Genomic DNA, 51,410 nt, shown 5'->3' with positions numbered 1-51,410 from the left:
TAAACTATAACTATTGCCAACATTGGCTATAAGTAATTGCTGGTTCTCGCCTACTTCTGAAAATCCTCGCGGATTTTCAGTTTGGTGTGTACTTGCAAAGTTAGGTGCTAAACCACGCAACTACTCATAGCCCAACCGTTGGCGGTAATAGAACAAACGCACTTCAAAGAATGAAAATACCAGACAAGAATAAAATATTTCCACTCGAAAACTATAATAGACTTTGTTTTCTTAAAAACATAATTAAGAATCCGAATATTATTGTTGGAGATTACACCTACTATGATGATTTTGAAAACGTTAAAAATTTTGAGAAAAACGTAAAATATCACTTTGATTTTGTTGGGGACAAATTGAGAATTGGAAAATTTTGCATGATTGCTTCTGACGTGAAATTTATAATGAATGGTGCTAATCATTTAACTGAATCGCTGACAACTTACCCGTTTGCTATTTTTGGAGAAGACTGGAAAACATCAATGGACGGAAAAGAATATCCTAAAAAAGGAGATATAACTATCGGAAATGATGTATGGATTGGGTATAATGCAACTATAATGGCAGGAGTAACAGTTGGAGACGGAGCAATAATTGCTACAAACTCTACTGTGATAAAAGATGTTGAACCTTATTCTATTGTTGGTGGAAACCCTGCTAAAGAAATTAAGAAACGTTTTTCGGATAAAAAAATTGAAAAACTGTTAGAAATTCAATGGTGGAATTGGGATATAGAACGAATAACAAGAAATGTTCAGAATTTAACGGATAATAAGCTTGAAAAAATAATTGAATAAAACTACTACCGCCAACAATGGCTATAAACAATTGGGGCGAAAGTGATAAAACGAAACTATAAACATAAAACAAAGGTCAGTGCTAAACCGAAAAGTTAGGGCGTAAAACCCCCAACTGTTCATAGCCGATACCGTTGGCAACAAGCTGAAAAATGAGCAACAAACACCAAATTGACACTTACGAAAAACTTGCTCTTGGAGCTTCCTTCTTTTTGGAAGAATCGTTTAAGTATTTAGATTCTGCTCTTAAATATGAATTTGCATCAATATTATTTTCAAAATCGTTAGAAAACCTTGAACCAAGCAAAGAAGATGAAAAGATATTTGATAAAATAACTCTACCTGAAACAACCATTGGACTTCTTCAATCTGAAATTCCAGAAGTCATTTCTGAAAGTACTGCAAAAATAATGTCTGATGCTTGGGATAATGCACAAATACGTGCAGAAAAGGAGAAGCATAAATTCGGATTAGACCATCAAATAGATTCTATTGAGATATTGGGACATCTCAACAATTTAGGGTTCTTTATGGAAACAATAATTAATAGGCATTTATTATTTCTAAATCAATCAAAAATAATAGATGACTTTAGCTATTCGCGCATATCGATGTCCAGAATAATGGAACGAATAATTTACATTTTCAAAGATGAACTGAACACCAATAAAATTCAACTAAATGAGATTCAAAATCTATTTAGATTGCGAAATAAAACAGTCCATTTTACACCTGATAACGCTAAAGCTTTAAAACCAAAGATTTCAGAATTAATTAAAATATGGAATCAATGCTCTAAACTGATTAAAGAGCTAGAAAAAGAAGAGAATTTTAACGAAATAAACTTTTCGGAACAAATAATTTACTATTCACTTAAAATTCAAGAGAAATGGAATTCAAAGGAGGGGCGATAATTATCGGTTCTTTATTTTGGGAAGACAAACCAAAGAGAGTTAAATGGAGAAAAGTTTGCCTTGAATCCATTGAAAATAAAATACCTTTCAAAGCAAGAATTAGATATGGTCGAGAGTCTCGAACTCGCTCATTTACATACACAATGATTCAAACAAATCATCCGGAAACAGATTATGGAACTGCCTATATAGTACCCTTCAAAGAAACTATAAAAAACGCAAGAATATTAGAGAGTCAAGCTTTTGCTATGGCATCTGCCGAAGGTCTTTGGAAAGATAAGGAAGCTTCTTTGTTCCAAAAATGGGGAACAGTCGGACTTCTAATAAATCCAAATCTTGAAGAAAGTAAAAATCTCGAAATCATAAAAGAACGTTGGACTAAATTGTTTTCCAAGTACGACCTAAAACCAACTGACTACATATTTGATGATGAACCACAAATTATTGATGAAAATGGATTTCTTAATATTGAGTGGACTGATGAAATGAATGAATTCGATTTTCTAATTGCTACTTTGACAGTTCCAAAACCTAAAAAGGTTTTGGATGAGGAAACGATTGCGACTAAAATCAATGAAACCGGTTATGATGAGTATTTTTTAAAAAATTATGAAAATGGAATTAGAACATTTCAAGATGAAAAAATTATTAACAAACTAAATAAAAAGCCAGTTGCCAACAATGGCTATAAGTAATTGCTTGGTCTCGCCTACTTCTGAAAATCCTCGCGGATTTTCAGTTTGGTGTGTACTTGCAAAGTTTAGTGCTAACCCACGCAACTACTCATAGCCGAGACCGTTGTGAGCAATTTGAACAAAAATCTGTGACTAAATGAACTTAAGAGAATTACTTAATATCGTAAAGACTGAATTAAAGGATTTATCTTCCTTAGAAAATCCCGATTTTAGATTAGAGCAAGCCGAATTTCAAAAAGATAATGACAATTGGGAAATTGTAGTTTCTTACTTAGTGGAAAACACAAATCCAAAAAGCTTACCACTTATGGCTATAACATCTGAATTTAAATATCAAAGAGTTTATAAAAAAATAAAAATTGATAAGGACAAAAATATAATCGGATTCTACATTTACGAACAGTAATGAAATTAATAGATGCCAATGCTCTAATAATCCTTTTACTCGGTCTAATCGACCCTAAATTGATTAATAAACATAAAAGAACCTCAATTTACGAAGAACAGGATTTTGATGATTTAGTTTCTTTTGTTGGTGATATTAAAGAATTGGTTGTCCTACCAAATGTCTGGACTGAAGTCGACAATATATTGAACAACTTCACTGGTAATTATAAAGTAAAATACATTGAGCAAATAACGAACACAATTAAAACAACAACCGAGAAATTTATGGAATCAAAAACTGCTACCGAAAGTGTCGGATTTTATGACCTTGGTTTAACGGATTCGTTAATGCTTGAATATTCAAAAGAATGCGAATTATTAATAACATCTGACTCGAGTCTATCTGACTACGCAATTGCACACGGAATTACAGTGTTTGATTTAGTTAAAAACAGGAATGAAAAAATATAAAAAACTGCTCACAACAATGTATAACCGCAATTACGGCGGATTCGACTACGTCCGAATCCACTCGGAATTGCTAACGTCCGAGCAAAACCGAAAATTAACGCATATTAACCCGTAACTGACGGTTATACGAGACCGTTGGGCACAATTGAAAAAAAACCGCAAATGTTTGACCAAAAAACAATTGAAAATTTAAAATTCTATGTTTATCTATTAATTAATCCCGAAAATGACGAACCTTTCTATGTTGGTAAAGGGAAAGACAATAGAGTTTTTGCACATATAAATAAACAAATTGTAGAGGATGACGAGAATTTAAAATATCAAGAAATCGATAGAATTGGTCGCGAAAATGTTAAGCATATAATTGTGCGACACGGATTAAGCGAACAAAATGCATTTGATATTGAAGCAAGTTTAATTGACACTTTTAGATTTATTCCATCCTTTAATTCATACGTGAAAGGGAATATTCAAGGTGGTTTCAACTCTATTGAAAAGGGTCTTATGTCTTCAAACGAAATAATTTCACTTTACAATGCGGAATTACTCAACTCAATAGAAGAAAATTGTATAATCATCAATATAAATAAGAACTATGAACGTGGTGCAGGAGTTGATGCAATTTATAAAGCCACAAAGGAAACTTGGAAAATGGCTGATTGGCGACCAAACAAATACGATTACGTTTTGAGCGAATACAGAGGACTAATTCGTGAAGTATTCAAAGTTCAAGAATGGTATAAAAAAGAGCGTCCAGATAGAAATGGAAATATCTACTTTGGTTATGGTTTTAATGGTGTTGTAGCAGAAAATCATATAAGGAAAAGATACATAAACAAAAGTATAAAAGAAATAAAACCAAGAGGTTATGGGTATCCTACTATTTATCCTGAAACATTTAAAGCTTGGGCAAATAAAATAGAAAAACAGAATGAAACAACTGTGCCCAACAATGTATAACCGCAATTACGGCGGATTCGACTACGTCCGAATCCACTCGGAATTGCTAAGGCTAGTGATTAATCGAAAATTTTCGCTAACTTGCCCGTAACTGACGGTTATACGAGAACCGTTGGGACGGATTTTGAAAGCCTCCGGCCTCAACCAAGTAGCTACATTGCTCCGCAATTCCCGCCCCTTGGGCATCCGTCCCAACGCCCTGCTAAACCAAATTGCCAATGCAGTCGGGACTGGAAGTCCTCGGCCCCACGATTGAAAACACCAAAAACCCGACCCAACATTACCTAAAAGCAATTTGATAACGTTCTGCTTGTCTTTAAAATCATTTGTGAATAAATTCACATAATTTTAAACCCAGAACGTCACTGCGTTTAGCAGGGCGTTGTACGCAAGCTGAAAAAAGAGCCAACCGCACTTTCAAGCACATTTCATTTTGCTCGTCCCTCACAAAATAAAAAGAGCTTTCACTTCCCCACCGCCACCCAAAACATCAAACTAATAATACCATATTATAAAACAAATGTTTCTTTATTCGGAACTTTTGTTTACATTTGATAAACAATTGTAACGAACGAAGAATGACTCATCTTGGTAAGTATTTAACGGACAAATCAATAAACAAAGCTGAAGTTTCTCGAAAAACCGGAATACGAAAGTCTCGACTTAGCCAATTAAGTACTAAAGAAAAAACAAATTTAAAAGCTGAAGAACTCTATCTGATTTCTAAAGCAATTGGCGCTAATCCTAATGACATACTTGAAAAGATATATGGACATTTAAAACTGAACGTTTAATTATGAAAGAATTCAATTTCATAGATTTATTTTCAGGAGCTGGTGGTTTGTCAGAAGGATTCATTAAAGCAGGGTTCAAACCCTTAGCACACGTAGAAATTGATAAAAAAGCGTGTGAAACTTTGGAGACTAGATTGGTATATCACAAACTTGATTCTGAAAATAGACTTCAGAATTACTATGATTATATTTCAGGTAAAATATCGCGAGTTGACTTTTTAACTGATTTTAGCAGACCTGAAATTTCAAATTCAGTCATTAATTTTCAAATAGGTGGAAAGAATAATAAAATCATTTTTGAGAGAATAGACAAACTCGCAAAAGGAAGAAAAATTGATTTAATTATTGGTGGACCACCTTGTCAAGCATATTCTCTTGTAGGAAGGTCAAGAGATAAAAATGGAATGAAAAATGACCCTAGAAATTTTCTCTATAAAGAATATGCTAAATTCCTGAAAAAATATGAACCTAAAGTTTTTGTCTTTGAAAATGTAATGGGTTTAATAACAGCTGAAAAAGGAAGTTATTTTAAAAATATGCAAGCATATTTTAAGAGAATAGGCTATGAATTAAATTACACTATTCAAAAATCCGAGCATTTTGGGGTATTACAAAAAAGAAGACGAATTATATTAATAGGTTGGAAAAAAGGTTCCGATTTTAAATATCCTGTATTTAACAAAGTTAAACAACAGTTTAAAACGAGTCAAATTTTTTCAGATTTAAAAAAGTTGAAACCTGGAGAACAAAATAATGTGACGAAATACACAAATCAAACTACTACATATCTTGAAAAATTTGAATTAAGAAATGGTGTTGATTTTGTAACACAACATATTGCTAGACCACATAACGAACGTGATTTAAGTATTTATAAAATAGCCATAAACAAATGGCTAACAAAAACTGAAAGACTTAAATATCCCGATTTACCAAACAAACTCAAAACACACAAGAACGAGAATTCATTTGTTGATAGGTTTAAAGTAGTAGATATAAATGGTTTATCTCACACAATGGTAGCGCATATTGCAAAAGATGGACATCACTACATTTATCCTGATACTAAACAAGTAAGGTCAATTTCTGTCCGTGAAGCCGCAAGAATTCAATCTTTTCCAGATGATTATTTTTTTGAAGGAGGACGAACTGCTGCTTTTAGACAAATTGGAAATGCTGTACCACCATTAATGGCGAAAGAAATTGCCACCCAAATCAAAAAACAGCTAATATGAATCAAGACCTGACCTATAAAATAAGACCTGCAGCGAGATTAATTCATACAATCGGTAGTGATTTAATTGGTGATTCTTATGCAGCATTAGTAGAGCTTGTTAAGAATTCGTATGATGCAGATGCAACGAAAGTTGATATCATTTTTAATTACACTAAAATAGGTGGCGAAAATGCTTTAATAATTTCCATTAAAGATGATGGACATGGAATGGATTTCGACACAGTCATTAATAAATGGTTAGTACCCGCAACAAATGATAAATTATTAAGGAAAGTAAGTAAAAAAGGGACAAGGACTTTACAAGGCAGAAAAGGAATTGGTCGTTTTGCAGCATCAATATTGGGGCAGGAAATGACGCTTTCAACAATAGATGAAAATGGAGAAAAATCGGAAGCGGTCATTGATTGGAGAATTTTCAAAACAGATGACTTTCTCGAGAACATAGAGTTGCTTGTTGAAAAAAAACAAACACAAGAACCTTCTGGCACTGAATTACTCATTGTTGCAAAAGACGAGAATTACACCGAAACAGTCCTAAACGATGACGGAGAAGAAGAAGTTTTAGAAAAAACGGATTCCAAACTATCTTATTGGAATAAGAGCACTCTCGAACAATTAATAAATGAATTAAGAAAATTAATCTCACCCTTTGAAGAGTCAATTGATGATGATTTTAAAATAAACTTATCATTTCAAAATTCACCATTCCCTGAAATTGACGAGAATATTCAGATTGACACTTATCCGATAATTAAATTTTATGATTATAGAATTTCTGGAACAATTTCAGAACAAGGAAAAGCAAACTTATTATTTGAAAACAACGTCAACCCTGACGTTGTGCAAAATGAAAGAATTACTAGAACATTTGACTTAACAGGTAACAATAAATACTGTGGACTAATTAAGGTTGATTTTAGAGTTTTTGATAGAGAACCTGAAGCAATTGACAACTTAATCAACAAAGGATTAATAAATCCTGTGTCTAAAAACTTAATGGGCAAAAGACAAGCAAAAAGGTTATTAGACGAAGTATACGGAGTAAATATATATAAGAATTTTTTTAGGATAAGACCATATGGAAATGGTGGTATAGATTGGTTAGACCTTGATAAAGATAGAATTCAAAATTTTACCCTTAAAATTAGTAACAATCAAATCGTTGGCTTTGTTACAATTCAATCTGAAGAGAAATCAGGACTAGAAGAAAAAAGTGCAAGAGACGGACTTAAAGAAAATGAACACTATTTTGGATTAAAAGAACTTTCACAAAAAGCTCTATTTGAGCTTGAAACTAGAAGATTAGCCTACCGTATAAAAAGTGAAAAAAGTCGTGGAAAGCAGACAAAAGTTCAAGATTCTATTAATTCATTGTTCAGTTTAGCAGAAGTCAAGACTTCAATTGGAAAAAAACTTTCTGAGTTTAAGATCGACAAAAAGGCTATTGATGAAATAGACACTATTTTAACCAAGGAGGAAAAGAAAAAACTAGAATTAAAAGAGGAAATCGAAAAAACAATCGCAATTTATCAAGGTCAAGCAACTTTAGGAAAAATTGTAAATTTTATTCTTCACGAAGGTCGCAAACCATTACAGTTTTTTAATTCAGAAACTAAAGTTATGGAACGATACCTAAAATTTTATCGAGCAACCAAAGACGAAGAAAATCTGGATGAATTAACGAATAGTATCAATGGCTTCAAAGTTAACAGTAAATTTATTTCTAATCTCTTTAAACGAATATCACCACTTGCTAAACAAAAAAGAGATAAAAAAGGAAATTTCTCTGCTGTACAAATTATCAATGAAAGTAAAGATGTTTTTAAATCGCATTTGGAAGATGCCAATATAACTTTTACGGTTATGGGAGATAAAAATATTGAGATTTTCGGTTGGTCAGAAGATTTATACATTGCATTAACCAACTTAATTGAAAATAGTATTTACTGGCTTGCTATTTCAAAAAGCAAAACTAAAGAAATAAAGATTGATGTAATTCAGAATAATAACACTGTCATAATAGATTATAGAGATACTGGACCAGGTTTAAGCGATTTAGAAATAGAATCAGGAGCAATATTTGAACCTGGATACTCAAAAAAAATAAATGGAACTGGTCTAGGGTTAGCGATTGCTGGTGAATCTATCGATAGATTAAATGGAGAGCTTTCGGCAAGAAAGAGTACAGAAGGCGCCTATTTTCAGATTGAAATAAACAAATAATATGAAATTATTAAATTTATTAATTGTCGAAGATGATTCGAATGTTATTGCAACTTATACAAGAGATATAGACTCTTATAATAAAACTTCTTCTGAGGTTAAGATAGATGTAACAATTCTTTCTGACAGAGACAATGCAATAGATATTCTTAAAAACACAGACAACAATTTTGATGGAGCCGTAATTGACTTGGATTTAAAACAATCAGGTGGTAGTGATAGCTCTGGGAACGATGTAATAAGAGAAGTAAAGGCAAATTTAAGATTTCCAGTTTTTGTCATTTCTGGAACTTCTCACAACATTGACCCATCATTAAAAGAAGAAACATCTTTTTTCAAAGTACGGAATAGGGATGATGATTTTGATTTTATAGAAGAGTTTATAGCTATTTATAATACTGGTATTACAGAGATATTAAATCGTAAAGGCACAATTGAAAACTACATCAATGATATATTTTGGAACCATTTATCTAGCTCTTTAGACTTATGGACTGATGATGACACAAGAAGTCCAGAAGAGAAACAAAAATCTTTGCTAAGATATACTCTATTACATCTACAAGAATATTTAGAAATTACAGAAGATTCTGAATTTGAAAATTATCATCCATCTGAAATATATATCACGCCAGTAATAAAGCCTCACCTATTTACTGGAGATATTGTTAGAAATAAAGCGGATGGAATGAACTATGTGGTTCTCACACCTTCTTGCGATTTGGCTCAAGGAAAAGCAAAAGACATTCTATTAGTTATGATTGAGGCAACAAAAAACACAATCGCAGGAGAAAAAATTGGAGTCATAAAAAAAGGAAAAGCTGATAAAGAGGTATTGGATGAAGCTGAACTTGTATTGAAAAAGCTAATTCATAATAGTTACTCAAATAAATATCATTTTTTGCCTAGATATAAAAATATAGATGGCGGACTTTTAAATTTTCAAAAGCTACACTCAATAAGAGTTAAGGATTTTGATAGTCAATACTCAAGATTGGCTTCCATTAACAGTAGTTTTACAAAGGATATCGTTGCTAGATTTTCATATTATTATTCCAGACAAGGCTCACCTGATTTTGACTCTGAAGAAATTTATAATTCTTTATTTGAATGACATATTTCCAACGCTTAAAGCCATACACATTTGCAATTCACTACGTCCAAAGCGCAAGCCAAAAATTGCAAAAGAGTATGTCTTTGCCAACGCTGAAAACCAAGCTGAATGGAAAAAAGCCAGCGTACAACATTGTATAAAAATAATAGCGGTTTAATCGCTAAAACGAAAGTGAATTATATAAAACAAACAATAGTAATAAACGGAAAAGTAAGTACATAAAAATCCGCTACTATTCTTAAACGAGACCGTTGGCAAACATTAAAATAATTAGATCAATGAAAGAATCGAAAATCCCAATTCTATTGTTCATAATCATATTTTTTATATCGTGCTCAGAGGGCAATTCAGACAATACAACAAATGAGGATGGAGAAACCAAAAATTACTTGATTGAAATCTCTTCAAATATAAGCCTGATAACAGAAGAAAATTCGTTCGATTTCGCCGATTATAACAATTCATTTTCTAGACATCAAAATGGAAATATAGATTCTTGGGAGATAGATTTCATTGGGCAAACAACCAAATTTGAATTTGAAAACGAGTCAGGTAATATAACAAAACTAACTACCACAGATTTTGATGTTGAAACCCAAAGCACATCCATTGAAGAAACTACCGTAACATATGATGGCGAAAATAGAATAATAAAAATTGAATCTTATGCAAATGGGGTCAAATACCAAGATTATGAAATAGTACACAATGGATCCGATGTAGATTTCATTGATTTGCTTGATAACCGAAATCGAGAAATAACAATAGATGAAAACAATAACTTAAAGACTTTTTACCAAGAAAGTATAGATTTTTCCATGGTGTTTGAATATTCAAACGGAAATTTGATAAAAAAAACATTAAACCAGACCAATATACTTTCTTATGTACACGATGATAAAATTAACCCTTTCAACAAAGAGTTCTTTTTAAACTTCTCCACACTAATTAATTATCTGAACGTAATAGGCGGCTGGGAATTTTTGTTTTACGATGAAAACAACATTTTTGGAAACAAAAACAATATTCTAGAATTTATGGTTGAAAATAACGAATTCGGAGGACTTCAAAATCATAGTTTCGTTTATGAGTATAGTTCAGGAAACATGCCTCTGAAAAAATCCAGTGAAAATAACTCAATCGAAGCAAATTACATTTACGTAAACGAATAATAACGTTTGCCAACATGGGCTATAATTCATTACTGCTTCCTGTCCAAACTTAAAATTCTGTACTTTTAATAAAATTAAAAACCAAAAAGAACGGTTCCATCCCGCGGGCTTTGGCTCGCTGGAAAATCGCACCGGCCAACGCCGTCGCTCACCAGCCGCAAACCGCAACGAAATTATAGCCGAGAACCGTTAGGCATAAGCTTGAGATAAGATAAATGACAAAATACCTTTACCTCCTTCTTCTCCTTTTTTCTCATACCAACGTTTTGGGTAATCCCAAATATGCAAAAATTGACGAACAGTCAAAAAGTGTCCCTGATTCTTTAAAAACCCCAGTGGAAATTGCCGAATTCTTGACATCAAAATTGAAGAATGAAGATGAAAAAGTACGAGCCCTATACATATGGATTACTCACAATATTCAATACGATGTAAGCCAAATTAACGGTGATTTTCATTATAATTCTTATGATCAAATGGTTAGGGAAACCATAAATACCCGCAAGGGAATTTGTGGACATTATGCTCAACTATTTCATCATATGTGTAAAATCATAGGGATTGAGTCATATGTAATATCAGGTTATACACGCCAATTGGACTTCGATGAAATTTCGGAATTGAACCATGCTTGGAACGCCGTTAGAATCAATAATCAATATTTATTCATCGATAACACTTTTGCAGCAGGGTATGTAGATGATAGAGGGGATTATGTAAACGAATTTTCTGATGATTACTTCTTAATATCCCCAAAGGAGCTAATAAAAACCCATGTTCCATTTGACCCTGTTTGGCAGTTTCTTGACAACCCGGTCAACAACGTGGATTTTAAAAACAAGGACTTCTCAAAACTCAACATTGTTGGGGATTTTGACTATAAAGACACCATTTCTTCAATGATTGGACTGGACACCATTGTTAGGGTTAGGAAAAGGATTGACCGCATTAAGAAATCGGGAATAACCAATATTCTTATTAGAGAATATCTTACGGAAAGTGAGCAGCAGATTGAAAACCATAGATATGGCAATTGGATTTCAAGTTACAACAACATAAAAAAGATGGTGAATAATGCCAAAGATCAAATAAACATGGGTATTAATTTCGATCACATATTCATTGGCTACATGAATAAAAGATTCCGAAATCCAAAAATTGATGACGAACAAATCAAAAGAACCATAGAAAAGGCAAACCTCCATTTCTATCAAGGAAAGAATGAATTGAAAAAATCAAAGAAACTTCTAAATGAACTTGAATATTCAGGAGAAAATTTGGAAAATTCAAAATCTGCAAAAAAGTATAAGCAAGAACTTATTGACTTCATAATTGAATTGGAACGTCACTTGTTAGAAGTTGAGCCTTCAATTGTAAGGAACACTGATTATGCGAACAGATATTTAAAAAAATGGAAGCTTTTGAGGCCGTGGGTTCCTTATGAATAAAAAAGCCTATGCCTAACACTGGCTATAATTCATTGTTCCCTCCTACCTTGAACTAAATTTCCTACTTTTAAGAAAACAAATAACCAAAAAGAATACTTTCGTTACGCGGCCCTGGCTCGCTGGAAAATCGAACCGGCCACCGCCGTCGCTCACCAGCCGCCAGCCACAACGAAATCATAGCCGAGACCGTTGGCAACAATTTGAAAAATGACAGTAGAACAAAAAACATTATGGGATAAGTTAGAAGAATTCCAATTGGATGATTTTGATTCTACGTTCACTTTTACTGACAGATTATGCAGAGAAAATGGTTGGAAATACGAATATGCCGTTCGGGTAATTAATGAATACAAAAAATTCATTTTTTTAATCTGTATTTCTGACCATCCGTTAACACCTTCTGACCAAGTTGACCAAGTTTGGCATTTACACCTTTTATACACACGTTCTTATTGGACAGATTTTTGTAAAAATACTTTAGGAAGAGAAATACATCACGGACCAACTAAAGGCGGAAAAAATGAAAAAGAAAAATTTGGAGATTGGTATTCTAAAACAAAAGAATTGTATTTGAAAACATTTAATAAAAATACGCCATTGGATATATGGCCATCTTCAAAAGTAAGATTTGGAGAACTAAACTTTAGGAGAGTAAACCTTCATAGAAATTGGATAGTTCCAAAAATTAGAAAAGTATGATTAAAGAACTAACTGATTTATCGCCAGCAGAAATCTTGCTTATTGAAAATCCTCAAGTAAAAGTTGACAAACTTGCAAGAGTTACTTTCTTTGACTTAATATTAAAAGAAGTACTCAAAATAGAAACAAATGAAAAAGCATCAAAAAAGGACAAGAAAAACCCAACAGTTAGTTTAGGAAAATCATTTAACAGCTATAAACCATTAAAACACGAATCCATATTTCTGTCTGTATTCACAAAAGATAATGAACTAAAAGTAAAACTCTCAAATCTATTAAAAACCGCGTTCGAAAAGATTAAAAATAGTGAAGACTATAAATTAAAATATATTTATTCTGACCACCGAATGAAACGATATTTTAAATCTAATTTTTTTCAAAGATTGTTTGGAGTAAAAGTCATTTCAGAAAATGGAATAAATGTCCAAAAAGAAATAAAAAGGGAACTAAAACCAATACGACCAAAAAAGTTAAAGGTATAGAAAAAACACTACTTTCTCTTAATGGGAATATTGTTCTTATACCCAAAATACCAACCGAAATTTTCGAGCTGATAGAAAAAAAGAAATCTAATTTTAGAAAAGAGAACTCTGATTCTGTTTGGGTCGATTATGACTACTCTTATTTATACTACCACAATACGACCAAAAATCAATTCGATTTAATGGCTATAAATGATTCTGATTTTATGCCAATCATTGAATCTGTTAACGGATTTGATGATTCATCAGGTGATAGCGGTTGTGGTTCAGATGGAGGTTGTGGTGGCTGTGGCGGATGCGGAGGTTGTGGTGGTTGCGGATAAAAAACTGGTGCCAACAACGTATATAATAAATAGCGGTTTAATCGCTTAATCGAAACAAAATGAATAAATTAATGGTCAGTTATAAGCCGAAAAGTCAGTGAATAAAATCCGCTACTTTTCATATACAAGACCGTTGTGAGCAAGCTGAAAAAAAGTGTGAGAAAAAATGGAATTACTTAAACTGATATTAAAATTAATTTTGACACCATTCTTATCAGTTTCGATTCTATTTTTTGCTGAATCGAGCTTATTCTTATATCCATTGATTTTCAGCATAATATTATCCCTATCGAATTATAAATTATTCCGATTTGACTTACCTATTGGAGTTATTTTAGGAGTCGTCTATTCGTATATAGCTTTTTTTGTAGGCTATTTTGGGTATGGATTTTTTTATAAAATAATTGAAATCATTGGAATTACGAATGATATAAAAATCGGAGAATGGTTTTATACCGATTTAGCCTTTTGCATTGCTGTTTTCATAATAGCACCTTACTTAACTATGTATCTTCAAAAATTACTTTTCAAAAACACTAAAACAAGATTGACTTATTGGATAATATCAATCACAACATTAGTATTTGTTTTGATTAGTTTCATACACAGCGAACAGGACGTGAAGAATTTTTTCAACATAATAAATTTATGGCAACTGATTATTTTGTTTGGATTACAACTTACGATAAATCAAAAAGCAATAACTGAAAAAATAAAAAGTGTAAATAAAAAGCCAGCGTACAACAATGTATAACCGCAATTACGGCGGATTCGACTACGTCCGAATCCACTCGGAATTGCTAAAGTCCAGTACTAAACCGAAAAAATTAACTTGAAACCCGTAACTAACGGTTATACCAGACCGTAGTATGCAATCTGAAATACATAACAAATGAACCCTTTATTATTATTTGAAAAATGGTTTTCTGAAGAAAAAGAACAAAATAATTTAGATTTACCTTCTGCCTGTTGTTTATCTACTATTGGATTAGATGGATATCCGAATTCTAGATTTGTCTCTTTAAAAGAAATTAAGAACCAATCATTTGTACTTACGGGTCCTTTAGATTCAAGAAAAGGAAGAGAAATTAAAAATCATTCGAAAGCTGCACTATCATTTTGGTGGACGTGTACAGAAAGACAAATTAGAATACAAGGAGATGTATCAGAAATTCCCAAGCCTGATGCTAAAATTTACTTTAAGCAAAGGAATAGAGACTCAAAAATTGTATCTACTATTTTTGAGCAAGGGCGGGAAATTCAAGATATACCATATATGCAAAAACTGTTCGAAGAGAAGAAAACAGCATTAGGAAATAAAGACGTTGGGCAGCCAAAAAACTGGGGAGGTATTTACATTAAACCGATTAGAATAGAGTTTATGGAGTTTAAAACAAGTAGGCTACACGAAAGAAAACTTTTTGAACAGACCAGTAATGGATGGAAAATGACAATACTACAACCATAACACATTCTGTGAACAAAAAAATTGCATATATAACCGATATTCATTTAGATGAACGATTTCCTATTGACCAAGGCGTTGACGCTCGAAAAAATTGGGAAATAATACTTAATGATGTTTCTAAAAAGGGTATAGAAGAAATTGTATTTGGAGGAGATATTGGAGAAAAAACTGCAAACCAATGGTTTTTTGGATCTCTACAAAATTATAATCTAGCCATAACTTTAGGAAATCACGATTACTTTGATAAAGTAGTTGATCACTACAGCATTGAAGTTGTTGAAAACCGAACTGAACTGTATTATAGTCAAGAGTATAACTATTACAAATTTCTATTTTTAGATTCAAGTTCAGGCTCCATAAGTCAAGAACAATTTAATTGGTTTAAAAAGGAACTTTTAACGGAAAAAAACATCATCCTATTTATTCATCATCCCATTTTAGGGGTTGACACCGAAGTAGATAGGCAATTTGCCTTAAAAAATCGAAATCTTCTAAGAACAGAGTTGCAAAACCTTGAAAAAGATGTTGTCATTTTCTGTGGGCATTATCATTTCGAAGATGAAAGAAGTAATGGTAATATCCGACAGTATATTACACCTGCAAGTTCTTATCAAGTAGAAAAAATACCCGATGAGATAAAAGTTAGTAGCGCAACATTTGGATATAGAATTATTGAGCTGAACAAAAATAAACTTAATACGGAAGTAATATTGTTTACTACATAAAAAAACATTGCATACAACACGGTGTATAAGTAATTGTGGCTTAAGTGCTTAATCTAAAGGTTTTAGCGTAAATAAGAGTATATTGTAATCCGAAAAGTAGTTTCTTAAAATCCGCTACTGCTTGTACATGACACCGTTAGCCACCATTAGAAAGAACATCGAAAGCAAATGGGAATATTTAATTTCAAAAGAAAAAAGAATAAAAAAAAGGAAATCGAGCAATTCGAAAACCTAACTGAATTATTATCAGTAAAACTTTTCTTTGAAACCATACCGATATTTAATGATGAAAACATTGAACAGGAATTAACAAAGCGATTTAAGCAAATCGAATTTGACGAGAGTTCTGATAAACCAAATAACTCAAGGCATTATTTATTTAAAGATTACGAAGTGAAATTTGCTGAAGGCAGTATACCTGCTCAAGCAACCATATTTGTGCCTGAAGAAAATAAGATTGACTTTTCTGAACTGCATAATTCTTTTGGACAATCTTGGAGTTGGACAGAAGCAGAAGAAACCGTTAGAAAATGTTCATACGAAATCTTATTAACTGACTTAATGTCGAGAAATTTAGATTACAAAGAACGAATCGAATATTTTCAAAAATTTGTCGCAAGTATAATTTCTGCTATGAATCCAAGTGCTATTTGGGTTCGGAATAGTGAAATGATTGTAAAACCGACTGACTTTTTAGAAAAAAGTAGCCAAAACAACTATCAAAATATAAATGTTTTTATGAATGTTCGATTGTTTAACATTCAAGAAACAGAGGGAGAAATGATAATGGATACATTGGGACTAAATTCATTGGGACTTCCTGATTTTGAATTCCGATTTACAAATTATGACGTTCAACAAATCGCTGGATTATTGTTTAATTATGGACATTATATATTTGAAAATGGCGTTGTAATTGAAAACGGAAATACAATCGAGGGAATTGAGGAAAATTCAAAATGGAAATGTTATTTTAATCGTTCCCAACTTGAACCAAAAAGAATAGTAATTGAAATAAATAACGGTGGCTAACAAAGAACTGAGTTAAAAAAAGTTCTTTTAGTTCAATTTCGATACATAGTCCCCATCGTAAGGTATTCCGTATTTTGCAATGGCAAATGCCAGCTTCTTGCTCTTCCCCTTCCCTGTCAAACGTTAATAGATTTCCCAACAGGTCTTGTTGCTTGCACGCCGAGAAAGCACCTAGGAACAATAGGTTCCGCAATTTCCCGCCTCTTGGACATCCAATCCAATCTTACCTAAAAGTAATTTGACAACCTTCTGCTTGGCATTAAATATAAAGTTGCAACACTCAAAAAAAATTGTCGTCTTTCTAAAACCAATGAACAATCACATTATGAATAAAATGAAATTTAGTTTGATTGCAATTACAATAGTTGCATTATCATCTTGCCAATCAAATAAGAAAAAAGAAATTACGGATGGCTCAAAAGGTAAAGAAACCTATATTCAGCATAGGGTCGAAAACAATATTTACACAATAGACGAAAATGGCAAAAATAATTCTACAGCGACGACCATTGAATCAAGAATGGCAACTCTAAACGTTTCGGGAGTTAGTATAACTGTTTTCGACAACAATAAAATTCTTTGGTCAAAAGGTTATGGTAAAAAAAATAAAGAAACAGGAGAAGATGTAAATGAGAACACTCTCTTCCAAGCAGCATCAATTTCTAAACCAATAGCCAGTGTTGCCGCATTTAAGTTGATAGAAGAAAACAAATTTTCTCTTCATGAAGATGTTAACTCAAAATTAAAACGGTGGCAAGTTCCAAATAATGAATTTACCAAAATAGAAAAAGTGACACCAAGTAGAATAATGAGTCATACTTCTGGTTTAGGCACATCTGGTTTTCAAGGCTACAATAAAAATGATTCAATCCCGACTCTAAAAGAAATATTAGAAGGAAGTGAAACAACAAATTCAGATCCTGTGCGTGTTGTTCAAAAACCCGGAGAATCTGAATTGTATTCAGGTGGTGGAATGGAAGTATTGCAAATGTTAATGGAGGATGTAACTGGAGAAGAATTTTCTCAACTACTAAACATTTTAGTTTTTAAACCAACTGAAATGAACAGCAGTTCCTTTGCTTATCCTCTTCCTGAAAAGTTGAGCAGTTTAACAGCTAATGGTTATGATGAAAACGGTAACGTTATAAATGGAGGCTATCATATCTATCCTGAAAAAGCAGCTGCAGGACTTTGGACTAATCCAACTGATTTAGCTCTTTTTATGATAGCGTTGGGAAAATCATATCGAGGAGAGGACAAGAGCTTATTAAGTCAAGAATCGGCCAAAACAATGATGACCAGAGTACCAAATGCAGGCGGAATTGGAATAGGTATAGATGGAGCAGGAAATGCCTTTAGATTTAGACACACGGGAGGAAACGCAGGGTTTGTTTGTTATGCAGTCTCTTTTGCCAACTCGGGACGTGGAGCGGTCATTATGACAAACTCGGATAATGGTTTTCCTTTGATTCACGAAATAATAAGAGCCATTTCAAGAGAATATAATTGGCCGGCAATGTGGATGCGTGAATAAAGAAATAATTTAATCAGAATCGAACTTAAGAACTGAGTTAAGGAACAAGTTCTTTTAGTTCAATTTCGATACATAGTTCTCATCGTTAGGTATTCCGGATTTTGCAATGGGGAATGCCTGTTTCAAAAGTTTGTTGATACCGCTATCAATGCCAGTTTATTGCTCTTCCCCTTCCCTGTCAAACGTTCATAGATTTCCCTACAGGTCTTGTTACTTGCACGCCTAGAAATCGCATAGGAACAATAGGTTCCGCAATTTCCCGCCCCTTGGACATCCAACCCAACTTTACACATAAATGCAATTTGATAAGGTTCTGGGTTTAGCAGGGTATTGAAAGCCATTAGAGCAAAACTGTAACAATAATCCTGTTACATCGTCAAATGTATTATGAACACTATGAACAAACAACCTGTGGATTTAAATAAAGAACAAAAGCAATCGATCAAAACTGCAAGAATAACTGGCGTTTGGTATTTAGTAATGGCTATTTCAGGGATTTTAGGGTTTATGGTCTTTCATTCTCAAATATTTGTATCGGGCAATCCTGAACAAACGTTAACAAATTTAGTGGAACTAGAATCCACTGCAAGAATTAGGTTGCTATTAGAGTTTGCTATAGTAATTTCACAAGCACTTACCGCAATTTGGTTTTACAAATTGTTTAAAGACAAATATGAATGGGAAGCTTGGACTCTCGGTATATGGGGAATGGTGAATGCCATAGCCATTATGATAAGTGCAATTTCGATCGCCTCTGCTTTAGGCGTTGCCAATTCCGACACGGGTGCTTTGGAAGACAAAGTTTTACTTATTCAGGCTTTTCAAAGTATAATTTCAAATGCTTGGGGTATTGGTGGTCTATTCTTTGGGCTTTGGCTATTTCCCATGGGGTTTATGGTCATTAAATCCAAAAGAATGCCAGTGTGGTTAGGAAGGGTTATTGTTTTAGGTGGTATTGGCTATCTAATCAGCACCGTTATCCGCTACGCAGGAATTGATTTTGGCTTCAATAGATTTCTTACCCTACCCGCAACCATTGGTGAATTTTGGATGATTGGGTATTTACTTATTTTTGGAATAAGACCTATAACCGAATAAAATTAAAACGGCACACAACAAAAGTCTGAGTCAAAAATGTCCTTTGGCCCAATTTCCATACAGAGTTCTCATTCCTGGTTCCGTAATGGAAGGCACCAACTTCAACAATTTGTTCGCCCTACTCCCATAGGCCTTATTTTCCTCTGCAGCAACTCAAACTTAGTGTAATCTAAAACAACTTTTATACATTTTTACATACGTATTTTTATAAAATGAACGTGACTTTTTTGTTTTCAACAAAAGTAATTCCTCATTTTCTTAAATGTTTTAAGGAAGGTTAACGGAATCTTACTAATTTTAAACAAAATCTCCCCCTAAGAACATATAATTTCCTTTAGAGCAAATGCGGCGCATTCCTGCCCTATTCGAAGTTATTATCGATTGTTGTGCATCGATATAACCAACCACTAATAAATGATAAAATTCTTTAGGAAAATTAGACAAAGCTTACTATCCGAAGGGAAAATTGGAAAGTACCTGAAATATGCGATTGGGGAAATTGTACTCGTAGTCATCGGAATTTTGATTGCATTACAGATCAACAACTGGAACGAGCAACGTAAAGATAGTATTAAGGAGCAAGCTATTTTAAAAAGACTTGAAAAGGAATTTATATCCAATAGAGATCAACTGCTGGATAAAATTCAACTCAGAAATACATTGATTGAAAATTGCAGGCGATTATTGGAATATCATAATCAACCGGAAAATGCCAAACTCGATAGTATCCTTGTATTTTTAAGTACTATTCAGCCCCCAACCTTTGACCCTATTCAAAACGACTTAGTGAGCTCTGGAAATATCGAAATTTTGAAAGACGAAGAGTTAAAGCAACTACTCGTTAATTGGAGCACCGATGTGATTCAACTTCAAGAAGTAGAGCAAATATTCCTTAGATTTTGTGAACAAGATCTGTATCCTTACTTAAATAAAGTAGATATACAACGTGATATGGTATACACCTATTGGAAAGGCACGCCAAAAAACTTATTAGAATCCAAACAAGTTAACAACCTAGTGCCTGGAAAATCAAAACTCATAACAAGGACTACCAATGAGCTTATGGGAGATTCAAAATTAGAAGGTAACATTGCTTGGTCATTAACACTAAACATGTTCAATAATCAAGAATCCTTAACTTTAATGAAAAGGATTAACCGTATTCTTGAAGTATTAGATAGCCAAATAAAAAAATAACCAAAGCTCAACATTGCATAAGCACAATGTAACCAACTAAAGAGTGGCCTATAAAAAATTAAAATATTGGTTTGATAAAGACTTAGTTAATCAACTTGCAGAAAAAATATCTTCAAATAACTCTGCTTTCAACAAAACAGTTCTAATACAGAACATTGAATCGAAATTAGATTTTCTTGAGCTAAAAGGTAGAGTAGAATTAATTGCAGACCAATTGCATAATAGTTTTGAGCAGGATTACAACTTAGGACTCCCCCAACTAATTAACATATTAGGTCCTGAAAATAGCAATGAAACTGGAATGTTCACTGAGTATTATTGGGTAATGCCCATCGCAAAATATGTAGAAAAATATGGTTTAAATGATTTTGAAAAATCGATGAACGCCTTAGAAGAAATAACCAAGAGGAATACAAGCGAATATGCTATTCGCCCATATATTTTGCATCACTTTGATAAAACACTAAAGCAAATGGTAAAGTGGTCAAAACACTCAAACTTTCATATTCGACGGTTGGCAAGTGAAGGAGTAAGACCTAGATTGCCTTGGGCAAAAAAACTAGATGTTTTTATTCAAGATCCATCCCCAATAACTCCTATTTTGGAAAACTTAAAAGATGATACATCCAAATATGTTCAAAAATCTGTAGCTAATTGTTTAAACGACATACTTAAAGATAACTTTTCTGTTGGTAAGGAAATCGTAGAAAGCTGGAAGCAAGAAGAAATGACGACGGAAAGGCAATGGATTGTAAAACACGCCCTTAGAAACTTAATAAAAACAAGAGATGATTGGGCAATAAAAATGATTAAATAGCTTATACCAACTAAAACTTAAATAAAATGAAAAACTTATTACTAATACTTCTGACATTATTTCTTATTTCTTGTAATGGAAAAAACAATCGATCAGAAATCAAATCGACTGATGTAAATAAATTTGACATTCAAGCTGAATTAGCCTCCATTGAAGAAACTCGGAATGGATTTCAATTGGCCATTAAAGAAAAACGTTACGCTGATTTAAGAAATTTTGGCACTAAAGATATAATATCTTTAACACCTATTTGTGGAACTTGGGAAGAATACAAACGTTTACGAAATGAACCTGTCGGCTCTTTTAGTTACGACAGTTTAATTATGAATCCTAAAGAAACAATAATTGTAAGTGACAGCGTAGCATATGACTTTGGAACGAGTTCTGTGTATTATACCAATGAGCAAGGTGAACCGGTAGAAATTGAGGATACTTTCTTGGCTATATTAAAAAAGGATAAGAATGATGGGAAATGGAAATTACACAGAGAAGTAGCCACAACTAATAAATTGGAAAAATAATATATACAACAAAGAACTGGACTAAAAATGTCTTTTGAGCCGATTTCCATACGTGGTTCGCATCACCGATTCCGCAATAGAAAGCACCAACTTCAACAATTTGTTCGATACAATTCCCGAAGACCTGACTTTTTTCTAAAGCAATCCAACCTTAGTGTGATCAAAACAACTGTTTATACATTATTTATATGCTTTTTTATAAAATGAATGTGACTTTTTTGTTTTCAACACACTAATTGTTCACTTTCCTTAAATGTTTTAGGGAATGTTAACGGAATCTTACTAACTTTAAACAAACTCCCCCCTAACAAATTAAAATTTCGTTTAGAGCAAATGCGTCGCATTCCTGCTCTATTCGAAGTTATAACCGACTGTTGTGCATATGTATTGCCAATCACTGACCAATGCCAAGATTATTGGAAAATTAAATACAAACTACCCGGTAAAAACAAACTGGGATAGCTCCATTATAAACGGGACAGTCCAAAACTGACCAAAGTAAACATTAAACAATCACAATTATGAAAAAAACGACCGCCAAACTAATCTTATCCTCAACACTTGTAATGTTCACTTTGGTGTTTCAAAGCTGTGAACAAAAACAGCAGCAGCACACCAAAGAAATTGAAAACGAAACAATAGTTGAATCCGAAAAACCTGAATATTTTTTGTTAAGGCCAGATATAGAAAAGGCCTATGGATATTCTCACGCCGTAAAAATTGGAAATACCATTAAAATTTCTGGAGCTGTTAGCATGGATGATGAAGGTAACCCGACCGCCATAGGAGATTTGGAACAGCAGATAAAAAATTGTTATACTGATTTGGAAAAAATATTAAACCACTATGGTTGCTCATTTGACGATGTAGTAAAAGAAGACATTTTTACAACCGATATGGCACAAATGATAGAAAAATCTGCCTACCGCGCCGAAATATACAAAAATGGATTTCCAACTGGTTCTTGGCTCGAAGTAAAGGGGTTGGCATTGCCGGAATTTATGGTAGAAATCGAACTTGAAGTTCATAAATCTGAATAAATGACGAGCATAAGGCATCGAAAATATACGTATAAGAGCATATTGAGCAATTGGAATGGAAAGCGGTAACTGGCCATGGTATTGACGCCGTTTGTTCATTGGATACTCTACCAATTAGTCAAAGGGAATACATATTTTTCAATGAAGCCCACGCTTTTAAATCCATCGGAACAAAAAATATAAAAATTAAAAACAAAACAAGTACAGACATGGAGTTTCTAAATAGATTGCTGGGTATTGATCCCAATTACATTATTATAGGATTGATTGCCCTGTTTTTTACCCTGGAACAAATAATGGGGTCACCATTCAATTTCCAGAAAAGGGCCCATCATCTATTACAGAATGTGCTGTTCCAAATTGTACTGGTAGGCATAAACATTTTTTTTGTTACGTTTCAGGTATTCTCAATTGATTGGTTGAACAACAATGGCGTGGGGCTCCTTTATCTTTTTGAACTGCCTATATGGGCAAAGTTGATTGTTTCCGTGGCATTTTACGATATTACGGCGTATTGGATACACAGGGCCACCCATAAAATACCTTTGCTCTGGAGGTTCCATAGAGTTCATCATAGCGATACCACCATGGATTCTTCGACCGTTTTTCGATTTCATCCCATTGAGTTGACCATGGTTTTCGGACTTGGAAATATTGTCACTGCAGCAGTTTTTGGCACTGATGTTTTTTCTATGGCATTGTACTATTTCATACTTTATATTTTCTTCTTTTTGGAGCACGCGAATTTAAACTACCCAAAGTGGTTGAACTCTACATTTGGATTGATTTTTGTAATGCCCGACCATCATAGGGTGCACCATCAACAAGATCAATTCTACACCGACTCCAATTATGCCGACATTTTTATCCTCTGGGATCGAATCTTTGGAACCTTCAAAACAATGCCTTTGGAAAAAATGAAGTTTGGCTTGGTCGAATTTGAAGAAGATAACAAGCAGACTTTTCTCTATTTAATAAAAAGCCCTTTTATCAATATTAAGAGAACAACATCGGCACCGGATAAAAGAACCCCAACTACCCTTAAAAAATAAGATAGGTTTTTAGGGAGACTTCACTGCTCTTTCGTGCACGGCATATTATAGGCATAACGACCCAGAATCAGACCCTAAAACGCTCTAGATTTTACTTTAAAGTAACAAACCAATATTCTATTCGTCTACATAGGACCAACAAACAAAATGAATAGAATTAAAGAGAGAATATTACCGCAGATCTGTATTGTTTATACAAGATATTTAATAGGCGGAGCATTTGTTTTTGCCAGTCTTATAAAAATAAAAGGACATCGATTTACAACTGAAAGTGGTGAAATGTACCCAATACATAGTGCTTGGCATTTTTTTGAAACTATGTACCAATCCGGTTTGTATTGGAAATTCATCGGAATGGGTCAGTTGATTGCCGGGTTGTTATTAATGACCCAGAGATTTTCAAAACTAGGAGCGTTGATCAATTTTCCAATCATATTAAATGTCTTCGTAATAACATTATCCTATTCCTTTGCCTATACACCTGTGGTCACCGGGCTAATGCTGCTGGGCAATATTTGGCTCATACTCTGGGAGTGGAACGAGATCAAAATTATATTTAATCTACAGCCGCACATTGACACTGGGGAAAGATTGGAAAAAGACGTCCATTGGCAATTTCTTGGGTCAATTCTATTCGTTTTTACCTTTACCTATAGAGTATTGATCGACCAATATAATATTGGATTTTGGGCCTTAATTTGCCTTTTAATTGGTGTAGTAGGTTTGATTGTTGGGTTGTACCGGGAAGGAAAACGAAAAATCCGACTATACCAGCAGCACTGATTTAAGCCTAATGCCAGCGGTTCGTTATTATACTTTTTAAGATTCTTGATAAGTTCTATAATAAATTACCATTTTTAAAATAGTAACTTACAACATACTATTCTAAATAGCTGTAAAAACTAAATTGTGGATATTAAAGAGATTGTTCAAAGCGTTTTTGATAGGACAAAAGGTATTGAAGACAAAGGCAAACTGGCCTCCTATATTCCCGAGCTCAAAAATGTTGACCCAGACTCGTTCGGAGTCCATATTTCTACAACCAACCACTTGAACTTTGGTGTCGGTAATTACCATGACAAATTTTCCATACAAAGTATAGTAAAAGTACTGTCTTTGGCCATGGCCTACAGTTTGCTCGGTGAGGATTTATGGCAGAGGGTAAAGGTTGAACCCTCCGGAACCGCTTTTAACTCCCTTGTTCAGCTTGAGGTAGAAAATGGGATACCAAGAAATCCCTTTATCAATGCTGGGGCACTTGTGGTCACCGATGTGCTTATGAGCAGTTTAAATAACCCTCAACAAGATTTTTTGGCCTTCCTTAAAAATCTGTCCAAAAGCAACTCGATATCATATTCAAACAAAATAACGGCATCCGAAAAAAAAGTGGGGTACAGAAATGCGGCACTTTGTAATTTTTTAAAATCCTTTCACAATATCGATAACGACCCAACCGATGTGTTGGATTTTTACTATAAAATGTGTTCCATAGAAATGAGTTGTGAAGAATTATCCCAACTTTTCATGTTCCTTGCAAATGGCGGCCGCACCCTGCACAAGAACAACCGAATAATAACCCGGAGCCAAACCAAAAGAATAAATGCGCTTATGCAAACTTGTGGTTTTTATGATGAATCCGGCGATTTCGCCTTTAGGGTCGGGCTGCCCGGAAAAAGTGGCGTCGGCGGTGGAATTGTGGCCGTACACCCCAAGGAATACGCCATTGCAGTTTGGAGTCCCCCATTAAATCAAAAGGGTAACTCATACAAAGGCATGCGTTTTCTCGAAGAATTTACCACTCGGACCGAATTGTCCATATTCTGATCTGGTAGTAAATTGATTAATTGTACGCCACAGATTTTATGACGCCTATCCCCTTTCCAGATGTCGTTCCCGATTAAGATAAAATAATTCGTTAAACCGGATACGAATATTGACTGGATATGTGCTAAAACTTACTTTTGATACTTTAGGATTAAGCGATAATATTACATTGTCCAAACAGAATTAAGGCCTATCGGGTCAAACCAATAACTTACATTATAATCACCAAAAGATAATGGCATCGTAAGGTGATGAACTTCACTAAAAAAACCAATTGTGACGGAAAAAGAAAAAATGCTAAATGGGGAATATTACGACTCCCGAGACCCAGAACTGATTAAAATCTATCATAAAGCACGAAAACTTCTGAAAGATTACAATAATCTAAATTCCGAACTAATCCAAGAACGGGAGCGGATTCTAAACGAACTTTTTGAACACAAGGCCCATGGTGTTTGGATAGAAATCCCATTTTATTGCGATTATGGAGAAAATATCTCCATTGGAGAAAACACCTTTGTCAATACCAATTGCATGTTTTTGGACAATAATAAAATCAAAATAGGCAAAAACGGGCTAATCGCCCCGTATGTTCAAATCTATACGGCCACACATCCATTAAAGGCCTCAGAAAGAATTGTTCAAAACAAGAACGAAAGCCGCTATCTCACCTATACCAAGCCAGTGACTATTGGTGATAATGTTTGGGTGGGCGGGAATTCCGTAATTTTTCCTGGAGTAACCATAGGAAGCAATGTGACCATTGGTGCAGGAAGCGTCGTAACCAAAGATATTCCCGATAACGTGCTGGCGTACGGCAACCCATGCAAAGTGATAAAAATATTGGAATAGGACACCCATAAAGGTTAAAAGTGAACAGCAAAAGGTATAAAATAAAAACTATGAATTGGATATTATTGATTATTGCCGGGCTTTTTGAAGTCGCATTTGCAGCCTGTCTCGGAAAAGCCAAAGAAACATCTGGAACCGAAGCTACTTACTGGTATTTGGGCTTTTTGGTATGTTTGGCCATAAGCATGGTCCTTTTAGTAAAAGTTACCCAACACTTGCCCATAGGAACTGCATATGCAGTTTGGACCGGTATCGGTGCCGTCGGGACTGTTTTAATGGGAATTTTGGTCTTTAACGAACCTGCCACTTTTTGGCGACTTTTCTTTATAACTACTTTGATTATTTCCATAATTGGACTAAAACTAGTCTCCAACTAGCAGTTTTAGATCGAATTGTTGTTGCTCAACTAATTTTATTGTTGGATTTGCTTCTTTTTGATAGTTTTAATACAGTAACCCACTGACTATGAAAAAGATTGCCTTAAGCCTTTTTGTTTTTCTATTTGTCCTATCGAGCATAAGTGCACAAAGTTCCAACTTTGTCGGAACTTTTGTAAATGGTACCAATAGTATCTCAATTCAATTTAAACGTGTGGGTGATGAATACCACGGTATGCTGGCGGCCGTAGGCGCAAGTTTTGCGATCAGAGCTACAGGTTCTGGCACGCGGATTAGTGGTGAGATCTTTGGATTGGACGGCCCAGTGGATTTTGAGGCTACTTTAAATGGGCTGAACATGAGTGTTAGGGCAACAGGGTTCAACGAACCCTTTTATAAATATTCCGACTTACAAAATCTAGGCAATTATGATCTTACGCCTTTTATGAAGGATAATAGGAAAATTTCCAAAAATGATACTTTTCGTATTCCCCCCTCCCCCACTACGGAACCAAATAGCACAGGTCAGTATCCCGAATTGAACAATCAAGGCCTATGGAACATTATAGCTGGCAGTCAACTGGTTTATTATCAGCGTACATCTTACGTAAATGATAGCATGGCCAGCTCCATAACCTATGTTAACTTTTGTGGCAATGGTACTTTTTCCATAAATACGGATGGCTCCTTTAGTGTGGAAGGGAACTATGGCAATGCTCAAGGAATTTCCAGTGGGTCCAACGGAGGGCGGTGGCAACTGGTGGATTATCAAGGACAACCAGCAGTACAGTTACAATATTATGATGGGCAAACCAGCATAAACCCATTTAACGAGAATAATGTGCGCCAAGGCAGATGGCGAATAGGAAATACACAATACGCATTGCAGCGGAACAAAGTCCGCTGCAATTAGTTTTAAGTGTTTTTTAAAAGAAGGGTATTATTCTCCCATTGCAGCTGCCACGGCAGCAGACAATCGTTTGTACGTTCCATTTTGTAAACGCTCCCTGATCGATGAAAATGCATCCAAGGTTTCTTCGATATCCTTCATGGTGTGCGTTGCTGTTGGAATCAAACGGAGCAGAATCAATCCTTTTGGAATTACGGGATAAACCACTATGGAACAGAAAATTCCATGGTTTTCGCGCAAGTCCTTAACCAAGGCCATTGCTTCGGGTATACTTCCGTTCAGGTAAACTGGGGTCACACAGCTTGTTGTTGTACCAATATCGAACCCTCTTTCCTTTAATCCGTTTTGTAACGCGTTTACATTCTCCCACAACTTTGCCTTAAGTTCTGGCATAGTGCGCAACATATCCAATCTTTTCAACGCGCCCTTAACATAGATCATGGGCAAGGATTTTGCGAACATCTGTGAACGAAGGTTGTATTTTAAGTACTCTATAATTTCTTTATCTGCCGCAACAAAGGCGCCAATACTCGCCATGGATTTGGCAAATGTGGCCAAGTACACATCAATCTGGTCTTGTACCCCTTGCTCTTCTCCAGCTCCGGCACCTGTTTTGCCCAAAGTTCCAAATCCATGGGCATCATCCACCAATAGCCTGAACTGGAACTTTTTCTTAAGCTCCACAATTTCTTTAAGTATTCCTTGCTCACCACGCATACCGAATACGCCCTCGGAAATCACCAAGATTCCACCACCGGTCTCATTGGCCAATTTTGTAGCGCGCTCAAGGTTTTTTTCTAAACTTTCGGGGTCGTTATGTTTAAAGGTAAAGCGCTTGCCCATGTGCAATCGAACACCATCAATAATACAAGCATGGCAGTCCACATCGTACACGATTATGTCATCTTTGGCCACCAAGGCGTCGATTACGGACATAAATCCTTGGTATCCAAAATTCAATAGGTAAGCGGCTTCTTTTTGAACAAATTCTGCCAATTCGTTCTGTAATTGTTCGTGGTAATCGGTATGACCGCTCATCATTCGGGCACCCATTGGATATGCTGCTCCGTGCTCCATGGCTACTTCACCGTCCACTTTTTTAATCTCGGGCAAGTTGGCGAGACCCAGATAGTCATTGATACTCCACGTTATTACGTCCTTTCCTTGAAATTTCATTCTGTTGGAAATGGGACCCTCCAATTTTGGAAATACAAAATAGCCTTCTGCTTGTGAAGCCCATTTACCCAAAGGTCCTTTGTTCTCAATGATTCTATCGAATAAATCTCTCATCTACATTAATATTGATTCATCTGCAAAAGTATATATTTTTATGAACCTCGCATAACGATATTTTTATAAATAAAAAAAACGGCAATGAATTTACATTGCCGTTTTTGAGGTATTATAAGGTACTTATTTATTTTATGTATTTGATTTCTTCGGGAACCTTGGCATCTTGGATATCGAAAAACCCTTGGTTGTCCATCCATTCGTTGCTATATACCTTGCTCATATATCTGGAACCATGGTCCGGGAATACCACAACAACATTACTGTCTTCCGTAAATTCTCCCTCCGTGTTCAATTGATACAGTGCCTGAGTGGCTGCACCACTGGTATATCCTGCAAAAATGCCTTCGGTATGGGCCAATTTACGTGCCATATGGGCACTTTCGCCATCGGTTACCTTTATATATCTGTCTATTGCATTGAAATCTGTAGCGGAAGGAATCAAATTTTTCCCCAAACCTTCAATTCGGTATGGGTAAACTTCGTTATGATCAAATTCCCCTGTTTCGTGGTACTTTTTCAATACCGATCCATACGCATCGACCCCCAAAACTTTAATGTTCGGGTTTTGCTCTTTTAAATAACGGGCAATTCCAGAAATGGTACCACCTGTTCCACTACAAGCCACCAAGTGGGTAATCTGACCATTGGTCTGTTCCCAAATTTCCGGCCCTGTACTGGAATAGTGGGCATCTATATTAAGCTCGTTAAAATATTGGTTAATGTAAATTGAATTCGGGGTTTCACTGTGCAAACGTTTGGCCACTTCGTAATACGAACGTGGGTCATCTGCACTTACATGGGCAGGACATACATAAACGTTCGCTCCCATGGAACGCAACATATCAATCTTGTCCGGGGACGATTTTGAACTTACTGCCAAAATACATTTGTATCCCTTAACAATGCTTACCATGGCAAGGCTAAAGCCCGTATTGCCAGATGTGGTCTCGATAATGGTGCTACCCGGCTTAAGAATCCCTTTTCGCTCGGCTTCTTCAATAATATGAATTGCAATTCTGTCCTTTGAAGAATGTCCGGGGTTAAAGCATTCAAGTTTAGCATAGAAATTTCCAGTAAGAGGGGCGGTAATTCTGTTTAGCTTAACCAAGGGGGTACTTCCAATTAGGTCTAGGATATTGCTGTGCGCATTTATCTGTTTCTTCATAACTGGTATTAGGTAGGAACAAAACTTCGATTAAACGAAAGTTTATTCCGTGCAAATGTAACATTTTATTTTTAATGGGCTTTTCCTTCGAGGTCCAAAATAAAGGCATATTCCTTTGCGGTTTCCTTCAATGCTTCAAATCTGCCCGATGCCCCACCATGGCCGGCATCCATGTTCGTATCCAAAAACAAGAGGTTTTCCCCGGTTTTGTATTCCCTTAACTTGGCTACCCATTTGGCAGGCTCCCAGTATTGAACTTGAGAGTCGTGCAGTCCTGTGGACACATACATATGGGGGTATTCCTTGGCCTCAACATTATCATACGGCGAGTATGATTTTATGTAATCGTAATACGCCTTCTCATTAGGATTTCCCCATTCGTCATATTCGCCGGTGGTCAACGGAATGGTATCGTCCAACATTGTGGTTACCACATCTACAAAAGGTACTGCAGCAATTACGCCATGGTACAGTTCTGGTTCCATATTTATAATGGCCCCCATTAAGAGTCCGCCAGCGGAACCACCTATGGCATACAAATGTTCGGAGCTAGTATATTTCTTCTCGATCAAGTGGTTGGAAACATCTATAAAATCCGTGAAGGTGTTCTTTTTATTGAATAATTTGCCATCTTCGTACCAAGGTCTTCCTAAATATTCACCACCTCTAATGTGTGCAATCGCATAAATAAACCCTCTATCCAATAAACTCAATCGTATGGATGAAAAATAAGGGTCCATCGTTGCTCCGTAAGAACCATAACCGTATTGCAACAAAGGACTTGTGCCGTCCAGTGGGGTATTTTTATGGTATATTATGGAAACAGGCACTTTTTTGCCGTCCCTCGCCGTGGCCCATATACGTTCGGTCTTATAATTATTTTTATCGAACTTGCCTCCAAGGACCTCTTGTTGCTTTTGAACCGTTTTGGTCTTGGTTTCCATGTCAAAATCGATGATGGCATAAGGTTCACCCATTTCGTTATAATAATAACGAAGTATTTTTGTGTCAAAATCCAAGTTCACAGATGGTCCCGCTACATAAGTCTCGCTATCAAAAGGCAAATAATAACTAAGGGAACCATCCCATTTGGCAATCTTCATCTGATTGAGACCGTTGTTTCTTTCGGTAACCACGAAATAATCCCTGAAAATTTCCACATCTTCGAGCAGCACCTCTTCTTGGTGCGGAATAAATTCTTCCCAATGTTCGGATGCGGTGTTGTTTTCGTTGGTTTTCATCAACTTAAAGTTAGTTGCACCATCCTTATTGGTAAGTATATAAAAGTTACCTTCAAAATGGGATATGGAATACTCCACGCCTTTTTCCCGCTCAGAAAAGATTTTAAAATCGCCTTCGGGATCATCGGCATTTAAAAAGCGATATTCCGAAGTAAGGGTGCTACTGGATCCGATTACAATATATTTTCTAGTCTTTGTTTTATAAACAAAGGTGTTGTAAGTGTCGTCTTCTTCATGAAAAACCAATTCATCCTGGTCGGCAGATGTGCCCAATACATGCTTGTATATTTTATCGGAACGAAGGGTGACAGGGTCTTTTTTAGTGTAGAACAAAGTTTTGTTGTCGTTGGCCCATACTGCGCTGCCCGTTGTATTTTCGATAACATCCGGGTATATTTCACCTGTTTTTAGGTTTTTTATCTGGATATTGTACTGTCTTCTGGAAATAGTGTCGGTTCCAAATGATGCCATGGTATTGTCCGGGCTTATGGAAACACCTCTCAAGTTAAAATAATCGTGACCTTCTGCCATTACGTTACAATCGAACAACAGTCCTTCCGCTGCTTCCAGCGTTTCTTTTTTTCTGGAATAAATCGGGTACTCCTTTCCTTCTTCGTAACGGGTTATGTACCAATATCCGTCGAGTTTATAGGGTACGGAAGAATCATCTTCCTTGATCCTTCCCTTCATTTCTTCAAAAAGTTCTTCTTGGAACGCTTTGGTGTGGGCCGTCATTTTTTGGAAATAATCGTTCTCGGCATTTAAATAATCGAGAACCTGTTGATCTTCCCTATTGTTCATCCAATAATAATCATCAATTCTAACATCACCATGCTTTTCTAGCTTGGTTGGATGTTTTGGTGCCACCGGCGGAGCTGTACTCATGGATTGTTCTTTGTTGTTTTTACAAGCGGGGGCAAAAATAAGGCATAAAAGCAGAATAGAAATTCTTAAAATGGATTGTTTCATTTGTTAGTGTTTTGACCAATTTACTACTTTTGAACTTAGTTTAAACAATAATAGATAGAATGCTTGTTCCGACAGCGGTCCGGCAAGCCCTAAAATTAAAGTTATGTTTGGAGATTTAATGGGAATGATGGGCAAATTAAAAGAAACCCAAAAGAAAGTTGAAGCCACCAAGGAAAGATTGAACTCCGTTATGGTAGATGAAGCATCCTCGGACGGACTCCTTAAAGTAACGTTAACCGCCAATCGTGAAATAAAATCCATCTCCATTGATGACTCTTTGTTGGAAGATAAAGATCAATTGGAAGATTATTTGGTACTTACCCTAAACAAGGCCATTGAGAAAGCCTCCAAAATAAATGAAGCCGAATTGGCCGCTGTAGCCAAGGAAGGTATGCCCAACATTCCGGGAATGGATGCTTTTATGAAGTAGTCTTGGTTTGATGTTAGTATTGAAACGCTAAACTTTAGAATTCGATCGTCCGTTCAAGTGCAAAGCGTATCGCGAGCAGGTTTGGATAATTGGATTTTGTTTAGGTCAAAGGTCTAAAGATAAAAAAGTATAAGGTCGAATAGTATAGAGTTCTTGCACTTATACATTTTATCTTCGAGAAAATTCGTTCCATTGGTGTAAACCCCATGAATTTTGGAGTTTTAGACACCTTTGCACTTTTAATGTTAGACCGAATACAATCAATTGCTTTTCACGCTTCTCCTTCGCGCTCGAAATGATCACCCTGTTACCCTATACTTTTTAAAACCTTTAAAAAGTGTTGGTGCATCGTATCGGTGTAATCCAAATGGGTGACTATACGCAGTTTTCCCTGTCCCATTCCAATTATGGAAACCTTATTTTCGGTCAATCGTTCCAGAAATTCTTCGGACGACATGCTTTGCTCATCAATTTCAAAAATTATGATATTGGTCTCGATAGGTTCCACCTTTTTGATAAAATCGAGAGATGTGAGCACCTTCCCGATCTCTTCAGCTTTTTTGTGGTCTTCCACCAACCTATCCACATTATTTTCCAGTGCGTAGATAACCGCTGCCGCTAAATAACCGGATTGGCGCATTCCTCCGCCAAAAATTTTGCGTATTCGAATCGCTTTGTCCATATCTTCTTGGCTACCGACCAAAACCGAACCTACGGGACACCCCATTCCCTTACTGAAACAAACGCTAATGGTATCGAATAACTTACCGTAGGCTTTTGGATCTTCTCCCTTTTTTACCAAGGCGTTCCAAAGTCTCGCACCATCTAAATGATATTTTAGACCATGATTATTGCAGACTTCTCGGATTTTACGTAGTTCTTCGAAATCCCAACAAGCCCCGCCACCTTTGTTCGTTGTATTTTCTATGCTTACCAATGTGGTCAATGGACTATGGTAAAAATCCGGAGGGTTGATCGATTCCTCGACTTGTTCCGCCTTCATCATTCCCCTATGCCCATTTACCAATCTACAGGAAACCCCACTGTTAAAACTCACACCACCTCCTTCATAATTAAATATGTGGGAGTACTTATCACAGATCAGTTGATCTCCTGGATTGGTATGGATTTTAATTGCAGTCTGATTTGTCATGGTACCACTTGGGAAAAACAGTGCCGCCTCCATACCAAAAAAATCTGCGACCTTGGCTTCCAACTCATTCACAGTAGGGTCGTTCTTGAACACATCGTCCCCCACTTTGGCTTTCATCATGGCCTCCAACATTGCTGTCGAAGGCTTAGTGACCGTGTCACTTATTAAGTTTATCTCCATAAATAAAATTAGTCCATACAACCCATGCCAATAGGCGAACCATCAGGGATTTTAGAAACTGGGATCAGTTTAAAATCGGATGGTTTTTTGGTAAAGGCATCTATTCTTTTTACCATTTCGGTTGATATTGCATTTTTGCCATTGCTCAACAACTGTGTTTTTAGTTCACTTAAAGTTTGGTTGGCAATCGCATTTACCTGTGGGTGCACTTTATCGTGAGCCGCAAGGTTCATGATATGGTAGAGCACCCTGAAATTTATAGTGTTCTGCACTTCTTGATGGTAGGCATCTCGATGTGAAAGATCAAAAGTGCCTTGAATTGTTTTTTGCAACACATCTTTTAACCCCATCTGTCCTTTATCCATGCTTTTTTGCTGAATAAGTCGAGAGGCCCGTTCTGGGTGCAATAATAATTCCAGGGTCATATCTGCGGCCGTTTCCGATGCGGACAATGCATCAAAACTAACCCCTGTTCTTCCTTTAAAGGATTCCCTGGAACGGTTAAATCCGATGGCGCGAGGAGGAAATAGGTTCAATTTGTCCTTAGGGATTGCAATTACTTCGGCATCCAGGGTTTTTAGAATGGATTCCATAGCTGTTTTTTGCTCAGCTTGACCAATTGGCTTCACTGGAAACTGCCCACCATTTTTTACGGCATAATTATAATCCAAGCCACCAATTACCTTGGATACTGCTTCGGTTTGGTAACGATGGAAAAAATAAAGGGGTACAAAAACATCTTCCAAAACGGAATATGCTTCCCCGTTTCGGATATTGTCGATAGAAAAATTATGTATGGCCGTCTCCCTTATTTTCAGCATTTCCTCCAATTCGCTACTTGCACTTTTACCGTTGTCCCACAAGTGGGCCAATGCGTGCGCACCTCCTTTTGGCCTTGCATCTTGATCGGAGATATAGCGCAATCCATCGTCCTGGGCTTTTTTTAATATGGCATTGAGCGCGGCAGTCTCGTCTGTTCCTTCGGGAAAATCTGAATACGCATAGGTTACGGTTACCTTGTCCCACTCTCCTATTCCTGTATCGTATGCGTTCTTAAAACTAATCTTATCGCCTTCCAATTCAAATTGCGGGTGTGGATAATCCATAACAGAAGCCCTATTGTTGGTGCTTGCCGCAAAATTATGCGCAAACCCGAGTGTGTGTCCTATTTCGTGTGCGGAGAGTTGTCGGATTCTGGCAAGCGCCAATTCCAGCATTTCTTTATGGTTATCATCCCTTTCGGCAAATGGTTTGTCCATTAAAGCTTGTGTTATCATAAAATCCTGACGAATTCTTAAACTGCCCAGACTAACATGGCCTTTTAATATTTCCCCTGTTCTGGGATCAACAACACTTGCCCCGTAGCTCCAACCTCTGGTCGATCGGTGTACCCATTGTACTACATTGTAACGCACATCCAATGGATCGGCGTCATCCGGCAGAATTTTCATTTGGAATGCATTTTTATAGCCTGCCGCCTCAAAGGCTTGATTCCACCATTTCCCACCATCCAACAAAGCTGATCTAATGGGTTCCGGTGTTCCATTGTCCAAATAATAAATTATTGGTTCAACGGGTTCACTTATAGCTGCGTTAGGGTCTTTTTTTTCCAATCGATGTCTTCGGATAAAACGCTTTACCAAAGATTCTTGAACCGGAGTGGCATAATCATAATAGGTAAATGGGTAGCCACCACTTCGAGGGTCGTACAGCCTTTTTTCAAATGTATCATCAGGTAATTCTATTAATGAATGATGTTGTGCCACTGTGACCAAGCTTGGTGTAGGTGCAACTGAACGAATCCAGGCACCTTGTGGATCTCCCTTAAAGGTAAGGGTTACATCAAACTCTACATTTTTTGGAAAAGCCTTGGTACGCTCCAATGCGAATGCGCTTTTACTTTTATCCAAACTGTAAGAGCCTTGCTTAGATCTTTTTAGACGATTGGAAACTCCATGTGCGTCGCGCACCAGAAAATCGGTAAAATCAATAAGATAACTGCCGCTCGCCTCTTCTACCACATCAAAACCATGCAGAATTGACTTGGCAAAGGCTTGCTCCACAGACTTTCTCTCGAGCTCATTTTCCGTAATGGCCCTAAAAGTTTGGTTGGGCTGCACAAGTAGCAACTTGTTCCCTGCCTTTTTAAAATAGACCACCTGTTCGTTGCCCAATTGCCCGCGATCTAGACCAATATCGTTGCTTCCTATTCCACTGCTCAAAGAGTAGACGTACAAAAACTCTTTTTCCAACTCATCGACTTGGACGTAAATCTTATCGTTGGAGTCATCGTAATAAAAATTAAAATAGCCGTTAAACTTTTGAAAGTCCTTAACCTTCTCGAACGTTTGTGCCCCCATGGTAAAGCCCACAAAAAACAATAGGGCCATGAGCTTAGTTGAGTTCTTCATAATTTGGTTGAATTAGTTGCCTTAAAAATATGCAAATCATTTTTAAAAAACAGTTTGCACTGTCTTATTCTATCCCAATAAATTGAAAAATCAACTTCCGTTTTACTTTAATATATGAGCTCGGACACAATACCACAGGTTGTTCGATAGAATTCCATTTATAATAAGGTCATGTGAGGAAAGAAACTTATTTTTACCCCAAAATATATTACATGGTAAACACAGATCAACAGAAAGATCTTATTGAGCGCCTTGGTGCGTTAAGGAGGTATCTTTGACATCGATGCCAAACTTATCGAAATAGAGAACGAAGAGGAAAAAACCCTTGCTCCAGGTTTTTGGGACAATCCGCAAGAAGCCCAAAAACAAATGCAGTCCATCAAATCCAAAAAGAAATGGGTAGAAGACTTCGAAGAGGCCAAAACATTGGTCGGTGATCTTGAGGTGTTTATTGAATTTCAGCAGGCCGGAGAAGTTACCGAAGAAGAGGTAAACAAACAGTTCGAAAAAGCACAATTGTCCATTGAAAAATTGGAATTTAGAAATATGCTTTCGGATGAGGGCGATGAGCTTACCGCAGTGCTACAGATTACCGCGGGCGCTGGTGGGACCGAAAGCTGTGATTGGGCTTCTATGCTCATGCGCATGTACCTAATGTGGGCCGAAAAGAACGGCTACAAGGTAAAAGAACTCAATTACCAAGAAGGTGATGTTGCAGGAATTAAAACGGTTACCCTGGAAATAGAGGGTGAATATGCCTTTGGTTGGTTAAAAGGTGAGAACGGCGTACACCGTTTGGTCCGCATTTCCCCTTTCGACAGCAATGCCAAAAGGCACACCTCCTTCGCTTCTGTTTATGTATACCCCTTGGTGGACGACAGCATTGAGATAGAGGTAAATCCTTCGGACATTGAAATAACCACAGCACGATCTAGTGGTGCAGGTGGCCAAAATGTAAACAAGGTAGAAACCAAAGTTCAATTGGTTCACAAACCAACTGGAATCCAAATTTCCTGTTCCGATTCTCGATCGCAGCACGATAACAGGGCTACGGCCATGAAAATGTTGAAATCGCAACTTTACGAAATCGAACTTCGTAAAAAGCAGGAAGCGCGCGCAGAAATCGAGTCTTCAAAAATGAAGATCGAATGGGGATCGCAAATCCGAAATTATGTAATGCACCCCTATAAATTGGTGAAGGACGTTCGAACGGCCGAAGAAACCGGAAATGTAGATGCCGTTATGGATGGGGAAATCGATGCATTTTTAAAGTCCTATTTAATGATGATGGGACAAAAAGAAGAATAGTCTGTGCTAGTTGGCAGTGAGCAGTGAGCAGCAATTAGTTTAAACATATTGAAATATGATCAAAATTTATCATAATCCACGTTGTAGAAAATCCAGGGAAGGATTGGCCATTTTGGAAAAGTCGGGGAAAGACTTTGAAGTAATCAAATATTTAGATGATGTTCCCAGCAAGGAAGAACTAACAGCCCTGATTTCATATTTGGGCATTGCACCGATAGACCTTGTTAGAAAAAATGAGTCCATTTGGAAAGAGAACTTTAGGGGACGGAACTTAACGGATGATGAAGTTATCTCCGCGATGGCAAACTACCCTAAATTAATTGAACGACCCATTGTGGTCGATGGGAAAAAAGCTGTGGTCGGCAGACCTCCCGAGAACATATCAAAGCTGTTATAAGCTTGATTTCCAACATGGTTTAACAGGGAGGAACCAAACAAAGAAAACCTAAAATACTATCTTTACCCCATGAAAAGTACCCATTCACTATTTATTGCGACCTTGTTGGTCGGCATGTTCGCCATAAACGATATCAGCGCACAATATGGATATGGCTCCCCATATGGCAACCGTTTTGGCAGAAGAATGAGCTCTGTACCCCAAGCTGGTCCAACAACCCCGCAAAAAGAGGAAACTCCGCTAACCGCCGAAGAAATTGTAGATGAGCAAATGCCATCCATATCGGAGGCCATTGACCTAGATCCATTTGAGCAAGCCGTGGTACGTACAGCTTTGATCCAGTCCGTGCAGCAACGAATAGAACTTCAGATTTTGGAACTGGAACCCCTTAAAATGAAAGAAGAGGTTGAAAAAATCCGTATACGCCAAGAGGCTGAATTAAAGGCCGGACTTCCCGAGGATAAATACGACGCCTTTATGGAACTTCAAGAAAACAGATTCAAGCCAAAAAAGAAAAAGAAGAAGAAAAAGAATAAGAAGGGCAAGAATTAACAATTCGTTAAGGTCATTCGCAGGATCATTTACGTTGTTCGGGGATTAATATTTCGCATCCCTTGTTTTTTCTTTCACATTTGCAGCGTAAAAATCAAACTATGCAAAGGATACTTATCCCGTTGTTGCTATTGACCCTGTCTATCTTTCAAGGCGCGGCACAACAAAACCAAAAGCCTATCACAATAACCGGTAAAGTTATTGATTCCGATTCCGGACAACCCCTGGAATATGCCACCTTCGTATTGCAAAATGCGGATAATCCGGAGCAAGTTACCGGTGGAATAACGGACCTCTCGGGTAATTTTGAGGTCGAAGCCACCCCGGGCACCTACAACATAAGCGTGGAATACATCTCCTATAAATCCTATTCTTTAAAAGGACAAACCTATAACTCGTCCATTAATTTGGGTTCCATATCATTATCCCCGGATGTGGCACAACTTGCGGAAGTAGAAGTGGTCGGCGAAAAAACCACTGTAGAAGTACGGTTGGACAAAAAAGTCTATAACATAGGTAAAGACATTACCACGAGTGGAGGTAACGTTAGCGATGCCTTGGGCAACATTCCATCGGTTTCTGTAGATGTAGAAGGAGCCATTAGCCTACGTGGCAATGATAATGTCCGAATTCTGATCAACGGAAAACCATCTGCATTGGCAGGATTTGGATCTACCGATATTTTACAACAATTACCTGCCGATGCCATTGAAAAGGTGGAAGTAATTACCAGTCCTTCGGCCCGATATGACGCAGAAGGTACGGCAGGTATTTTAAACATTGTACTAAAAAAGGAAAAGACCCTTGGGATCAACGGTTCCATCAATACAACCATTGGTGACCCTTTCAATGCCAGGGTTACATCCAACTTTAATATCAGAACAGAAAAGTTCAACATTTTCAACACAATCGGATATTTTCACCGTGAGTCACCGGGTGGTGGACTTTTTGATAACAGATACCTAACCGATGCCAGTGATTTTGACAGGATATTGGAGGATAGGGACATTAGCAGGAATGATGATGGTATTAGCGTTAACATCGGAATGGAATACTTTCTTACCGAAAAATCATCCATTACCGGTAGCTTCTTTTACAGATGGTCGGATGAAAACGATTTGACCGAGAATGACAACCAACGTTTTAACGATGGTACGCTTGAGAGCAGAACCTTTAGAAGTGAAGATCAAAAGGAGAACGACAACAGTTATCAATTCTCTTTCAATTATACCAATAAGTTCAATGATGATGGGCATGAATTAACTGCCGATTTTCAATATTCTTATGATGATGAGGATGTTTTGACCCAGATATTGGAATCGAATACAGTACCGAACACGGATTTATTGGCAAGTGAAAATATATATGAAATAGAGACCCAAGACGATATTTTGGCTCAGATAGATTATGTTTTGCCCATGGGCGATGCACAATTCGAAGCTGGGTACCGAGGTACTTTCGAAAAACAGGTCAGCGATTATCAATTGGATACCTTAAACCAAGGCACCGGTCAGTTTGAAATGAACGAGGATCTTACCAATGTTTTCACCTACCACGAAAACGTAAATGCGCTATACACCCAATATGGGAACAAATATGGAAAGTTATCTGTGCTTTTAGGACTGCGATTGGAAAACACGGAACTAAGGGGCAATGTAGATTCCAGTGTGGACATTGATGGTTTACAGGAAATTGTGGGGGAAGATGTTGATTTAAATTTTGATAAAAACTATTTGGGGCTTTTCCCAACCGTGAATTTGATCTACGAACTATCCAAAACGGAAAATATTTCCTTGGGGTACAACCGAAGGATAAACAGACCAAGGGGATGGTTCATTAATCCATTTCCATCAAGATCCAGTAGAACCAATGTTTTTCAAGGTAATCCAGATCTAGATCCGGCATTCGCAAACGCATTTGATCTTGGTTACTTAAAAAGATGGAAAAAATTGACCCTCACTTCCTCCGTTTACTACCAAAGAGAAACAAATTCGTTTGAACGAATCCAAGAAGAAACGGGGCAGCTAACCTCCGATGGTATACAGATCATTCGTTCGGTTCCCATTAATCTATCCACGAACGAGCGTATTGGTGCGGAAGCTGGCGTTATATATAGTCCATTTAAATGGTGGCGCTTGAACGGTAGTGTAAACTTCTTTACATTTAGTTCTGAAGGACAGTTCAATGGTGTTGAGTATGGAACGGACAATTCCAGCTGGTTTGCCAGGTTCAGTTCTAAATTTACTTTACCTGCCAAAATCGATCTTCAGGCCAACTCGTTTTACATGGGCCCAAGACAAAATGCACAAACAGATAGCAAAGCTATGTTCTCTTTAAACTTAGCATTGAGCAAAGATATTTTAAAGGACAATGCAACAGTATCTTTAAATGTGAGCGACGTTTTTAATTCAAGAAAAAGGCAATCTTTTACCGAAACGCCTACTTTCACCTCAGATAGTGAGTTCCAATGGAGAAAACGACAAGTAAACTTATCTTTTATCTATCGTTTTAATCAACCAAAGGAACGCCAGCGCGGTCGGGACAGACAAAATGATGGTGGTGATGATGAGGAGGGCCAATTCCAGGGTTAAACCAACGTAGTTCCCCTATACCTAATTAAAAAAGCAACCTTATTGGTTGCTTTTTTAGTTTCACTGAATTTGCCACAGGTTGATATGGACCAAAAAATTAGCCCTTACAATGTAGTAAAGGCTAATTATTAAATATGGGTAAAACAAAAAAGAAGCCGATACGGCTTCTCTTTATTTATCTTATTCTTCTAGTTGGGCTCTTTTAGCCTCTTTTCTTTCTTTGGCCATTTCCCTAAGGTTACCGATCAACCAGTAAGGAACAACAAAGGTCAATAAGAATATCATTAACCAAAAACCTATTGTCAAAATCGTTAGAAAAGCTAAAAAACCTAAATATTGGTCAAATTCGAACATCTTTACTCCTTTTGTTTTAACAAAGATACTTTCTTCTGATGAAAAAAAACAAATCGTACGAGAAAAAAGTGTAATTATTCCAATCAACTACCATATAAATCCCCTATATCCTACCTTTGTAGGACAAAATTTTTAACTATGAGTTTCAGGATTGAAAAAGACACCATGGGCGAGGTAAAAGTACCCGCCGATAAATATTGGGGCGCCCAAACCGAACGTTCCCGAAACAACTTTAAAATTGGTGCGCCCGCATCCATGCCCTTGGATGTGGTCTATGGTTTTGCCTACTTAAAAAAAGCTGCAGCCTACGCCAACCACGAACTAGGAGTGCTGAGCCAAGAAAAGAGAGATTTAATCGCGCAAGTATGCGATGAAATACTTGAAGGAAAGCATGATGACCAATTTCCCCTGGTAATTTGGCAAACAGGCTCTGGAACACAGAGCAACATGAACGTAAACGAAGTTATTGCCAATCGTGCACACGAAATTGCGGGTAAAAAAATCGGCGAAGGGGAAAAAACCATACAACCCAACGATGATGTAAACAAAAGCCAATCTTCCAACGATACTTTCCCAACTGGCATGCACATTGCAGCTTACAAAAAAATTGTGGATGTTACCATTCCGGGAGTTGAGCAATTGCGTGATACTTTACAAAAAAAGTCCGAAGAATTTAAAGATGTGGTAAAGATTGGTAGGACCCACTTAATGGACGCCACTCCCCTAACCTTGGGGCAAGAGTTTTCGGGTTATGTTTCCCAACTGAACCATGGGTTAAAAGCATTAAAAAATACATTGGCCCACTTAAGTGAGCTTGCACTCGGCGGAACCGCAGTGGGAACAGGCCTAAATACACCAAAAGGGTACGATGTTGTAGTGGCAAAATATATTGCCGAATTCACAGGTAAACCTTTTATAACCGCAGAAAATAAATTTGAGGCCTTGGCGGCACACGATGCCATTGTGGAAAGTCATGGCGCTCTAAAACAATTGGCAGTCTCTTTGAACAAAATTGCCAACGATATACGTATGATGGCCTCTGGTCCTCGTTCTGGAATTGGAGAAATTATAATTCCGGCCAACGAACCAGGTAGTTCCATTATGCCAGGAAAGGTAAACCCAACCCAGTGCGAGGCACTTACCATGGTCTGTGCCCAAGTAATGGGCAACGATGTTGCTATTAGCGTAGGTGGCACACAAGGACATTACGAACTTAACGTTTTTAAACCTGTAATGGCGGCCAACATTTTACAATCGGCACAATTGATCGGTGATGCTTGTGTTAGTTTTGATGTAAACTGTGCTGTTGGAATTGAACCAAACCATGAGGTGATCAAAACCCTGTTGAACAATTCTTTAATGTTGGTTACGGCTTTGAATACTAAAATTGGTTATTACAAGGCTGCTGAAATAGCCAACACGGCACATAAGAACGGTACAACTTTAAGAGAAGAGGCCATAAACCTTGGCTATGTTAGCCCGGAAGAGTACGATGAGTGGGTAAAACCGGAAGATATGGTCGGAAGTTTAAAATAGACCATTCGATTTTTTAGCATATAAAAAATGCCCGTCCAAAACAGGACGGGCATTTTTATTTATAATGGTGATAGTGTGTGTGCTTATTTCAACTCGAAGCTGGAAGTACCCAACAATTTCAATTTATTGTCGTACACATTTACCATGTAGTTTCCTTTTTGGAAATCACCACTTGGCTTGTTTATGTAATCACATACATCCAACGCATCGTTCTCATAATAGAAATTGGTTCCTTTGCTGTAAGTAAGAGAACTTCCTTCTTCGGTAGTTTTTGTTAGACCTTCGCCCAACACATTGCCCTGTGGACCAAGAACTTCGATATAAAATTCTCTGTCGCCAGCTTCAGCAATTACGTTGTCCGCAATGGTAAAGCAAACTTTGAATTTATCTGTAGCTCTAGCTCTAGAAGTAGATACCAATTTTCCGCTGTTTCTTTCTTTAATAGCGTCAACACTAATAGTGTTAAGGTTAAGTGCAGAACCTTTTTCAACAGCATCGGCCAATTGCGTGTTCTGGATAATCAATGAATCATTAAAAACAGTTTGTTGCTCCAACTCTGCAAAAGTGCTATCTCTTTGCATGGCCAACAAGCTATTGGATTGTGTCAAGGAATCCACTTGCTTCAACAATTGCTCTCTTTCTTTCTTAAGAACACTTACTTGTCTTCTGTAACGAGAAAGTGTGGCAATATCGGCTTTCATGCTACTTACGGAATCAATATATTTTGCGATATTGTCTCTTGCTGCAACCAACTCCTCGTTAGTGGCGTTGCTTTCCAAAATAGCTTTGTCGTACTCAGATTTCAAGTTGTTCAAATCTTCTACAACCAATTCTTTCTCCTGGGTAAGAGCTTCTGTGGTTTGTTTTTTATCTTGATAAAGACTTACGGTGTAAATAATAGTTCCCAAAAGAACTACACCCAACAAACCAGCAATTACTTTTAATCCGTTATTGTTATTTTTTGTTTCAGTCATAACTTTTTGTTTTAATTGATTCTTCGTTTAAGGTTTTTAATCAATCGCGTTCGGTTTATATACGCAGTGGATGTAACTTTGGATTATTTAGATGTAAATATTCTTGATAAATTATTCTGATTCTTCGGATTATCCCTTAATTTTAAAAGGATTTAAAAGATTGCATCATGAAAAAAAATATTGCGCTTACAACAACAATCTTGTTATTGATTCTTATTGCTTGCAAGGGAAAAGCAGAAAAACAAGAAGAAACCACAGAAATAGAAACCACAATTAAAGCTGAAACCTACGCCCCGGCCAAAATAATACCTATTGAACATGCTACCGCCATTATTGAGTGGAACAATACAACTATTTATATAGATCCCGTTGGTGGTAAGGATGCTTTTAAAGGTCGGCAATCTCCCGATATAATTTTTATTACAGATATTCATGGTGACCATTTTAATGCGAACACGCTAAACGAGTTAAATCTTGAAGGTGTACAGATCATTGCCCCAGAAGCAGTTAAATCACAAATGGACCAAGCATTAGCATTAAAAACAGATACCATGGTCAACGGGGAAGTCAAAGAATTGGCCAACTTTTTCGTAGAAGCCATTCCCATGTACAATTTGAGGGAAGAAGCGAAGGATTTCCATATAAAAGGTAGAGGGAACGGATATTTGTTCACCTTTGGAGATGAACGTATTTACTTTTCAGGGGATACCGAGGATATTCCCGAAATGCGCGCACTAAACAATATAGACAAAGCCTTTGTTTGTATGAATCTCCCCTATACCATGACCGTGGAAAGTGCTGCGGATGCAGTGTTGGAATTTAAACCCAATCAGGTATATCCATATCATTATAGGGGCAGACCGGATGTTAGTGATGTTGAAAAGTTTAAAAACTTGGTAAACCAAGGCAATCCCGATATCGAAGTTGTCCAATTGGATTGGTATCCGAACGAAGCATATTAGTATTGTAAAATATAAAGCTGTTTTTAGCGTTAGTACATCAAACTATTAACCAATAACAAGACTCGAATATGGCTCCCAAATCCCATGTTTTAGTAGTTTTGGCAGTATTTTGTGCCATACAAGCTACCTACTCTTTTCAATGTGATAATTTCTATTCCAAAGTAACCTATGCACTGAGCCATGGAAAAAAGGCCATGGACGCTACCAACTTTGAGCATCAGATGTACTATGCCGAAAGAGCTTTGACCGCTCTTGAAAAAGGTGAAGCTTTTATGGCTGATTGTTCTTGCGACAAGGCTAAGGGCAAGACCGTGGATGCTATGGAAACCTTGGACAAAGCCATAGAACCTGCGGACTGGGAAGCTGGAAGATTTTTTACCAAAAAAGCTTTGGGAGAAATCAACGAATTGATCACTATTTTGGACCAATGTACACTAGGTGTTTCTTCGCCAGTTGTTACCAATGATGATGATACCATAACAACCGATGAATCTGTCGAGAAAGACACCGATGGGTCTCAATTCGTGGCAGCCATGGAAATGGAAATGATCAAGGTCTTTAATAAACATGCAGACGATAAGCTCCAATCTGCCGAACAGGCGATAGATCAACTCATAGAACTATCCAAATCCATAAGCTCGTCCCCGGACGAAGTGCAGGACCCGAACAGTTTGGCCGCCCACCAAAGGGCATATTTGGAAAAGGCTAAAAAACTTTTAGAGGAAGGAATCAAAAATCTTAAATAAGATTAATCACTCCTTCCCTTTAACTTTAACGAATCAGTTTTTTGTATTTAATACGCTTGGGCATAATATCCGTACCCAGGCGTTTCTTTTTGTTTTCTTCGTAATCGGAGAAAGACCCTTCAAAGAAATATACTTGAGAATCTCCTTCAAATGCAAGGATATGTGTACAGATTCTATCTAAGAACCATCTATCGTGGGATATGATAACTGCACAGCCCGCAAAATTCTCCAAGCCTTCTTCCAAAGCACGGAGTGTGTTCACGTCCAAATCGTTCGTCGGCTCATCCAAAAGTAACACGTTGCCCTCTTCCTTTAATGTCATTGCCAAATGCAAACGGTTACGTTCACCACCGGAAAGCATGTTTACTTTTTTGTTCTGCTCACTACCAGAAAAGTTGAATCGGCTAAGGTAAGCTCGTGAGTTGACCTGTTTCCCTCCCATCATAATCAATTCCTGACTATCACTAAAGTTTTCCCAGATGGTTTTTTCCGGGTCAATGTTGGAGTGGGACTGATCTACATAGGCCAGCTTTGCCGTTTCACCAACAATAAACTCCCCTTTGTCCGGGGTCTCCTCTCCCATGATCATTTTAAAAATGGTCGTCTTACCGGCACCGTTGGGACCAATTATACCAACAATACCTGCTTGGGGCAGGTTAAAGTTTAGGTTCTCGTACAATAGTTTATCTCCAAAAGCTTTGCTTACATCTTTGGCTTCTATCACATTGGTTCCCAAACGTGGCCCGTTGGGTATATAGATTTCCAACTTCTCCTCCATCTGCTTTTGATCTTGGCTTAGGAGCTTATCGTAATTTTTTAAACGTGCTTTTTGTTTGGCCTGCCTTCCTTTAGCGCCCTGGCGGACCCAGTCCAACTCTCGCTCCAAGGTTTTTTGGCGTTTGGATGCCTGCTTGCTTTCTTGCTCCAATCGCTTGGCTTTTTGATCTAGCCAGCTAGAGTAATTGCCTTTCCATGGAATTCCCTCTCCACGGTCGAGTTCCAAGATCCATCCGGCAACGTTGTCCAAAAAGTATCGATCGTGCGTAACAGCGATTACCGTTCCTTTATATTGCGCCAAATGATGCTCCAACCAATGTACGGATTCGGCATCCAAGTGGTTGGTAGGCTCATCCAACAACAAAACGTCCGGTTCTTTGAGCAATAAACGGCACAAAGCCACTCGTCTTCGTTCCCCACCGGATAATACTCCTATTTTCTTATCAGAATCCGGGGTACGGAGCGCATCCATTGCAATCTCCAATTTCGTATCCAGTTCCCAAGCATTGGCAGCATCTATTTGATCTTGGAGTGCAGCTTGCTTGTCCATTAACTTTTGCATTTTATCGGCATCCTCGTAAACCTCGGGCAAACCGAACATATCGTTTATTTTATTGTACTCGTCCAAAATGGCCACGGTTTCGGCAACGCCTTCCTTTACCACTTCGAGCACAGTCTTATTTTCATCGAGCTGCGGCTCTTGTTCCAAGTAGCCAACGGAATAGCCCGGAGAAAATACCACATCGCCTTGATAGTTTTTATCTACACCGGCAATAATTTTCAATAAAGTTGATTTACCTGATCCATTAAGGCCCAAAATCCCAATTTTGGCACCATAGAAAAAGCTTAGGTAAATATTCTTGAGTACAGGGGTGTTGGCCGTTTTATAGGTCTTGGTAACCCCAGACATGGAAAAAATGACTTTTTTATCGTCTGACATCTACTTAAAATTAAATTGTTTATGAAAAGAGGCTATACCCTGCCTTTTAAGGCGTTGAACACCCAGGCAACAGCTAAAAATCCAATTCCGACAGCAGCAAAGCCCCATCCTGCCACTTCATCATATTTAAAAGCTCCAAGTGCGATCATTCCCAAACCTACAAATATCATAATCCATGTGGCATAGGCCAGCACCGTGTTCTTATTCATTCCCATTATATATTTTTCTGAAGGATTTCAAATATCGTAAAAATAGGGTTAATGCAAAGTGATTATTGTGGATTAAGTTTCAAAAGGGAACGTTATTCCACTTTTTTCCCTGACCGTGTCCAGCAATTCGGACAAATCCAAACTGTTCTGATGTGACCAGAGGTTACTTTCAATTTTGTTCTTTCTTAGACATTTATGTACTTCCAATATCTCATGGTAATAACCGATTCCCGTCATGGGCAAACTAACCTCCTCAACATCATCTTCCCGTATTAAAGAATAGCCATCGGCCTCGTGCCATCTTGATTTTAATAGAAATTGGCCCGTTGTTCCCGATATTTCCGCTTCCAATCTAGATCTGCTGGTAAATCCGCTGTAAAGCATGGCTTGGGCATTTGGATAATCAAAAATCATACTAGTTTGTAGCTCTGTTCCATTTTCGTGAAACTTTGAACTTGCCATAATTTGACTGGGCATACCCAACAATAAATAGGATAAAAAAATAGGATAGATCCCTATATCCAATAAAGTACCCGAAGCTAAATTAGGATTTAGTAATCTGGAGTCCTTGCCCCTGTCCAATGCATAAAAAGCAAAGTCAGCATTTATAAACTTTAAATCCCCTATTTCCCCCTGATCTACCAATTGTTTTACTTGTTGGATAGCTGGGTTAAACCGAGACCACATAGCCTCCATTAAAAACGTATTGTTCTTTTTGGATGCACTTACCTGTTCCATCACCTCCGTCCTATTAACGCCCATTGGTTTTTCACAAAGCACACCGATTTGATGGTTCAACGCACGAACCGACAAGTCTTTATGAAAATTGTGCGGCGTAGCGATGTACACCATATCCACTGTTCCAGATCGGAACAAGGCATCATAACTTCCAAAAACATGCTTCGTTCCATATTCATTGGCAAATTCTTGGGCGCGTTCCATTGAGCGCGATGCGACCGCAGAAACCTCGGCATCATCTACCAATAAAAGGTCCGACACAAATTTTTTGGCAATTTTTCCGGGCCCTAAAATACCCCACCTAATTTTGTTCTCCATATTCATCAAAAGTAATAATTATAACTCCGTATCTTTAACCAACAAATTGAATTATCGATAAGAATGGACATAAACTTCAATAAGAACGAAGACCATAACAAGTTAAAGCTTTCCGAACTAAAGCGGAGATTGGCAAAAGTTAAACTTGGTGGCGGCAAAAACCGTATTGAAAAACACCATGCCAAAGGTAAAATGACCGCAAGGGAACGTATCGATTATTTGTTGGATGAGGATAAGGGGTCGATTGAAATAGGCGCTTTTGCCGGTGAAGATATGTACAAGGAGCATGGTGGATGCCCATCTGGCGGTGTGGTGGTAAAAGTGGGTTATGTACAAGGCAAACAATGTGTTGTTGTGGCGAACGATGCGACGGTTAAGGCTGGCGCCTGGTTCCCGATCACGGGGAAAAAGAACCTACGTGCCCAGGAAATCTCCATCGAAAACAAATTGCCCATTATTTATTTAGTGGACAGCGCAGGGGTGTATTTGCCCATGCAAGATGAAATTTTTCCAGATAAAGAACATTTTGGAAGAATTTTTAGGAACAATGCCGTAATGAGCAGTATGGGCATTACCCAAATAGCCGCTGTGATGGGAAGTTGTGTTGCCGGAGGTGCTTACTTGCCAATTATGAGCGATGAGGCACTTATTGTGGATAAAACCGGAAGTATATTTTTGGCGGGCAGTTATCTGGTGAAGGCCGCAATTGGAGAAAGCATCGACAACGAAACACTTGGGGGCGCTACCACCCATTCCGAAATTAGTGGAGTAACCGATTATAAAGCCAAGGATGATAAAGATGCATTGGACAAAATCAAGAACATTGTAGATAAAATCGGTGATTTCGACAAGGCAGGGTTCAACCGGTCCGAAGCCAAGCCCCCAGCCGAAAATCCGGATGACATTTTTGGAATCTTGCCTGCTTCACGAAGCGATCAGTATGATATGTTGGAAATCATCAAACGATTGGTGGACGATTCCGAATTTGAACAATACAAAGAGGGCTATGGCCAAACTATTTTAACAGGTTATGCCCGAATCGACGGTTGGGCCGTGGGCATAGTTGCCAATCAGCGCAAAGTGGTAAAGACCAAAAAAGGTGAAATGCAATTTGGAGGTGTAATCTACTCCGATTCTGCCGATAAGGCCACCCGTTTTATTGCCAACTGCAATCAAAAGAAAATTCCCCTCGTGTTTTTGCAGGACGTTACCGGATTTATGGTAGGTAGTAAAAGTGAACATGGCGGAATTATAAAAGACGGTGCCAAAATGGTGAACGCCGTGAGCAATTCGGTAGTTCCCAAATTTACGATCGTGATCGGAAATAGCTACGGCGCTGGGAACTATGCCATGTGCGGAAAAGCCTATGACCCCAGATTTATTGTTGCTTGGCCAAGTGCCGAACTCGCGGTGATGAGCGGGAATTCTGCGGCCAAAGTGCTTTTACAAATTGAAAAAGCCAGCTTGGAAAAAAGCGGAAAACCGCTCGATACCGAAAAGGAAAAAGAACTATTCGATGAAATAAAACAGCGATACGATAATCAAATATCACCCTATTATGCTGCTGCACGACTATGGACGGATGGCATTATAGATCCAATGGATACGCGAAAATGGATTTCCATGGGGATCGATGCCGCCAACCACTCACCCATTGAAAAAAAGTTTAATATGGGAGTGTTACAGGTCTAATTTATTTACTTTGAACAATATTTGAAGTAACCGGAAAGGTAAACAATTGCCGATTAACTCCTTTTACACCCAAACGAAACACTTTGACTTCTTTGGTTTGCAATTTGCTGCCATAGTTCTGATACATGGTTACTTTGAGATAAGTGGGCGTGAGTTGTTTGTTGCCATGGTAGGTGGCATTTATTTTCCATGTTCCCGGAAATTCATCGTCCAATAAAAAATCGGCCATCGAATAGCCCAGTTCCTTTTCCGAACGAATTCGTTCCGGCATCTCTGCAAGGGTGTGCTTCCAATTAAAGTATTGATTGTTGGGA

At 37.3% G+C, this 51,410-nt stretch carries 51 protein-coding genes and 1 pseudogene; 40 read left to right on the top strand and 12 right to left on the bottom strand.

The genetic code is table 11. The annotated features are described in order from the left end of the window. The first annotated feature begins 170 nt into the window (after positions 1–170). The 20 genes from AB9K32_RS00405 (at position 171) to AB9K32_RS00310 (ending at position 18,472) form a co-directional block, all read left to right on the top strand. Complete coding sequence (locus AB9K32_RS00405) at positions 171–794, top strand: CatB-related O-acetyltransferase (RefSeq protein ID WP_369884048.1); 624 nt, start codon at positions 171–173, stop codon at positions 792–794. A gap of 152 nt (positions 795–946) precedes the next feature. After that, positions 947–1,708: a hypothetical protein gene (locus tag AB9K32_RS00400; RefSeq protein ID WP_369884047.1), complete on the top strand. Its 762-nt coding sequence runs from the start codon at positions 947–949 to the stop codon at positions 1,706–1,708. Then, positions 1,684–2,403, top strand: a complete 720-nt coding sequence (locus AB9K32_RS00395) for a hypothetical protein (RefSeq protein WP_369884046.1) — start codon at positions 1,684–1,686, stop codon at positions 2,401–2,403. Before AB9K32_RS00400 ends, AB9K32_RS00395 begins: the two co-directional genes overlap by 25 nt. A gap of 136 nt (positions 2,404–2,539) precedes the next feature. After that, complete coding sequence (locus tag AB9K32_RS00390; RefSeq protein ID WP_369884045.1) at positions 2,540–2,809, top strand: hypothetical protein; 270 nt, start codon at positions 2,540–2,542, stop codon at positions 2,807–2,809. Beyond that, entirely contained in the window at positions 2,809–3,261 is a 453-nt protein-coding gene (locus AB9K32_RS00385) for a hypothetical protein (protein ID WP_369884044.1), read from the top strand. The genes AB9K32_RS00390 and AB9K32_RS00385 overlap by 1 nt, the downstream gene beginning before the upstream one ends. A 135-nt stretch (positions 3,262–3,396) precedes the next feature. Beyond that, positions 3,397–4,221, top strand: coding sequence for a hypothetical protein (locus AB9K32_RS00380; RefSeq protein WP_369884043.1), 825 nt, complete (start codon positions 3,397–3,399; stop codon positions 4,219–4,221). Positions 4,222–4,799: 578 nt separating this feature from the next. Further along, a complete protein-coding gene (locus AB9K32_RS00375) occupies positions 4,800–5,015 on the top strand; it encodes a helix-turn-helix domain-containing protein (protein ID WP_369884042.1) in 216 nt (71 codons plus the stop codon). Positions 5,016–5,017: 2 nt separating this feature from the next. After that, positions 5,018–6,250 (top strand): DNA cytosine methyltransferase, encoded by a 1,233-nt coding sequence (locus AB9K32_RS00370; RefSeq protein ID WP_369884041.1) that lies wholly within the window; start codon positions 5,018–5,020, stop codon positions 6,248–6,250. Next, on the top strand, positions 6,247–8,475 hold the full coding sequence (locus tag AB9K32_RS00365) for an ATP-binding protein (RefSeq protein WP_369884040.1): 2,229 nt from the start codon (positions 6,247–6,249) through the stop codon (positions 8,473–8,475). The genes AB9K32_RS00370 and AB9K32_RS00365 overlap by 4 nt, the downstream gene beginning before the upstream one ends. Position 8,476: 1 nt before the next feature. Beyond that, complete coding sequence (locus AB9K32_RS00360; protein WP_369884039.1) at positions 8,477–9,589, top strand: hypothetical protein; 1,113 nt, start codon at positions 8,477–8,479, stop codon at positions 9,587–9,589. Positions 9,590–9,867: 278 nt separating this feature from the next. Beyond that, on the top strand, positions 9,868–10,761 hold the full coding sequence (locus AB9K32_RS00355) for a hypothetical protein (RefSeq protein WP_369884038.1): 894 nt from the start codon (positions 9,868–9,870) through the stop codon (positions 10,759–10,761). A gap of 215 nt (positions 10,762–10,976) precedes the next feature. Continuing rightward, positions 10,977–12,209: a transglutaminase domain-containing protein gene (locus tag AB9K32_RS00350; RefSeq protein ID WP_369884037.1), complete on the top strand. Its 1,233-nt coding sequence runs from the start codon at positions 10,977–10,979 to the stop codon at positions 12,207–12,209. 207 nt (positions 12,210–12,416) lie between these two features. After that, the gene (locus AB9K32_RS00345) at positions 12,417–12,908 is read left to right on the top strand and encodes a hypothetical protein (protein ID WP_369884036.1); all 492 of its coding nucleotides are present in this window, start codon (positions 12,417–12,419) and stop codon (positions 12,906–12,908) included. After that, positions 12,905–13,390, top strand: a complete 486-nt coding sequence (locus AB9K32_RS00340; protein WP_369884035.1) for a hypothetical protein — start codon at positions 12,905–12,907, stop codon at positions 13,388–13,390. Before AB9K32_RS00345 ends, AB9K32_RS00340 begins: the two co-directional genes overlap by 4 nt. Positions 13,391–13,582: 192 nt before the next feature. Beyond that, positions 13,583–13,762: a hypothetical protein gene (locus AB9K32_RS00335; protein WP_369884034.1), complete on the top strand. Its 180-nt coding sequence runs from the start codon at positions 13,583–13,585 to the stop codon at positions 13,760–13,762. A gap of 117 nt (positions 13,763–13,879) precedes the next feature. Beyond that, entirely contained in the window at positions 13,880–14,467 is a 588-nt protein-coding gene (locus AB9K32_RS00330) for a hypothetical protein (protein WP_369884033.1), read from the top strand. A gap of 138 nt (positions 14,468–14,605) precedes the next feature. Beyond that, the gene (locus tag AB9K32_RS00325) at positions 14,606–15,181 is read left to right on the top strand and encodes a pyridoxal 5'-phosphate synthase (RefSeq protein WP_369884032.1); all 576 of its coding nucleotides are present in this window, start codon (positions 14,606–14,608) and stop codon (positions 15,179–15,181) included. Continuing rightward, entirely contained in the window at positions 15,154–15,906 is a 753-nt protein-coding gene (locus AB9K32_RS00320) for a metallophosphoesterase (protein ID WP_369884031.1), read from the top strand. The genes AB9K32_RS00325 and AB9K32_RS00320 overlap by 28 nt, the downstream gene beginning before the upstream one ends. A 168-nt stretch (positions 15,907–16,074) precedes the next feature. Then, positions 16,075–16,938 (top strand): DUF4261 domain-containing protein, encoded by an 864-nt coding sequence (locus tag AB9K32_RS00315; RefSeq protein ID WP_224837323.1) that lies wholly within the window; start codon positions 16,075–16,077, stop codon positions 16,936–16,938. Between the two features lie 253 nt (positions 16,939–17,191). Continuing rightward, positions 17,192–18,472, top strand: coding sequence for a serine hydrolase domain-containing protein (locus tag AB9K32_RS00310; RefSeq protein WP_369884030.1), 1,281 nt, complete (start codon positions 17,192–17,194; stop codon positions 18,470–18,472). 54 nt (positions 18,473–18,526) lie between these two features. Here AB9K32_RS00310 and AB9K32_RS00305 read toward each other — a convergent pair. Then, positions 18,527–18,705, bottom strand: a pseudogene (locus AB9K32_RS00305) (IS110 family transposase); the annotation flags it as partial. Between the two features lie 163 nt (positions 18,706–18,868). On the opposite strand from AB9K32_RS00305, the gene AB9K32_RS00300 reads away from it, so the two are divergent. The 11 genes from AB9K32_RS00300 to AB9K32_RS00250 all read left to right on the top strand — a co-directional run bounded on the left by AB9K32_RS00300 (position 18,869) and on the right by AB9K32_RS00250 (position 28,163). Then, the gene (locus AB9K32_RS00300; RefSeq protein WP_224837321.1) at positions 18,869–19,570 is read left to right on the top strand and encodes a DUF4386 domain-containing protein; all 702 of its coding nucleotides are present in this window, start codon (positions 18,869–18,871) and stop codon (positions 19,568–19,570) included. Between the two features lie 414 nt (positions 19,571–19,984). Then, entirely contained in the window at positions 19,985–20,767 is a 783-nt protein-coding gene (locus AB9K32_RS00295) for a DUF6090 family protein (RefSeq protein ID WP_224837320.1), read from the top strand. A gap of 43 nt (positions 20,768–20,810) precedes the next feature. Then, entirely contained in the window at positions 20,811–21,584 is a 774-nt protein-coding gene (locus AB9K32_RS00290; protein WP_369884029.1) for a DNA alkylation repair protein, read from the top strand. A 26-nt stretch (positions 21,585–21,610) separates the two neighbouring features. Continuing rightward, entirely contained in the window at positions 21,611–22,105 is a 495-nt protein-coding gene (locus tag AB9K32_RS00285) for a hypothetical protein (RefSeq protein ID WP_224837318.1), read from the top strand. 521 nt (positions 22,106–22,626) lie between these two features. Then, positions 22,627–23,145, top strand: a complete 519-nt coding sequence (locus AB9K32_RS00280) for a RidA family protein (RefSeq protein WP_369884028.1) — start codon at positions 22,627–22,629, stop codon at positions 23,143–23,145. A gap of 209 nt (positions 23,146–23,354) precedes the next feature. Next, the gene (locus tag AB9K32_RS00275; RefSeq protein WP_369884027.1) at positions 23,355–24,197 is read left to right on the top strand and encodes a sterol desaturase family protein; all 843 of its coding nucleotides are present in this window, start codon (positions 23,355–23,357) and stop codon (positions 24,195–24,197) included. Between the two features lie 147 nt (positions 24,198–24,344). Next, positions 24,345–24,980, top strand: coding sequence for a hypothetical protein (locus AB9K32_RS00270; RefSeq protein WP_369884026.1), 636 nt, complete (start codon positions 24,345–24,347; stop codon positions 24,978–24,980). 126 nt (positions 24,981–25,106) lie between these two features. Beyond that, on the top strand, positions 25,107–26,021 hold the full coding sequence (locus AB9K32_RS00265) for a glutaminase (protein ID WP_369884025.1): 915 nt from the start codon (positions 25,107–25,109) through the stop codon (positions 26,019–26,021). A 276-nt stretch (positions 26,022–26,297) separates the two neighbouring features. Next, positions 26,298–26,873, top strand: coding sequence for a sugar O-acetyltransferase (locus AB9K32_RS00260; RefSeq protein WP_369884024.1), 576 nt, complete (start codon positions 26,298–26,300; stop codon positions 26,871–26,873). A 50-nt stretch (positions 26,874–26,923) separates the two neighbouring features. Continuing rightward, a complete protein-coding gene (locus AB9K32_RS00255) occupies positions 26,924–27,250 on the top strand; it encodes a multidrug efflux SMR transporter (RefSeq protein ID WP_369884023.1) in 327 nt (108 codons plus the stop codon). 88 nt (positions 27,251–27,338) lie between these two features. Next, positions 27,339–28,163 carry a hypothetical protein gene (locus tag AB9K32_RS00250; protein ID WP_369884022.1) on the top strand — a complete coding sequence of 275 codons (825 nt, stop codon included), beginning with the start codon at positions 27,339–27,341 and terminating at the stop codon, positions 28,161–28,163. Positions 28,164–28,190: 27 nt separating this feature from the next. On the opposite strand, the gene AB9K32_RS00245 is transcribed toward AB9K32_RS00250, so the two are convergent. The 3 genes from AB9K32_RS00245 to AB9K32_RS00235 all read right to left on the bottom strand — a co-directional run bounded on the left by AB9K32_RS00245 (position 28,191) and on the right by AB9K32_RS00235 (position 32,828). Further along, entirely contained in the window at positions 28,191–29,450 is a 1,260-nt protein-coding gene (locus tag AB9K32_RS00245; protein WP_369884021.1) for an aminotransferase class I/II-fold pyridoxal phosphate-dependent enzyme, read from the bottom strand. Between the two features lie 127 nt (positions 29,451–29,577). Continuing rightward, complete coding sequence (locus tag AB9K32_RS00240; protein ID WP_369884020.1) at positions 29,578–30,618, bottom strand: PLP-dependent cysteine synthase family protein; 1,041 nt, start codon at positions 30,616–30,618, stop codon at positions 29,578–29,580. Positions 30,619–30,689: 71 nt separating this feature from the next. Further along, the gene (locus AB9K32_RS00235; RefSeq protein ID WP_369884019.1) at positions 30,690–32,828 is read right to left on the bottom strand and encodes a S9 family peptidase; all 2,139 of its coding nucleotides are present in this window, start codon (positions 32,826–32,828) and stop codon (positions 30,690–30,692) included. A gap of 103 nt (positions 32,829–32,931) precedes the next feature. On the opposite strand from AB9K32_RS00235, the gene AB9K32_RS00230 reads away from it, so the two are divergent. Continuing rightward, positions 32,932–33,258 carry a YbaB/EbfC family nucleoid-associated protein gene (locus tag AB9K32_RS00230; protein ID WP_293295321.1) on the top strand — a complete coding sequence of 109 codons (327 nt, stop codon included), beginning with the start codon at positions 32,932–32,934 and terminating at the stop codon, positions 33,256–33,258. A 307-nt stretch (positions 33,259–33,565) separates the two neighbouring features. Here AB9K32_RS00230 and AB9K32_RS00225 read toward each other — a convergent pair whose 3' ends face one another. Together AB9K32_RS00225 and AB9K32_RS00220 are read right to left on the bottom strand one after the other, a co-directional pair. Then, positions 33,566–34,591 (bottom strand): low specificity L-threonine aldolase, encoded by a 1,026-nt coding sequence (locus AB9K32_RS00225; protein WP_369884018.1) that lies wholly within the window; start codon positions 34,589–34,591, stop codon positions 33,566–33,568. A gap of 8 nt (positions 34,592–34,599) precedes the next feature. Next, on the bottom strand, positions 34,600–37,002 hold the full coding sequence (locus AB9K32_RS00220) for a zinc-dependent metalloprotease (protein WP_369884017.1): 2,403 nt from the start codon (positions 37,000–37,002) through the stop codon (positions 34,600–34,602). A gap of 212 nt (positions 37,003–37,214) precedes the next feature. Between AB9K32_RS00220 and prfB the strand changes: the two genes are divergently transcribed. The 4 genes from prfB to AB9K32_RS00200 all read left to right on the top strand — a co-directional run bounded on the left by prfB (position 37,215) and on the right by AB9K32_RS00200 (position 41,850). After that, positions 37,215–38,310, top strand: a protein-coding gene (gene prfB / locus AB9K32_RS00215) for a peptide chain release factor 2 (protein ID WP_252079656.1) whose coding sequence is annotated in 2 segments (ribosomal slippage) — positions 37,215–37,277 and positions 37,279–38,310 — 1,095 coding nt in all. Because the reading frame shifts where the segments join, the coding sequence is not laid out codon by codon here. 55 nt (positions 38,311–38,365) lie between these two features. Further along, on the top strand, positions 38,366–38,707 hold the full coding sequence (gene arsC / locus AB9K32_RS00210) for an arsenate reductase (glutaredoxin) (protein WP_224837304.1): 342 nt from the start codon (positions 38,366–38,368) through the stop codon (positions 38,705–38,707). Positions 38,708–38,776: 69 nt separating this feature from the next. After that, positions 38,777–39,259, top strand: a complete 483-nt coding sequence (locus AB9K32_RS00205; RefSeq protein ID WP_338194882.1) for a hypothetical protein — start codon at positions 38,777–38,779, stop codon at positions 39,257–39,259. 101 nt (positions 39,260–39,360) lie between these two features. Further along, positions 39,361–41,850 carry a TonB-dependent receptor domain-containing protein gene (locus tag AB9K32_RS00200; RefSeq protein WP_224837302.1) on the top strand — a complete coding sequence of 830 codons (2,490 nt, stop codon included), beginning with the start codon at positions 39,361–39,363 and terminating at the stop codon, positions 41,848–41,850. A 180-nt stretch (positions 41,851–42,030) separates the two neighbouring features. Here the strand turns inward: AB9K32_RS00200 and AB9K32_RS00195 are convergent, their stop codons facing one another. Next, the gene (locus tag AB9K32_RS00195) at positions 42,031–42,204 is read right to left on the bottom strand and encodes a hypothetical protein (protein ID WP_224837301.1); all 174 of its coding nucleotides are present in this window, start codon (positions 42,202–42,204) and stop codon (positions 42,031–42,033) included. 138 nt (positions 42,205–42,342) lie between these two features. Between AB9K32_RS00195 and fumC the strand changes: the two genes are divergently transcribed. After that, positions 42,343–43,740 carry a class II fumarate hydratase gene (gene fumC / locus AB9K32_RS00190; RefSeq protein WP_252079654.1) on the top strand — a complete coding sequence of 466 codons (1,398 nt, stop codon included), beginning with the start codon at positions 42,343–42,345 and terminating at the stop codon, positions 43,738–43,740. Between the two features lie 83 nt (positions 43,741–43,823). Here the strand turns inward: fumC and AB9K32_RS00185 are convergent, their stop codons facing one another. Beyond that, positions 43,824–44,714, bottom strand: coding sequence for a hypothetical protein (locus AB9K32_RS00185; RefSeq protein WP_224837299.1), 891 nt, complete (start codon positions 44,712–44,714; stop codon positions 43,824–43,826). Positions 44,715–44,881: 167 nt separating this feature from the next. Between AB9K32_RS00185 and AB9K32_RS00180 the strand changes: the two genes are divergently transcribed. Continuing rightward, positions 44,882–45,676, top strand: a complete 795-nt coding sequence (locus AB9K32_RS00180) for an MBL fold metallo-hydrolase (RefSeq protein ID WP_369884016.1) — start codon at positions 44,882–44,884, stop codon at positions 45,674–45,676. Between the two features lie 68 nt (positions 45,677–45,744). Further along, positions 45,745–46,422, top strand: a complete 678-nt coding sequence (locus AB9K32_RS00175; RefSeq protein WP_369884015.1) for a hypothetical protein — start codon at positions 45,745–45,747, stop codon at positions 46,420–46,422. Positions 46,423–46,447: 25 nt separating this feature from the next. On the opposite strand, the gene ettA is transcribed toward AB9K32_RS00175, so the two are convergent. The 3 genes from ettA to AB9K32_RS00160 all read right to left on the bottom strand — a co-directional run bounded on the left by ettA (position 46,448) and on the right by AB9K32_RS00160 (position 49,404). Next, positions 46,448–48,139, bottom strand: a complete 1,692-nt coding sequence (ettA, locus tag AB9K32_RS00170; RefSeq protein WP_224837296.1) for an energy-dependent translational throttle protein EttA — start codon at positions 48,137–48,139, stop codon at positions 46,448–46,450. Between the two features lie 32 nt (positions 48,140–48,171). After that, positions 48,172–48,354: a CAL67264 family membrane protein gene (locus tag AB9K32_RS00165; protein ID WP_224837295.1), complete on the bottom strand. Its 183-nt coding sequence runs from the start codon at positions 48,352–48,354 to the stop codon at positions 48,172–48,174. 66 nt (positions 48,355–48,420) lie between these two features. Beyond that, positions 48,421–49,404, bottom strand: a complete 984-nt coding sequence (locus tag AB9K32_RS00160; protein ID WP_369884014.1) for a Gfo/Idh/MocA family protein — start codon at positions 49,402–49,404, stop codon at positions 48,421–48,423. 63 nt (positions 49,405–49,467) lie between these two features. Here AB9K32_RS00160 and AB9K32_RS00155 point away from each other — a divergent pair, with 63 nt between their 5' ends. Further along, on the top strand, positions 49,468–51,096 hold the full coding sequence (locus tag AB9K32_RS00155) for an acyl-CoA carboxylase subunit beta (RefSeq protein ID WP_369884013.1): 1,629 nt from the start codon (positions 49,468–49,470) through the stop codon (positions 51,094–51,096). 1 nt (position 51,097) lies between these two features. Here the strand turns inward: AB9K32_RS00155 and AB9K32_RS00150 are convergent. Next, positions 51,098–51,410, bottom strand: a 313-nt coding sequence (locus tag AB9K32_RS00150) for a YfaP family protein (RefSeq protein WP_369884012.1), incomplete at its 5' end; no start/stop codon positions are given.

It is taken from the genome of Allomuricauda sp. XS_ASV26, from assembly GCF_041224615.1.
Lineage (GTDB): Bacteria > Bacteroidota > Bacteroidia > Flavobacteriales > Flavobacteriaceae > Flagellimonas > Flagellimonas alginolytica.
The sequence above is the reverse complement of the archived record's forward strand: the minus strand, read 5'-3'. Positions and strand labels throughout refer to the sequence as shown.

Excerpts from the sequence above, each read along its gene's own strand:
- AB9K32_RS00175 (WP_369884015.1), top strand. The coding sequence starts at position 45,745 with ATGGCTCCCAAATCCCATGTTTTAGTAGTTTTGGCAGTATTTTGTGCC.
- AB9K32_RS00230 (WP_293295321.1), top strand. The coding sequence starts at position 32,932 with ATGTTTGGAGATTTAATGGGAATGATGGGCAAATTAAAAGAAACCCAA.
- arsC (WP_224837304.1), top strand. The coding sequence starts at position 38,366 with ATGATCAAAATTTATCATAATCCACGTTGTAGAAAATCCAGGGAAGGA.
- AB9K32_RS00315 (WP_224837323.1), top strand. The coding sequence starts at position 16,075 with ATGGGAATATTTAATTTCAAAAGAAAAAAGAATAAAAAAAAGGAAATC.
- fumC (WP_252079654.1), top strand. The coding sequence starts at position 42,343 with ATGAGTTTCAGGATTGAAAAAGACACCATGGGCGAGGTAAAAGTACCC.
- AB9K32_RS00205 (WP_338194882.1), top strand. The coding sequence starts at position 38,777 with ATGAAAAGTACCCATTCACTATTTATTGCGACCTTGTTGGTCGGCATG.
- AB9K32_RS00355 (WP_369884038.1), top strand. The coding sequence starts at position 9,868 with ATGAAAGAATCGAAAATCCCAATTCTATTGTTCATAATCATATTTTTT.
- AB9K32_RS00360 (WP_369884039.1), top strand. The coding sequence starts at position 8,477 with ATGAAATTATTAAATTTATTAATTGTCGAAGATGATTCGAATGTTATT.
- AB9K32_RS00340 (WP_369884035.1), top strand. The coding sequence starts at position 12,905 with ATGATTAAAGAACTAACTGATTTATCGCCAGCAGAAATCTTGCTTATT.
- AB9K32_RS00220 (WP_369884017.1), bottom strand. The coding sequence starts at position 37,002 with ATGAAGAACTCAACTAAGCTCATGGCCCTATTGTTTTTTGTGGGCTTT.
- AB9K32_RS00345 (WP_369884036.1), top strand. The coding sequence starts at position 12,417 with ATGACAGTAGAACAAAAAACATTATGGGATAAGTTAGAAGAATTCCAA.
- AB9K32_RS00365 (WP_369884040.1), top strand. The coding sequence starts at position 6,247 with ATGAATCAAGACCTGACCTATAAAATAAGACCTGCAGCGAGATTAATT.
- AB9K32_RS00375 (WP_369884042.1), top strand. The coding sequence starts at position 4,800 with ATGACTCATCTTGGTAAGTATTTAACGGACAAATCAATAAACAAAGCT.
- AB9K32_RS00295 (WP_224837320.1), top strand. The coding sequence starts at position 19,985 with ATGATAAAATTCTTTAGGAAAATTAGACAAAGCTTACTATCCGAAGGG.
- AB9K32_RS00390 (WP_369884045.1), top strand. The coding sequence starts at position 2,540 with ATGAACTTAAGAGAATTACTTAATATCGTAAAGACTGAATTAAAGGAT.
- ettA (WP_224837296.1), bottom strand. The coding sequence starts at position 48,139 with ATGTCAGACGATAAAAAAGTCATTTTTTCCATGTCTGGGGTTACCAAG.
- AB9K32_RS00330 (WP_369884033.1), top strand. The coding sequence starts at position 13,880 with ATGGAATTACTTAAACTGATATTAAAATTAATTTTGACACCATTCTTA.
- AB9K32_RS00400 (WP_369884047.1), top strand. The coding sequence starts at position 947 with ATGAGCAACAAACACCAAATTGACACTTACGAAAAACTTGCTCTTGGA.
- AB9K32_RS00320 (WP_369884031.1), top strand. The coding sequence starts at position 15,154 with ATGGAAAATGACAATACTACAACCATAACACATTCTGTGAACAAAAAA.
- AB9K32_RS00300 (WP_224837321.1), top strand. The coding sequence starts at position 18,869 with ATGAACAAACAACCTGTGGATTTAAATAAAGAACAAAAGCAATCGATC.
- AB9K32_RS00325 (WP_369884032.1), top strand. The coding sequence starts at position 14,606 with ATGAACCCTTTATTATTATTTGAAAAATGGTTTTCTGAAGAAAAAGAA.
- AB9K32_RS00255 (WP_369884023.1), top strand. The coding sequence starts at position 26,924 with ATGAATTGGATATTATTGATTATTGCCGGGCTTTTTGAAGTCGCATTT.
- AB9K32_RS00225 (WP_369884018.1), bottom strand. The coding sequence starts at position 34,591 with ATGGAGATAAACTTAATAAGTGACACGGTCACTAAGCCTTCGACAGCA.
- AB9K32_RS00160 (WP_369884014.1), bottom strand. The coding sequence starts at position 49,404 with ATGGAGAACAAAATTAGGTGGGGTATTTTAGGGCCCGGAAAAATTGCC.
- AB9K32_RS00395 (WP_369884046.1), top strand. The coding sequence starts at position 1,684 with ATGGAATTCAAAGGAGGGGCGATAATTATCGGTTCTTTATTTTGGGAA.
- AB9K32_RS00180 (WP_369884016.1), top strand. The coding sequence starts at position 44,882 with ATGAAAAAAAATATTGCGCTTACAACAACAATCTTGTTATTGATTCTT.
- AB9K32_RS00335 (WP_369884034.1), top strand. The coding sequence starts at position 13,583 with ATGATTCTGATTTTATGCCAATCATTGAATCTGTTAACGGATTTGATG.
- AB9K32_RS00405 (WP_369884048.1), top strand. The coding sequence starts at position 171 with ATGAAAATACCAGACAAGAATAAAATATTTCCACTCGAAAACTATAAT.
- AB9K32_RS00185 (WP_224837299.1), bottom strand. The coding sequence starts at position 44,714 with ATGACTGAAACAAAAAATAACAATAACGGATTAAAAGTAATTGCTGGT.
- AB9K32_RS00155 (WP_369884013.1), top strand. The coding sequence starts at position 49,468 with ATGGACATAAACTTCAATAAGAACGAAGACCATAACAAGTTAAAGCTT.
- AB9K32_RS00195 (WP_224837301.1), bottom strand. The coding sequence starts at position 42,204 with ATGTTCGAATTTGACCAATATTTAGGTTTTTTAGCTTTTCTAACGATT.
- AB9K32_RS00270 (WP_369884026.1), top strand. The coding sequence starts at position 24,345 with ATGAATAGAATTAAAGAGAGAATATTACCGCAGATCTGTATTGTTTAT.
- AB9K32_RS00370 (WP_369884041.1), top strand. The coding sequence starts at position 5,018 with ATGAAAGAATTCAATTTCATAGATTTATTTTCAGGAGCTGGTGGTTTG.
- AB9K32_RS00200 (WP_224837302.1), top strand. The coding sequence starts at position 39,361 with ATGCAAAGGATACTTATCCCGTTGTTGCTATTGACCCTGTCTATCTTT.
- AB9K32_RS00285 (WP_224837318.1), top strand. The coding sequence starts at position 21,611 with ATGAAAAACTTATTACTAATACTTCTGACATTATTTCTTATTTCTTGT.
- AB9K32_RS00280 (WP_369884028.1), top strand. The coding sequence starts at position 22,627 with ATGAAAAAAACGACCGCCAAACTAATCTTATCCTCAACACTTGTAATG.
- AB9K32_RS00235 (WP_369884019.1), bottom strand. The coding sequence starts at position 32,828 with ATGAAACAATCCATTTTAAGAATTTCTATTCTGCTTTTATGCCTTATT.
- AB9K32_RS00250 (WP_369884022.1), top strand. The coding sequence starts at position 27,339 with ATGAAAAAGATTGCCTTAAGCCTTTTTGTTTTTCTATTTGTCCTATCG.
- AB9K32_RS00275 (WP_369884027.1), top strand. The coding sequence starts at position 23,355 with ATGGAGTTTCTAAATAGATTGCTGGGTATTGATCCCAATTACATTATT.
- AB9K32_RS00385 (WP_369884044.1), top strand. The coding sequence starts at position 2,809 with ATGAAATTAATAGATGCCAATGCTCTAATAATCCTTTTACTCGGTCTA.
- AB9K32_RS00245 (WP_369884021.1), bottom strand. The coding sequence starts at position 29,450 with ATGAGAGATTTATTCGATAGAATCATTGAGAACAAAGGACCTTTGGGT.
- AB9K32_RS00165 (WP_224837295.1), bottom strand. The coding sequence starts at position 48,354 with ATGGGAATGAATAAGAACACGGTGCTGGCCTATGCCACATGGATTATG.
- AB9K32_RS00350 (WP_369884037.1), top strand. The coding sequence starts at position 10,977 with ATGACAAAATACCTTTACCTCCTTCTTCTCCTTTTTTCTCATACCAAC.
- AB9K32_RS00240 (WP_369884020.1), bottom strand. The coding sequence starts at position 30,618 with ATGAAGAAACAGATAAATGCGCACAGCAATATCCTAGACCTAATTGGA.